General features: G+C 64.5%; 48 protein-coding genes and 1 tRNA gene (2 of these 49 running past the window's edge). 26 read left to right on the top strand and 23 right to left on the bottom strand.

The features are described 5' to 3' along the window. Positions 1-385, top strand: partial view of an acyl-CoA thioesterase gene (locus MRBLMA1_RS20355; protein WP_133653409.1) — the 3' portion only. It extends 53 nt beyond the left edge of the window; only the last 385 of its 438 coding nucleotides appear in the window; the start codon falls outside the window, past its left edge; its stop codon occupies positions 383-385. Between the two features lie 113 nt (positions 386-498). On the opposite strand, the gene MRBLMA1_RS20360 is transcribed toward MRBLMA1_RS20355, so the two are convergent. Beyond that, the gene (locus MRBLMA1_RS20360; protein WP_133653408.1) at positions 499-882 is read right to left on the bottom strand and encodes a DUF983 domain-containing protein; all 384 of its coding nucleotides are present in this window, start codon (positions 880-882) and stop codon (positions 499-501) included. Between the two features lie 90 nt (positions 883-972). Here MRBLMA1_RS20360 and pabB point away from each other — a divergent pair, with 90 nt between their 5' ends. The 6 genes from pabB (at position 973) to MRBLMA1_RS20390 (ending at position 6,427) form a co-directional block, all read left to right on the top strand. Continuing rightward, positions 973-2,148 (top strand): aminodeoxychorismate synthase component I, encoded by a 1,176-nt coding sequence (gene pabB, locus MRBLMA1_RS20365; RefSeq protein ID WP_363739386.1) that lies wholly within the window; start codon positions 973-975, stop codon positions 2,146-2,148. 47 nt (positions 2,149-2,195) lie between these two features. Further along, positions 2,196-2,819 carry an aminotransferase class IV gene (locus MRBLMA1_RS20370; RefSeq protein WP_363739388.1) on the top strand — a complete coding sequence of 208 codons (624 nt, stop codon included), beginning with the start codon at positions 2,196-2,198 and terminating at the stop codon, positions 2,817-2,819. 181 nt (positions 2,820-3,000) lie between these two features. Continuing rightward, positions 3,001-4,203, top strand: a complete 1,203-nt coding sequence (locus MRBLMA1_RS20375) for a pyridoxal phosphate-dependent aminotransferase (RefSeq protein ID WP_133653405.1) — start codon at positions 3,001-3,003, stop codon at positions 4,201-4,203. Between the two features lie 280 nt (positions 4,204-4,483). Continuing rightward, complete coding sequence (locus MRBLMA1_RS20380; RefSeq protein WP_363739389.1) at positions 4,484-4,642, top strand: hypothetical protein; 159 nt, start codon at positions 4,484-4,486, stop codon at positions 4,640-4,642. Further along, entirely contained in the window at positions 4,629-5,300 is a 672-nt protein-coding gene (gene msrA, locus MRBLMA1_RS20385; protein WP_363739392.1) for a peptide-methionine (S)-S-oxide reductase MsrA, read from the top strand. Before MRBLMA1_RS20380 ends, msrA begins: the two co-directional genes overlap by 14 nt. Positions 5,301-5,311: 11 nt before the next feature. Next, positions 5,312-6,427, top strand: a complete 1,116-nt coding sequence (locus MRBLMA1_RS20390) for a zinc-binding dehydrogenase (RefSeq protein ID WP_363739394.1) — start codon at positions 5,312-5,314, stop codon at positions 6,425-6,427. Positions 6,428-6,483: 56 nt separating this feature from the next. On the opposite strand, the gene ubiB is transcribed toward MRBLMA1_RS20390, so the two are convergent. Together ubiB and MRBLMA1_RS20400 are read right to left on the bottom strand one after the other, a co-directional pair. After that, positions 6,484-8,025: a 2-polyprenylphenol 6-hydroxylase gene (gene ubiB / locus MRBLMA1_RS20395; RefSeq protein ID WP_363739396.1), complete on the bottom strand. Its 1,542-nt coding sequence runs from the start codon at positions 8,023-8,025 to the stop codon at positions 6,484-6,486. A 49-nt stretch (positions 8,026-8,074) separates the two neighbouring features. Continuing rightward, a complete protein-coding gene (locus tag MRBLMA1_RS20400) occupies positions 8,075-8,806 on the bottom strand; it encodes a class I SAM-dependent methyltransferase (protein WP_363739398.1) in 732 nt (243 codons plus the stop codon). Positions 8,807-8,930: 124 nt separating this feature from the next. On the opposite strand from MRBLMA1_RS20400, the gene mutM reads away from it, so the two are divergent. The 4 genes from mutM (at position 8,931) to MRBLMA1_RS20420 (ending at position 12,620) form a co-directional block, all read left to right on the top strand. Continuing rightward, a complete protein-coding gene (mutM, locus tag MRBLMA1_RS20405; RefSeq protein ID WP_363739400.1) occupies positions 8,931-9,743 on the top strand; it encodes a bifunctional DNA-formamidopyrimidine glycosylase/DNA-(apurinic or apyrimidinic site) lyase in 813 nt (270 codons plus the stop codon). 119 nt (positions 9,744-9,862) lie between these two features. Further along, positions 9,863-10,126 (top strand): 30S ribosomal protein S20, encoded by a 264-nt coding sequence (gene rpsT, locus MRBLMA1_RS20410; protein ID WP_007687699.1) that lies wholly within the window; start codon positions 9,863-9,865, stop codon positions 10,124-10,126. A gap of 441 nt (positions 10,127-10,567) precedes the next feature. After that, positions 10,568-11,983 (top strand): chromosomal replication initiator protein DnaA, encoded by a 1,416-nt coding sequence (gene dnaA / locus MRBLMA1_RS20415; protein ID WP_363739402.1) that lies wholly within the window; start codon positions 10,568-10,570, stop codon positions 11,981-11,983. Positions 11,984-12,014: 31 nt separating this feature from the next. Continuing rightward, positions 12,015-12,620, top strand: a complete 606-nt coding sequence (locus MRBLMA1_RS20420; protein WP_363739404.1) for a peptidylprolyl isomerase — start codon at positions 12,015-12,017, stop codon at positions 12,618-12,620. 216 nt (positions 12,621-12,836) lie between these two features. Here MRBLMA1_RS20420 and MRBLMA1_RS20425 read toward each other — a convergent pair whose 3' ends face one another. The 4 genes from MRBLMA1_RS20425 to secB form a co-directional block, all read right to left on the bottom strand. Further along, positions 12,837-13,487, bottom strand: a complete 651-nt coding sequence (locus tag MRBLMA1_RS20425; protein ID WP_363739406.1) for a DUF4136 domain-containing protein — start codon at positions 13,485-13,487, stop codon at positions 12,837-12,839. Positions 13,488-13,685: 198 nt separating this feature from the next. Further along, positions 13,686-14,690: a tryptophan--tRNA ligase gene (gene trpS / locus MRBLMA1_RS20430; RefSeq protein WP_363739407.1), complete on the bottom strand. Its 1,005-nt coding sequence runs from the start codon at positions 14,688-14,690 to the stop codon at positions 13,686-13,688. Between the two features lie 4 nt (positions 14,691-14,694). Then, on the bottom strand, positions 14,695-16,284 hold the full coding sequence (gene murJ / locus MRBLMA1_RS20435) for a murein biosynthesis integral membrane protein MurJ (RefSeq protein ID WP_363739409.1): 1,590 nt from the start codon (positions 16,282-16,284) through the stop codon (positions 14,695-14,697). A 121-nt stretch (positions 16,285-16,405) separates the two neighbouring features. Further along, positions 16,406-16,903 carry a protein-export chaperone SecB gene (secB, locus tag MRBLMA1_RS20440; RefSeq protein ID WP_363739411.1) on the bottom strand — a complete coding sequence of 166 codons (498 nt, stop codon included), beginning with the start codon at positions 16,901-16,903 and terminating at the stop codon, positions 16,406-16,408. Between the two features lie 187 nt (positions 16,904-17,090). Between secB and MRBLMA1_RS20445 the strand changes: the two genes are divergently transcribed. The 4 genes from MRBLMA1_RS20445 to MRBLMA1_RS20460 all read left to right on the top strand — a co-directional run bounded on the left by MRBLMA1_RS20445 (position 17,091) and on the right by MRBLMA1_RS20460 (position 21,322). Next, on the top strand, positions 17,091-17,747 hold the full coding sequence (locus tag MRBLMA1_RS20445; protein ID WP_363739559.1) for a Tim44/TimA family putative adaptor protein: 657 nt from the start codon (positions 17,091-17,093) through the stop codon (positions 17,745-17,747). Then, positions 17,744-19,003, top strand: coding sequence for a murein transglycosylase A (locus tag MRBLMA1_RS20450; RefSeq protein WP_363739413.1), 1,260 nt, complete (start codon positions 17,744-17,746; stop codon positions 19,001-19,003). Before MRBLMA1_RS20445 ends, MRBLMA1_RS20450 begins: the two co-directional genes overlap by 4 nt. Positions 19,004-19,015: 12 nt before the next feature. Continuing rightward, the gene (locus MRBLMA1_RS20455; RefSeq protein ID WP_363739415.1) at positions 19,016-19,549 is read left to right on the top strand and encodes a Smr/MutS family protein; all 534 of its coding nucleotides are present in this window, start codon (positions 19,016-19,018) and stop codon (positions 19,547-19,549) included. A 93-nt stretch (positions 19,550-19,642) separates the two neighbouring features. After that, positions 19,643-21,322, top strand: a complete 1,680-nt coding sequence (locus MRBLMA1_RS20460) for a putative bifunctional diguanylate cyclase/phosphodiesterase (RefSeq protein ID WP_363739418.1) — start codon at positions 19,643-19,645, stop codon at positions 21,320-21,322. 11 nt (positions 21,323-21,333) lie between these two features. On the opposite strand, the gene dapE is transcribed toward MRBLMA1_RS20460, so the two are convergent. Beyond that, positions 21,334-22,494, bottom strand: coding sequence for a succinyl-diaminopimelate desuccinylase (dapE, locus tag MRBLMA1_RS20465; RefSeq protein WP_363739420.1), 1,161 nt, complete (start codon positions 22,492-22,494; stop codon positions 21,334-21,336). 208 nt (positions 22,495-22,702) lie between these two features. Between dapE and MRBLMA1_RS20470 the strand changes: the two genes are divergently transcribed. Then, a complete protein-coding gene (locus tag MRBLMA1_RS20470; protein ID WP_363739422.1) occupies positions 22,703-23,146 on the top strand; it encodes a cupin domain-containing protein in 444 nt (147 codons plus the stop codon). Between the two features lie 20 nt (positions 23,147-23,166). Further along, positions 23,167-24,174 (top strand): S66 peptidase family protein, encoded by a 1,008-nt coding sequence (locus MRBLMA1_RS20475; RefSeq protein ID WP_363739424.1) that lies wholly within the window; start codon positions 23,167-23,169, stop codon positions 24,172-24,174. A gap of 11 nt (positions 24,175-24,185) precedes the next feature. On the opposite strand, the gene MRBLMA1_RS20480 is transcribed toward MRBLMA1_RS20475, so the two are convergent. From MRBLMA1_RS20480 to MRBLMA1_RS20495, 4 genes are all read right to left on the bottom strand, one after another. Beyond that, positions 24,186-24,524: a hypothetical protein gene (locus MRBLMA1_RS20480; RefSeq protein ID WP_133653387.1), complete on the bottom strand. Its 339-nt coding sequence runs from the start codon at positions 24,522-24,524 to the stop codon at positions 24,186-24,188. A 37-nt stretch (positions 24,525-24,561) separates the two neighbouring features. Continuing rightward, positions 24,562-24,738, bottom strand: coding sequence for a hypothetical protein (locus tag MRBLMA1_RS20485; protein WP_363739427.1), 177 nt, complete (start codon positions 24,736-24,738; stop codon positions 24,562-24,564). A 105-nt stretch (positions 24,739-24,843) separates the two neighbouring features. Then, positions 24,844-25,338, bottom strand: a complete 495-nt coding sequence (locus MRBLMA1_RS20490; RefSeq protein ID WP_363739429.1) for a vgr related protein — start codon at positions 25,336-25,338, stop codon at positions 24,844-24,846. Then, the gene (locus MRBLMA1_RS20495; protein WP_363739431.1) at positions 25,335-25,811 is read right to left on the bottom strand and encodes a copper chaperone PCu(A)C; all 477 of its coding nucleotides are present in this window, start codon (positions 25,809-25,811) and stop codon (positions 25,335-25,337) included. Before MRBLMA1_RS20495 ends, MRBLMA1_RS20490 begins: the two co-directional genes overlap by 4 nt. Before the next feature lie 177 nt (positions 25,812-25,988). Between MRBLMA1_RS20495 and dnaK the strand changes: the two genes are divergently transcribed. Next, positions 25,989-27,887, top strand: coding sequence for a molecular chaperone DnaK (gene dnaK / locus MRBLMA1_RS20500; protein ID WP_363739433.1), 1,899 nt, complete (start codon positions 25,989-25,991; stop codon positions 27,885-27,887). Positions 27,888-28,016: 129 nt separating this feature from the next. After that, positions 28,017-29,147, top strand: a complete 1,131-nt coding sequence (gene dnaJ / locus MRBLMA1_RS20505; protein ID WP_363739434.1) for a molecular chaperone DnaJ — start codon at positions 28,017-28,019, stop codon at positions 29,145-29,147. Between the two features lie 60 nt (positions 29,148-29,207). On the opposite strand, the gene MRBLMA1_RS20510 is transcribed toward dnaJ, so the two are convergent. The 3 genes from MRBLMA1_RS20510 to MRBLMA1_RS20520 all read right to left on the bottom strand — a co-directional run bounded on the left by MRBLMA1_RS20510 (position 29,208) and on the right by MRBLMA1_RS20520 (position 32,881). Further along, positions 29,208-30,488: an APC family permease gene (locus MRBLMA1_RS20510; protein ID WP_363739436.1), complete on the bottom strand. Its 1,281-nt coding sequence runs from the start codon at positions 30,486-30,488 to the stop codon at positions 29,208-29,210. A 146-nt stretch (positions 30,489-30,634) separates the two neighbouring features. After that, complete coding sequence (locus MRBLMA1_RS20515) at positions 30,635-32,437, bottom strand: acyl-CoA dehydrogenase C-terminal domain-containing protein (protein ID WP_363739437.1); 1,803 nt, start codon at positions 32,435-32,437, stop codon at positions 30,635-30,637. Positions 32,438-32,473: 36 nt separating this feature from the next. Continuing rightward, positions 32,474-32,881, bottom strand: a complete 408-nt coding sequence (locus MRBLMA1_RS20520; protein WP_363739438.1) for a MerR family transcriptional regulator — start codon at positions 32,879-32,881, stop codon at positions 32,474-32,476. Between the two features lie 139 nt (positions 32,882-33,020). On the opposite strand from MRBLMA1_RS20520, the gene MRBLMA1_RS20525 reads away from it, so the two are divergent. From MRBLMA1_RS20525 to MRBLMA1_RS20545, 5 genes are all read left to right on the top strand, one after another. Further along, positions 33,021-33,437 carry a DUF2946 family protein gene (locus tag MRBLMA1_RS20525; protein WP_363739440.1) on the top strand — a complete coding sequence of 139 codons (417 nt, stop codon included), beginning with the start codon at positions 33,021-33,023 and terminating at the stop codon, positions 33,435-33,437. A gap of 40 nt (positions 33,438-33,477) precedes the next feature. Next, positions 33,478-35,496: a TonB-dependent receptor family protein gene (locus MRBLMA1_RS20530; RefSeq protein ID WP_363739442.1), complete on the top strand. Its 2,019-nt coding sequence runs from the start codon at positions 33,478-33,480 to the stop codon at positions 35,494-35,496. Between the two features lie 42 nt (positions 35,497-35,538). Beyond that, on the top strand, positions 35,539-37,161 hold the full coding sequence (locus MRBLMA1_RS20535) for an NAD(P)/FAD-dependent oxidoreductase (protein WP_363739444.1): 1,623 nt from the start codon (positions 35,539-35,541) through the stop codon (positions 37,159-37,161). Between the two features lie 402 nt (positions 37,162-37,563). Further along, positions 37,564-38,064: an energy transducer TonB family protein gene (locus tag MRBLMA1_RS20540; protein WP_363739445.1), complete on the top strand. Its 501-nt coding sequence runs from the start codon at positions 37,564-37,566 to the stop codon at positions 38,062-38,064. 432 nt (positions 38,065-38,496) lie between these two features. Next, on the top strand, positions 38,497-38,865 hold the full coding sequence (locus MRBLMA1_RS20545) for a thermonuclease family protein (RefSeq protein ID WP_133653376.1): 369 nt from the start codon (positions 38,497-38,499) through the stop codon (positions 38,863-38,865). Between the two features lie 70 nt (positions 38,866-38,935). Here the strand turns inward: MRBLMA1_RS20545 and MRBLMA1_RS20550 are convergent. The 3 genes from MRBLMA1_RS20550 to rpoB form a co-directional block, all read right to left on the bottom strand. Then, positions 38,936-39,009 (bottom strand) — tRNA-Gln (locus MRBLMA1_RS20550). A 234-nt stretch (positions 39,010-39,243) separates the two neighbouring features. After that, on the bottom strand, positions 39,244-43,500 hold the full coding sequence (rpoC, locus tag MRBLMA1_RS20555) for a DNA-directed RNA polymerase subunit beta' (protein ID WP_363739447.1): 4,257 nt from the start codon (positions 43,498-43,500) through the stop codon (positions 39,244-39,246). A gap of 81 nt (positions 43,501-43,581) precedes the next feature. Then, positions 43,582-47,748: a DNA-directed RNA polymerase subunit beta gene (rpoB, locus tag MRBLMA1_RS20560; RefSeq protein ID WP_363739449.1), complete on the bottom strand. Its 4,167-nt coding sequence runs from the start codon at positions 47,746-47,748 to the stop codon at positions 43,582-43,584. 361 nt (positions 47,749-48,109) lie between these two features. Between rpoB and MRBLMA1_RS20565 the strand changes: the two genes are divergently transcribed. Next, the gene (locus MRBLMA1_RS20565) at positions 48,110-50,443 is read left to right on the top strand and encodes a TonB-dependent receptor (RefSeq protein WP_363739450.1); all 2,334 of its coding nucleotides are present in this window, start codon (positions 48,110-48,112) and stop codon (positions 50,441-50,443) included. Here the strand turns inward: MRBLMA1_RS20565 and MRBLMA1_RS20570 are convergent. Next, a complete protein-coding gene (locus MRBLMA1_RS20570; protein ID WP_363739452.1) occupies positions 50,423-51,622 on the bottom strand; it encodes an MFS transporter in 1,200 nt (399 codons plus the stop codon). The genes MRBLMA1_RS20565 and MRBLMA1_RS20570 overlap by 21 nt on opposite strands. Before the next feature lie 125 nt (positions 51,623-51,747). Here MRBLMA1_RS20570 and MRBLMA1_RS20575 point away from each other — a divergent pair, with 125 nt between their 5' ends. After that, positions 51,748-52,845, top strand: a complete 1,098-nt coding sequence (locus MRBLMA1_RS20575) for a helix-turn-helix transcriptional regulator (RefSeq protein ID WP_363739454.1) — start codon at positions 51,748-51,750, stop codon at positions 52,843-52,845. Positions 52,846-52,864: 19 nt separating this feature from the next. On the opposite strand, the gene MRBLMA1_RS20580 is transcribed toward MRBLMA1_RS20575, so the two are convergent. From MRBLMA1_RS20580 to MRBLMA1_RS20595, 4 genes are all read right to left on the bottom strand, one after another. Continuing rightward, positions 52,865-54,199 carry a cell wall hydrolase gene (locus MRBLMA1_RS20580; RefSeq protein WP_363739456.1) on the bottom strand — a complete coding sequence of 445 codons (1,335 nt, stop codon included), beginning with the start codon at positions 54,197-54,199 and terminating at the stop codon, positions 52,865-52,867. Between the two features lie 30 nt (positions 54,200-54,229). Further along, complete coding sequence (gene cysK / locus MRBLMA1_RS20585; RefSeq protein ID WP_363739458.1) at positions 54,230-55,147, bottom strand: cysteine synthase A; 918 nt, start codon at positions 55,145-55,147, stop codon at positions 54,230-54,232. Continuing rightward, complete coding sequence (locus tag MRBLMA1_RS20590) at positions 55,144-56,448, bottom strand: MFS transporter (protein WP_363739460.1); 1,305 nt, start codon at positions 56,446-56,448, stop codon at positions 55,144-55,146. Before MRBLMA1_RS20590 ends, cysK begins: the two co-directional genes overlap by 4 nt. Positions 56,449-56,622: 174 nt before the next feature. Then, positions 56,623-57,022: the 3' portion of a hypothetical protein gene (locus MRBLMA1_RS20595; RefSeq protein ID WP_363739462.1), read on the bottom strand. 122 nt of this gene lie beyond the right edge of the window; the window shows 400 of its 522 coding nt (coding positions 123-522); its start codon lies off the right edge, out of view; the stop codon is at positions 56,623-56,625.

Genomic DNA, 57,022 nt, shown 5'->3' on the forward strand with positions numbered 1-57,022 from the left:
CAGCATCGATACCCGCTTCCAGGACATCGATACCATGGGTCACATCAACAATGTGGCCATATCGGGCATTTTCGAAACGGCCCGCATTAGGTTCCACCATCATCTGGGCCGTCATCCGCAGGAACAGGGGGTGCGCTGGCTGGTCGCGAACGTGAACCTCAATTTCGTCGAGGAAGCCCATTTCCCCTATCCGTTCGAAGTGCACTGCGCGATCGGCCATATCGGTCGCACCAGCTGGACGATCAGTTCCGCCGGTTTTCAAAAAGGGGTATGCGTCGCCACCGCCGACACCACCGTCGTCACCCATGGGTCGGAGGGACGTCGCACCATCGATGAAACCCTGCGCGAGGCCATGGAACGCAACTTCATCATCCGCCAGGATTGAAGGCCCTGCCCTTAGAGCGGGTTTCGATCTGATTGAATCAGATCGCCGCTCCGGTTTCCTTGTTTTCCGCGATTTCTTAACCAGCGATCGGTTCCGATCGCTTGGAAATCGCTCTAGCGAAAACCGTCCATGCGGCGGCTCCACTGGAAGGTGATGACCGCCGCCTTGGCCGGCTGGATCATCGCCAGTGCAAGGAGGATCGCCAAGCCGGGCCATAGCGCAGCCTGCACGCCCAGTGGAATGTCCAGAACCGCGTTCACCTCTATCATCAGCGGCACGAGCAGGTGGCCCAGCAGCAAGATGACGATATAGGCAGGGAAATCGTCCGCCCGCGAGGTGTCCCATGCCTGCCCGCAATGGCGGCAGGCGCCGCTGGGCTTCAGAAAGCGCGCGAACATCCGGCCTTCGCCGCAGGCGGGGCAACGTCCCCTCAGCGCCAGCGCCAGCGCCGGCCGCAGCGGCCGTGCCGCATCGTCATGGGGTGGTCCTTCGGGCATCGCATTCCCCTATGACCAAAGCGCGCGCCACGCAACATGCCGGCGCCCGGTTAAAGCTTCCGCCCCGCGCAAAGCCTGTTAAGAAGCGCCATGCGCCTTCCGGGACCGACCGAAACCTTTGTCCTGTTCGACGACGCCCGCCCGCGGGCTCCCGCCCCTGCGCGCCTCTATCGCGACCCGGTGTCGGTGATCGTCGCCCATCAATTGGCGGAGGTGCAGCCGGCGCTCGACCGGCTGGCCGAAGCGGCGGAGGCCGGGCTGCACGCGGCCGGGTTCATCGCCTATGAAGCCGGGCTGGCTCTGGAGGACCGCCTCCGTCCGCTGGCGGAGCGGCATCGGCAGGACCAGCCGAAGACGCCGCTGATCTGGTTCGGCCTGTTCGAAGGGGTGCGCCTGATCGACCCGGCCGCCATGCCGGGCCTGTTGCCGGACCCGGCGGGCGCCAGGGTCGATCATGTCCGGCCACTGATCGACGAGGCGGCCTATCGCGCGGCCTTTGCCCAGGTTTGTGACTATATCCGCGCCGGCGACATCTATCAGGTCAATCTGACCTTTCCCTGCGCGGCGCATTTCAAGGGCGATCCCATGGCGCTCTATGCCGCCATCCGTCCGCGCCAGCAGGCGGGCTATGGCGGCGTGCTCAGCACCGGGGAGCATAGCATCCTCTCCTTTTCCCCCGAGCTTTTCTTCACCCATGTCCGCGGTCAGCTGACGGCGCGGCCGATGAAGGGCACCGCCCCCCGCGATCCCGACCTCGCCAGCGATGCCGAACTCGTCCAATGGCTGGAGCGGGACGCCAAGCAGCGCGCCGAAAATCTGATGATCGTCGACCTGCTGCGCAATGATCTGTCCCGCGTTTCCAGCGCCGGCACGGTGACCGTGCCCGACCTGTTCAAGGTGGAGACCTATCCGACCGTCCACCAGATGGTGTCCACGGTCCGTGCCCGTCTGCTGCCCGGCCTGACGCCCGTCGATGTGTTGCGCGTCCTGTTCCCTTGCGGATCGATCACCGGCGCGCCCAAGGTCCGGGCGATGGAGATCATCGATGCGGTGGAGGCCGTCCCGCGCGGCGTCTATACCGGCTCCATGGGTTGGATCGATCCGGCGGGCGATGCCGCGTTCAATGTTGCCATCCGCACCATTTGCGTCGAAGAAGGCAGCAAGGAGGGTCGTCTGGGCCTGGGATCGGGCATTGTCGCGGATTCGGACGTCGCGTCCGAATGGGCGGAATGCCTGGCCAAGGGGCGCTTCCTCGCACCAGCCTGATTCATCGGCGCGATCAGTGATCGGCATAAGGGGTTTGCAGTTTTTCCATGGCATTGGCTGACGGACGGTTCGACCTGCTCGAAACCATGGCCTTCGATCCGGTCGAGGGCATCAGATTGCTGGAACTGCATCTGGAGCGGTTGAAGACCAGCGCGGAAGCGCTCGATTTCGCCTTCGATCGTCATGATGTGCGTAACGAGCTTCAGGCCGCCACCTTCCGCCTGCGGGAGCGCAGCCGCCTTCGCCTGCTGGTGTCGCGCCGGGGCGCCATCGCCATCGAAGTGCGCGAATATCGCACCTGGCCCCAGGCGATCATGCAGGTGGCGCTGGTCCCGCGCAATGCGCCCGCCGCCGACGCGCGGCTGGCGCACAAGACGACGGACCGATCGATCTACCGCGATGCCCTGCGGCGCGGGGGAAGCTATGAGGTGGTGATGACGGATGAGGCGGGCTTCGTGACGGAGGGGTGCTTCTCCTCCGTTTTCGTCGAGCGCGGCGACAAGCTGCTGACGCCGCCCCTGTCCCGCGGCCTGCTTCCCGGCGTGCTGCGCCGCAGCCTGCTCGACATGGGCGAGGCGGTGGAAGCCGACCTGCGTCCCCGCGACCTTGAAAATGGCTTCTTCATCGGCAATGCGGCGCGCGGCATGGTGGCGGCCTCCCTGGCGCGATGACGTGATGACCCGGCCGGGATGGATGCGCTGCAATCGTCCGAACCGGCACCGTCCAACCTCATAATCTGCCGTTAGGGCCAGAGGAGGCCAACTGGCGGTTGCCCCTTCTTTCGTTGCGCACTAAGGAGCCTGCCGTCCGTATTATTGCGGGCCTTGGGGATTCTTCAGAAAGATTGTCACAATGAGCCAGACTTCCGCAGCCCTCGGTCGCATCCAGCCCTCCGCCACCCTGGCGATGAGCGCGCGCGTGAATGCCCTGAAAGCCGAAGGCGTGGACGTGATTGGCCTTTCCGCCGGCGAACCGGATTTCGACACGCCCGATTTCGTGAAGGAGGCCGGGATCGAGGCGATCCGCAAGAACCTGACCCGCTACACCGACGTCGACGGCACCGCCGACGTCAAGGAAGCCGTTGCCTTCAAGTTCAAGCGCGACAATGGCCTCATATACAAGCGCAGCCAGATCAGCGTCAATTCGGGCGGCAAGCATACGCTGTTCAACGCGCTGGTCGCGACCGTGGATGTGGGCGACGAGGTCATCATTCCCGCGCCCTACTGGGTCAGCTATCCCGACATCGTGAACTTCGCCGGCGGCACGCCGGTGTTCATCGAGGCGCCGGCGCGCCAGGGGTACAAGATCACGCCCGCGCAGCTGGAAGCCGCGATCACGCCGAAGACCAAATGGGTCATGCTGAACTCGCCGTCCAATCCGTCGGGCGCGGCCTATTCGGCCGAAGAGCTGAAAGCGCTGGGCGAGGTGCTGCTGCGCCATCCGCATGTGCTGGTGATGACCGATGACATGTATGAACATGTCTGGTACGCGCCCACGCCCTTCGCCACCGTAGCGCAGGTGTGCCCCGAACTTTATGACCGTACCCTGACGGTCAACGGCTGTTCCAAGGCCTTCTCCATGACGGGCTGGCGCATCGGCTTTGCCGGCGGTCCGGAATGGATCATCAAGGCGATGGGCAAGCTCCAGTCGCAATCGACGAGCAATCCCTGCTCGATCAGCCAGGCCGCGGCCGTGGCCGCGCTGACGGGCGACCAGGACTTTCTGGAGGAACGCAACGCCGCCTTCAAGAAGCGCCGCGACATGGTCGTCGCCATGCTGAACGATGCGCCGGGTCTTGATTGTCCGACGCCCGAAGGCGCCTTCTACGTCTATCCCGATGCCAGCGGCGTGATCGGCAAGACCACGCCCAAGGGGCAGGTCATCGACAGCGACGAAACGTTGATCGGCTATTTCCTCGATGAAGCGAAGGTCGCCGCCGTCCATGGCGCCGCTTTCGGCCTCTCTCCGGCTTTCCGCATCAGCTATGCCACGTCGGAAGAGGTGCTGCAAAAGGCCTGCACGCGTATCCAGGAAGCCTGCGCCGCCCTGAAATAAGGCACCGCATGCTCCAGGGAACAGGGGGGAGGGCGCCCTTTTGCCCTCTCTCCGTCCCATCAGCCTCATTTCGGAAACGGAAAATTTCCCTCGTGCCGTCTTGCAGATGGAGAGCGGGAGTCTATATCCCGTTGCGAACCGAAACTGGCTTCCCCCGTTACCCATCGCGTCCTGTGGCGCGTTGGTCGAAACTGCCTGGCGCAGCTTTGATCGGGGGCTAAGCCGCGCGACATTCATTGCCGTCCACGGGACGGCCAAGACGACCGAAAGGAAGAACGCCATGTTGGCCTTCTTGAAATCCGACCTGTTCCTGCGCTTTCTGGGCGGGTTCGCGATCGGTGCGATCGGCGTCTTCGTGCTCCAGCCGAACAGCGCGCCGCCATTGACCGGCACTGCCATGGCGGCGTCCGCCTCGTCCGTCGATCATGCGGCGCGCTGACGGCCTGGCCCTCGCTGTTCTGGCGGCGATTGCCGTCGCTTCCCCCCTGCGCGCCGAACGCCCGGTCCTTGCGCCGGTGCCGGCGGTCGATGCCGTTCCGGGCAGCAAGCTCGAAACCGCTGTCTTCGCGGGTGGCTGCTATTGGGGTGTGGAGGGCGTCTTTTCCCATGTGAAGGGGGTTCATCTGGCCGTGTCCGGCTTCGCGGGCGGGCCGCGCGGCCGAAAGGTCGATTATGAGCAGGTGAGCCAGGGTGATACCGGCTTTGCCGAGTCCGTCCGCGTCACCTATGATCCCCGGCAGGTCAGCTACGGCACGTTGCTGCGCATTTTCTTCTCGGTCATAGCGGACCCGACCACGCTCAACTATCAGGGGCCTGATCACGGCACCCAATATCGCAGCGCGCTCTTCCCGCTCAATGCGGAGCAGGAGAAGGCGGCCAAGGCCTATCTGGTTCAGCTTGGCCAGTCCGGGCTTTGGAGCGATCCCATTGTCACCCGCATCGAACGCTTTTCCGGTTTTCAGGATGCGGACGCCTATCATCAGGATTTCCTGACCAAAAACCCCCGTCATCCCTATATCCAGCGATGGGACATGCCCAAGCTGACGGCGCTCAAGGCGCTGTTTCCCACATTCTACAGCGACCGCCCCTCTGCCTGAAAGGGAGACCCATGCGCGAAGTCCATGGCCGCAAGCTGATCTCGACGCTGCATGAAGATGGCCGTCTGATCGTCGAACTGATCGAAGAAACGCTCCGGCCGCCCAAGGGAGACGAAGTGCTGGTCCGGGTGGAAGCCGCGCCGATCAATCCCTCCGACCTGGGCCTGCTTCTCGCGTCCGCCGATGTCGAGAATGCCGACTATGCCGAGGGACGGATCGTCGCCCGCATGCCGGAGCCGGCTCGTCGCGCGCTGGCGGGACGCGTCGGCCAGCCCATGACCATCGGCAATGAAGCCGCGGGCACCGTCATCGCCGCGGGCGAGGCGCCGGAAGCGCAGGCGCTGATGGGCAAGCGGGTCGCAATGATCGGCGGCGGCATGTATGCGGAATATCGCCTGCTGGGCGCCGCAGGCTGCATGGCCTTGCCCGACGACGTCACTGCTGAGCAGGGTGCGTCGGCCTTCGTCAATCCGATGACGGCGCTGGGCTTTGTCGAAACCATGAGGCGGGAAGGGCACAAGGCGATCGTCCACACCGCCGCTGCCTCCAATCTGGGCCAGATGCTGGTGCGCATCTGTCAGGAGGATGGCATCCCGCTGGTCAACATCGTCCGCAACGATGCGCAGGTGGCGATATTGAGAGACCTGGGCGCAGACTATGTGCTGGACAGTTCGAAGGACGATTTCAACGCACGGCTTCAGGATGCCGTCACCGCCACCGGTGCCACCATTGTCTTCGACGCGATCGGCGGCGGCGATCTTGTCAGCCGGATTCTCCATGCCATGGAACAGGCGGCGAGCAAGGCGGCGCCCTATAGCCGCTATGGCTCCGACATTCTGAAGCAGGCCTATATCTATGGCGCTCTGGACCTGTCACCGACCATTTTGACGCGCAGCTTCGGCTTTGGCTGGAATGTCGGCGGCTGGCTGCTCTTCCCCTTCCTGCAGAAGATCGGTGGCGAATCGGCCGAACGTCTCCGCCGCCGGGTGCGCGACGGACTGACGACCACCTTCGCCAGCCACTACAAGGCCCGCATCTCGCTTGGCCAGGCGCTGAGCCGGGACGCGGTGCTGCGCTACAACGCCCGCCGGACGGGGGAGAAATATCTGATCGTCCCGAACGGCTGAACCGAGGAAGCGGGCGGTCTGCTGCCTCCATCGGTCCCGGATCAGGAGGCGCGATCTTATAAATAGGTCGTCGCTGCCGCCATGGCGCCTGCGCCGGCCAGGCCGGCCAGCAGCGCCACCAGCATGTAGCGCCAGCCGCTGCCCACGCGGATCAGCCGTACCTCGGTCAGCGGCGGCGGCGGCGGCGCGCCGCCCTTTTCCGGAAAGGCTTCCTCGATCCGCTTCACCAGTCCGGGCAGACGCTGCAGGATCCGGACATTCTCGATCAGCGCGTCGGCGGCCTTCGCCTCCGGCCCCAGTTCGGCCCGCAGCCATTCCTTCACATAGGGACCGCTTGTTTCCCACAGGTTGATGTCGGGGTCGAGCGCGGTCGCGACGCCCTCCACCATCACCATCGTCTTCTGGAGCAGCAGCAGGTGCGGCTGGGTCTGCATGTCGAAATCGCGGGTGATGGCGAACAGTCCGTCCAGCATGCCGCCGACCGACAATTCCCGCACCGGCTTGCCGCGCATCGGCTCGCCCACAGCCCTGAGGGCCGTGGCGAACTCCTCGACATTGTGGTGGCCAGGCACATATTGCGCCTCGAAATGGATTTCCGCCACGCGGCGGTAATTGCCGGTGATGAGGCCGTAGAGAATCTCCGCCAGCCACATCCGCGCCCGCCGGTCGATCCGGCCCATGATGCCGAAGTCGATCGCGACGATGTCGCCATTGGCGGTGACGAACAGATTTCCCTGATGCATGTCGGCATGGAAGAAACCTTCAGCGATTGCCTGGCGCAGGAAGGCGTTGACCAGCCGCGCCGCAATCTCCTTCACATCATGACCGGCGGCGACGAGCGCGTCCCGGTCGGAGATCTTGACCCCGTCGATCCACTCCATCGTCATGACCTTGCCGGTCGTGCGGTCCCAATCGATGGCGGGCACGCGATAACCGGGCATGGCCTCCATTGCTTCGCCCAGTTCCGACGCCGACGCGGCCTCGCGCCGCAGGTCCAGTTCGCGCGCCGTCCAGCGCTTCATGTTCGCGATGACGAGCCGGGGCCGCAGGCGCGCGATCTCGCCGCCCAGCATCTCGACATGGGCGGCCGCCCATTCATAGGTCTGGATGTCGCGGTTGAACTGGTCGATGACGCCGGGACGGATCACCTTCACCGCGACATCGCGCCCGTCCGTCGTCATGGCGCGGTGCACCTGCGCGATGGAGGCGGCGCCGACCGGCACCTCGTCGAAACGGCTGTAGAGCGTTTCCAGGGGCCGCCCGAAGCTCTGCTCCATCTGCGTCCGGATGGTGTTGAACGGTACCGGGGGCAGGGCGTCCTGAAGGCGCAGCAGGTCGTTCGCCGCATCCTCCCCCACCAGGTCGGGCCGCGTCGCCAGCGTCTGTCCCAGCTTGATCGCCGCCGGGCCGATCGACTGGAACGCGTCGGCATAGCGTGGTTGCCGGGGCACGCGCGCGCCCAGCCGCGCCACCCGCACCAGCCGCCGCACCGGCGTCGGCGTCAGCGGATCGCGCTCGATTCCCGTCAGCGCGCCATGCCGCGCCAAGGTGCGGCCCCATTTCAGCAGCCGCCAGATATGCGTGAGGTGGGACGGCATCGCTATTTACGCCCTTCCCCGGCGGGAGAAGGACCGGACAGGCGCCCCATCAGATTTTCCATCCGCTATGGATCGCCACCAATCCGCCCAATATCGGCTCCACCTTCGTCTGAACGAAGCCGGCCTCGCGGATCATCCGCTCGAATTCCGGCATGGGCGGGAAGCGGCGGATCGATTCGATCAGATAGCGATAGCTGTCCTCGTCGTCGGCCAGCAGCTTGCCAAGCCGGGGCACCAGACGGTGCGAATAAACGTCATAGACATCGGAAAAACCGGGCCATGTCGTGGTGGAAAATTCCAGGCAGAAGAATCGCCCGCCGAACTTCAGCACCCGGTGCGCCTCGCGCAGTGCGCTGTCGATACGGGTCACGTTGCGGATGCCGAAGGCGATGGTATAGGCGTCGAACGTCCGATCCGCGAAGGTCAGCTCCTCGGCATTCTGTTCGGACCAGACCAGCCCCTCCAGTTCCTTTTTCTTCGCCCGGTCAATGCCCACGGCCAGCATTTCCGGATTGATGTCGGATATGGTCACCTGCGCGCCATGGCGATGCATGCGGAAGGCGATGTCCCCGGTGCCGCCGGCCATGTCCAATATCCGCTCGTCCCGGCGCGGCTTGACCCGGTTGACGAACTGATCTTTCCACAGCCGATGCGCGCCCGCCGACATGGCGTCGTTCATCAGGTCATATTTGGACGCCACATTGGAGAAGACGGCGCGGACCATCCCCTGTTTTTCGGCGGCTTCGACATCGCGATAGCCAAAGGAAGCGGTTTCACTCATGGCGCACGCTCTAGAGCATTTTTCCGGGGAGAGGAAACATCTGAGATCGGGTAAAATGTCCATCGCGCGCCGCATGCGGCAACTGGCCTGTTGCCGGGCCGACCGGCGCATTACATAGAGGGCCATGCCCGAGCTTCCCGAAGTCGAAACCACCGTGGCGGGCCTGCGCTCGGTCCTTCAAGGCGCGCTGCTCGCGCGGGTGGAGGCGCGGCGCGCCGACCTGCGCTTTCCGATCCCGGTCGATCTGCGCCAGCGGTTGACCGGCGCCACCGTCACCGGCCTGTCCCGTCGCGCCAAATATGGCCTGATCGACACCGATCGCGGCGATACGCTGATCTTCCACCTCGGCATGTCGGGCCGCTGGCGAATCGATCCGGCGGAGATCGGGGCGCATGATCATCTGCTGATCGAAACCGGGGGCGGGCGGTTGCTCTCGCTCAACGACCCGCGCCGCTTCGGCTCGCTCGACCTGGTTCGCAGCGACGCCCGGGAAAGTTTCAACCCCTTTACCCGCATGGGTCCGGAACCGCTGGGACCGCAATTCACGGCAGATGTGCTGGCTGGCGCGCTCAAGGGGAAGGCGACGTCGATCAAGGCTGCGCTGCTCGACCAGCGCGTCGTCGCGGGCCTGGGCAACATCTATGTGTGCGAGGCGCTCAACATGGCGGGCATCGCCCCGACGCGCGAAGCGGGCCGGATCAGCCGCGCGCGCCTCGTCCTGCTGGTCGACGCGATTCGCGATGTGCTGGCCGCCGCGATCGCTGCGGGGGGCTCCACCCTGCGCGACTATGCGCGGCCCGATGGGGAACTGGGCTATTTTTCCAAGCAATGGCGGGTCTATGGGCGGGAGGGGGAAACCTGCGTCTGCGGCACGCCCATCAGGCGTCGTGTGGATGGGGGCAGATCGACCTTTTTCTGCCCGAAATGCCAGAAATAGCGGGACGCTGAGCGGTTGACGCACCCCGCGTTCCCCTGTAAGGGGCGCACCTTCACGAGAGCTGGTTGGCGATTCCGACGGGCTCCTCCACGAGATTTGACGAGAACCGAGGACAATAAATGGCCAATACGCCGCAAGCCAAGAAGCGCATCCGCCGCAACGCCCGCCGCGCCGAGATCAACGGCGCCCGCATCAGCCGGATTCGCACCCTGGTGAAGAAGGTCGAAACCGCCCTCGCCGCCGGCGACAAGGCTGCCGCGACCACGGCGCTCCAGTCGGTCCAGCCGGAACTCGCGCGCGGCGTCGCGCGCGGCGTGCTGCACAAGAACACCGCGGCCCGCAAGTTCGGCCGCCTGACGAAGCGCGTCAGCGCGCTCGGCTGAAGCCGACACCCTTTACAGCTCGTCAAGCATAACAGGCCCGCTCCGCATTTCGATGCGGGGCGGGCTTTTCATGTTTCGTTCACGAAAGCGTCATTTCGGAGGAAGCCAGGATTTCCGGCGATTCCCCGTCGATTCGAGACGAGCGGCGTCATATGGCCTTTATCAATATACTGAAATATAACGATAATTTTTCAACTTGGCCTTTTCCGCGGGTTTGCCGAGTCAACGCCTTTATTTCACATTTTTGACGGGCAGCGGCCTTGATCAGGCGAAGCAGCCCTGTCTATTTTGGATCTCCGGCCGCCACTCGAATCGAATTCCGGCGGTCATCAGAAGGTTGGTTGATGCATGAGATCCAGGAAAGCGAGGCTTTCCCGGAACGGGTTTCTGCGTCGTATCGCTCCTGCCTATGGGGGCGCAGTTGATGGGGGTCGACTGTTTATGAAGGATATTGCGGCAGTGATTGGAAGTTTGAGCGGTCTCGACACGCAGCAGAATGCGCGCCTGGAGAACGCCTGGGCGACCATCCGTGCCGGCCTGCGCCGCGACATTGGTGCGCGCATGTTCGACCAATGGCTGAAGGCGGCGCAACTGGGCGATTATTGCCCGGAATCCCAGACGCTGGACCTGCTGTTCGCGTCGGACTTCAGCGCCAATTTCGTGTCGGGCCAGTTCGGCGACCGTTTGCGCATGGCATGGCGTTGCGCTGGCGCCGGCGTGCGCGAGGTGCGCCTGCGACGCGCACCCAATGCCGTTGGTCCCCGCGTTCTGGAACTGCCGCAGGCGGATGCCGACGCGATCGCGGAAGACGGATCGGCCTATGATCAGGCGCCCGCATCGAATTTCCAGCCGCGCCACCGTTTCGACCAGTTCGTGACCGGCGAGACCAACCATCTCGCCTTTTCGGCGGCGCAGGCCATGGCGGCCAAAAGCCGGCCGCGTTTCAGCCCGCTTTTCATCCATGGCGGGACCGGACAGGGCAAGACCCATCTGCTGCACGCCATTGCCCAGGCCTTTTCGGCGCATTCGCCCTCGGCGCCCGTTCTCTACATGTCGGCCGAGCGGTTCATGATGGAATTCGTCAACGCCATGCGGGCGAACGAAACCATGATGTTCAAGGCGCGGCTGCGGGCGGCGCAACTGCTGTTGATCGACGACGTCCAGTTCATCGCCGGCAAGGGTTCGACGCAGGAAGAGTTTCTGCACACGATCAACGACCTGATCGATTCGGGCGCCCGGATCGTCGTCACCGCTGACCGCGCGCCGCAGATGCTGGACGCGATCGATGCGCGCATCCTTTCGCGCCTGGCCGGCGGCCTGGTCGCCGATATACGCCCCGCCGGCCTTGATCTGCGGCTCGCGATCCTGGAGGCCAAGCGGGCGATTGCGGGCGATCCGCCGGTGCCGGACGCGGTGGTCGATTTCCTCGCGCGTTCGATCCGTTCCAATGTGCGCGAGCTGGAAGGCGCGTTCAACAAGCTGATCGCCTATGGCCAGCTGACCGGGCGGTCCATCGACCTGGAGTTCGCACAGGCGATGCTGGCGGACGCGGTGCGCGCCAATGCCCGTCGCATCACCGTCGATGAGATCCAGAAGGCCTGCGCCGCGCATTACCGGATCGACCCGGCGGAAATGCGCTCCAAGCGCCGCGCGCGGGCGGTCGCCCGGCCGCGCCAGGTGGCGATGTATCTGGCCAAGAAGATGACGCCGCGTTCCCTGCCTGAAATCGGCCGCATCTTCGGCGGTCGCGATCATAGCACGGTGATCCATGCCGTGCGCACGATCGAGGAACTGCGCCAGAGCAATCCGGATATCGACGCCGATATTCGCGCCTTGCAGCGCCAGTTGGAAGGCTGACAGGCGAGGAGCTTTGGATTAGGCTTTCGCCATGATCCGACAACTCGCCATCTTCCTTGCCGCCTTCTTCTGCCTAGCCCCTGCCCTGGCCCAGGACGCGCCCGCGGCGCCGCTGGCCGATGTGCGGGTGGCGCTCGATACCAGTGCCGGCCGCATACTGATCGCGGTGCATGTCGCAAGAGCGCCGGTGACGGCGGCCAATTTCCTGCATTATGTCGACCAGAAGCGGCTGGACGGCACCAGCTTCTACCGAAGCGTCGGCTCGGCCGATTATGGCTTCGTGCAAGGCGGGGCGCAAAATGATCCCAGGCGCCTGTTGCCGCCGATCAAGCATGAGCCCACCAGCCAGACGGGCCTCACCCATGACGATGGCGCTCTCTCCATGGCCCGCTACGCCCCTGGCAGCGCGACGGGGGATTTCTTCATCGTTCTGGGCAAGATGCCGGGGATGGACGCCCATCCGGAAGCGGCGGGCGACAATCAGGGCTTCGCCGTATTCGCCCATGTGGTCGAAGGAATGGATGTGGTGAAGGCGATCCTCGCTGCCCCCAAGTCGCCGACAGCGGGCGAGGGCGTGATGAAAGGGCAGATGCTGGAGCAGCCGGTGAAGATCCTGACGGCGCGGCGCATTCCCTGATGCTTGCAAGCCCATAAGCCTGAGGGTTCGGACGGAGCGCCACTTTCAGTCTTCCTCCGGCGCAAAGCTTGATGGCCTCCTTGGAAGGGAAATCATGGATCGCTCGAGGCCAGACCGCCCAAGCCCAAAAAAGAAAGCCCGGCGATCCTCGACCGCCGGGCAAAGGGCATGGCTGGGAGCCGCCCGAAGTGATTTTCGATCAGAATGGCAAACCGCTCATCCCTTCTTTTCGGGCGGCAGCGTGATCTTCACATTCTCGCCATTCTGGCCGGGGAAGCCCGTGAACATCGCGTCGATCAGGTTCGGCACCAGATAGGTCAGCTTGTTCGACAGCGACTGGGCCTGCGCCCTGCCCTCGAACAGGCGGCGATTGTCGGCGGCGCGGTCGATCTTCATGCTGAGGTCGCCGGTATAGACGGTGTAGCTGGACACGTCATTATAGCCGCCCGGGCCGAACAGCCACGGATCATAAAAGCCATAGCCCCAGGGACGGCCCCAGCGGCCCCTCCAGCCCCAGCCGCCGTAGAAGAACGGGTCGGGGTTGCCAAAGCCGGTCGAGCGCACCTTTTCGCGCCCATTGTCGACGCCATAGGCCACCCGCACGATCAGGTCGGCCCGCGCCGGGTCGCCGGCGGCGACATAGCCGGTCTGGGTCAACCGCTGACCGACGAGGTCGGCATAATGCGAAAATTCGAGGCCGCCTGCCAGGCGCGGATCGTCGGCGACGATCGTGAAGCTCTGGCCGGCAGGTGCCGGAAGCTGCTGAAAGCGGGCGACGTCAGCCTTGAACGATGTCGCGCAGCCGGACAGCGCCACAAGCGCCAGGGCGGGCGCCGCGAGGAGGCCGATCTTTTTGAAACGGGTCATTTTTCTTGCGTCCTGTATCAGGCACTACGCCTGCCAAACATCTTGCGTCCTGCCATAGCAAAACGCAACTGAACATCGTTTGAACGCACGTAACGGGCAAACGGGCGCAAACCATGTCCTGCCATCCCTACGACGGCGCGGCATGGATTATTCCGTCACGAACCGGAAGGGGCCGCCATTTTGACGGCCCCTGTGGCATCAGCGCATCAGCCCCATCGCGTCATAGGCCGCCCGCAATGTGGGGTCGGCAGCCGCCGCGGCTCTGGCCGCACCCTTTTCAAGGATGGCGTCCAGCGCGGCGTCATCGGTCCGCAATTCCAGGAACCGGGTGCGGATGGGACGGAGCGTTTCCACCAGCAGTTCGCCCAGGGCCGGCTTGAACGCGCCAAAGCCCCTGCCAGCGAATTCGGCGCAGACCGCGTCCACATTCGTTCCTGACAGGGTCGCATAGATGCCGAGCAGATTGTTCGCTTCGGGACGCCCGGCCAGCCCGCCGGCATTGTCCGGCAGTGGTTCGGGATCGGTCTTGGCCTTCCTAACCTTCTGCATGATCGCATCATCATCGTCGGTCAGGTTGATGCGGCTCATGTCGGAGGGATCGGACTTCGACATCTTCGCGGTGCCGTCGCGCAGCGACATGATGCGCGCTGATTCCCTGGGAATGATCGGATCGGGCAGGGTGAAAAGCTCCACGCCGAAATCGGTGTTGAACTTCGTGGCGATGTCGCGCGCCAGTTCCAGATGCTGCTTCTGGTCCTCGCCCACCGGCACATGGGTGGCGTTGTAGACGAGTATGTCCGCCGCCTGGAGCACCGGATAGACGAACAGGCCGATCGAGGCGCCCTCGCGGTCCTTGCCCACCTTGTCCTTGAACTGGGTCATGCGGTTGAGCCAGCCGATCCGCGCCGTGCCGTTCAGCAGCCAGCACAGTTCCGCATGGGCGGGCACCCGCGCCTGGTTGAAGAGCACGGAGCGGTCGGGGTCGATCCCGGCTGCGACCAGCGCCGCGGCCATGTCGCGGACGTTGCGGATGCGCTGTTCGCGCCCCTCATGCACGGTGATCGAATGCATGTCGGCCAGAAAGAAGAAGCACTGGCTGCCCGCATCCATCTCGTCCTGCATCCGCACCCAGTTGCGGATCGCGCCCAGATAATTGCCCAGGTGCAGATTGCCGGTCGGCTGGATGCCGGAAAGGACGCGCATTCTTCTATCCGTTCTCTGTCTTGGTTGCACTTTTGCGCCGCATCAGCGCCTTCAGGTCCGAGAGCCGATAGGCGCCCGTCAGGAAGCAGGCCACCCCGTACAGCGCGATTCCCACGCCGACAAGCACCGCCAGCGCCACATAGCGCTGGACCATGACCCCGCCGAGCCATGGATCGAGCAGTCCCTCGCCCGCATAGAGCGCCCCGCCCATGGCCACCGCCGCTATCGCGAGGCGGGGCAGGCGCCGCCGCAACTGACCGTCGGCGGCGAAATGGCCGCGCTTCACAAGTGTAGAATAGAGCATGGCGACATTGACGGTGGAGGAGAGCGCCGTCGCCAGCGGTGGCCCGACATGACCCAGAAGCGGGATCAGGAGGATATTGCCGACGATGTTGATGAGGATCGACAGCATCGCATAGCGGACCGGCGTCTTCGTGTCGCCGCGGGCATAATAGCCGGGCGTCAGGACCTTCACGAGAACATAGGAGGGCAGGCCGAGGGAGAAGGCGGACAGAGCCCAGCCGCAGCGCTGCGCATCCAGCGCGGTGAAGCGGCCATATTGGAAGAGCCCCCGCACGATCGGTTCCGCCACGGTGATGAAGGCGACGGTCGCTGGCAGGGTCAGGAACAGCGCGAGTTCGATGCCGCGATTCTGCGTGTCCATCGCCACCTGCTCCTGCCCCGTCGACAGCAGGCGGGATATGGTCGGCAGCAATATGGTGCCAAGGCCGATGCCGATCAGTCCCAGTGGCAACTGGTTCAGCCGGTCGGCATAATAGATGTAGGTGATCGAGCCCGAGGCGAGCAGCCAGCCCGACAGCGCCGTGGAGATCAGCAGGTTGATCTGGGACGCTCCCGCCCCCGCCGCCGCCGGCACGATCAACCGGAGCAATTCCTTTACGTCGGCGTCCAGACGCGGCCGTTTCAGCCGCATCGACACGCCCGCCCGGCGGCAGGCCAGGATCAGCCACAGCAATTGCAGCGCTCCGCCCACGGTGACGGAGATTGCCTGCACCCTGGCGGTTTCATATTCGTCGGCGCCATGGAACAGCCACAGTCCCGCGATCATGGCGAGGTTGAGCAGGATCGGCGCGGCGGCATTGACCCAGAATTTGTCGAGCGAATTCAGGATGCCGCCCAGCAGCGAGGCCAGGCTGATCAGCGCGAGATAGGGCAGGGTGATCCGCGACAGCATGACCGCGAAGGCGAATTGTTCCGGCGTCGGATTCTGGCGGGAAAAGCCGCCGGAGAGCGCCCAGGTGATCGGCCATGCCGCCGCGATCAGCAGGGCGGTGAAGGCGACCAGCACCGGCAGCAGCACGGCCAGCGCGCGCTCCGCGAACAGATAGCCGTCCGCAACGCCGCCCGGCCCAGCCGCCTTGCGGTTGAACATCGGGATGAAGGCCGCGGAAAAGGCACCCTCGGCAAAGAGGGCGCGGAACATGTTGGGCAGGCGGAAGGCCACGCCGTTGAAGGCGTCCGACGCGAATCCGGCGCCGACATAGCGCGCCGCCAGGGAATCGCGGACCAGGGCGAGCACCCGGCTGGCGAGCGTCAGACCGCCGACCGAACCGAGTGCCTTGGCGAGTTTCATACGGCCAACCTTGGATAGGGCTGGGCGAAACCCCGTGCCGAGCGGAGCGAAGCGGCTTCGGAAGGCTCAGCCATTCCCTTCGACACGCTCGGGGCGAACGGGGTGGGAGCCATGGCTGCGCTCAGGCGTGGCCGGCCGGTTCGCCTGTGGTCTGGGCCATGGCTTGCGCCTGCTGGACATAGAGGCCGCCGAAATCAATGGGTTCGAGCAGCAGCGGCGGGAAGCCGCCATCGCGGATGGCGTCAGCCAGCACGCGGCGGGCGAAGGGGAAGAGGAGGCGCGGCGCTTCGGCCAGCATGAAGGGCTGCATCTGGTCCTCTGGCACATTGCGCATGCCGAAGATCGCGGCGTAGACCAGCTCCACGGCGAAGGCAGTGCCCTGCGGCGCGATGGCCTTGACCTCGATCTTCAGGGAAATCTCGACGACTTCCTCGCCCACCTTGTCGGCGCCGATGTTGAACTGCACGTCGATCTGCGGCTGGTCCTGCCACTGGTAGACGGCCGGCGCGTTCGGGTTTTCGAAGGACATGTCCTTCACATATTGGCTGATCAGCGCGATCTGCGGGCCGTTGTCGGCGCCATTGCCGGTTGTCTGAATGGTATCGGCTTCCTCGGCCATCTCTTTTCCCTGGTTTTAAGGTTTGCCTGGCAGGCAGAATGCCCGCGCATGTCGATCCGCGCGCTTAGCAGGGGCGGCAGGAGGGAGCAATGCGGCACTTGAAAAGCGGCCATTTGAATATGCAGGGAAACATGCCTATGTTGGTCGCGTTACAGTTTCAGATTCAACCCAAAGGGTGCTTTACCCCGTGTATGTGATCGTCATCCTCGCCATGATCGCCGGTTTCCTGGCGCTGCGGCTATATTCCGTGCTGGGCAAGCGCACCGGGCATGAGCAGGAGCCTGCCCTTCGTCCGGCGGAGGAACGTGCCAAGGTAACGATCGTGCAGCCTCGCCCCGTTCCGGAAATGGCGGGCGATTCGGTCCGTCTGTCCGATGGGCTGATCGCCCCCGGCGGCGAAGTGGGCGTGCGCGCGTTGATCGCGGCGGACCGCAGCTTCGACGTTCCGCAGTTCGTGGAAGGTGCGAAGGCGGCCTATAAGATGGTCCTTGAAGCCTTTTGGCGCGGCGACCGCCAGGAACTGGAGTGGCTTTGCGACGCCGACGTGCTCGCCTCCTTCGAGGAAGCGATCGCGGCGCGGGAGGCGGAAGGCCATGTCCTCGACAACCGCCTGGTCCGCATAGAAAAGGTTCAGATCATCGAAGCGGGCGTCACCGGCCGGATGGCTGAGATATCGCTGCGTTTCGAGGCGGACATCGCCGCTGTCACACGTGACCGGGACGGCAATGTCGTTGCCGGTTCGCTGACCGACGCGGTCGGCACGAACGACATCTGGACATTTACCCGCGACCTGCGCAGCACCGATCCCAACTGGAAGCTCAGCGAGACCGACGAGGCGGCATGAGCCTGCGGCAGTCGGGAGGCACGCTGGTCGCGGCGTTGCTGCTCTCTGCCTGCGCGGGCGGTGTGATACCTCCTGGAGCGGGTGGCCCGGCGCCGACGCGACCCCCTCGCGAGGGCGGAGAGACAGCGACCCGTCCCATTCCCGCTACCCCCCGTCCGCCCGTGCCGGTTGCGCCGCCTGTGACGGCACCAGTCGACACCGCCAACGCCCTCGGCGCAGGGATCACGCCCAGCCCGTCCATCATCGACCTCATTCCGTCGGGGGAGCGTTCGCGCAAGGCTTTGCAGGCTTTCCGCTTGTCCTGCCCTTCGCTGATGCGGCGGAGCGACCAGAGCGGACTGACGCGCGGCGCGGACTGGAACAGTGCCTGCGCCGCCGCTGCAAGTTGGCCGGAGGTGTCGGCCAGCGAATTTTTCGTCCGCTATTTCGAAGCGGTGCAGGTGGGCGACGGAAAGGCATTCGTTACCGGCTATTATGAGCCGGAAATCGCAGGGTCGCGGACGCAGCAGCCCGGTTACGATGTGCCGATCTACCGCCGTCCGTCCAATCTGATCGACGTCAATCTTGGCCTGTTCAGCGACAGCCTGAAGGGCAAGACCATTCGCGGCAAGGTGGACGGCAGCAATCTGGTGCCGTTCGACGAACGATCGCAGATCGTGGGCGGGTCGCTGGCGGGCAAGGGCCTGGAACTCGCCTGGGCGGCCGATCCGGTGGAATTCTTCTTCCTGCAGGTGCAGGGCAGCGGACGCCTGTTGCTGCCCGGCGGCGGCGTCATGCGGATCGGCTATGACGGCCAGAATGGCCGCGACTATACCGGCATCGGCAAGCTGATGAAGGATCGCGGCCTCATCCAGGCCGGATCGATGCAGGACATCATGCAATATCTGCGCGCCCATCCCGATGAGGGCGCCGCGATCATGAACGAGAACAAGAGCTTCGTCTTCTTCCGCGAACTGACCGGGCCCGGCCCGCTGGGGGCGATGGGCGTCGCCGTCACGCCAGAGGCCACGGTGGCGGCCGATCCCAGCTATGTCCCGCTGGGCGCGCCGCTGCTGCTTTCGCTCGACCGGGCCGAACCCAATGGCATATGGATCGCCCAGGATACCGGCGGGGCGATCAAGGGCGCCAACCGCTTCGACAGCTTCTGGGGCGCGGGCAGCAACGCGCGCAGCATAGCGGGCGGCATGTCGGCGCGGGGCAGCGCGCTCATCCTGCTGCCGATCGGATCGGCGGCGCGGCTGGCCCAGCAGCGCTGACCGCATGCGGCCATGCCCCGACGGAGTCTCTCTTCCGATGAACAGGCGCTCTGGACGGCGCTGACCCGCTCGGTCAGGCCGCTGCGGCCGGGTGCGCGGCCGCTCTCCCTCCCCACGCTTCCCGTCCCCGAACAGGACAGGACAGGGTTAACGGCTCCCTCCGTTCAGAGGGTGGCGCCGGCGCCGGGCCGTACCCCGGCGGCCATTTTGGATTCGGGCTGGGAGCGCAGAATCCGTAACGGAAACCTGGCGCCGGACATGACCATCGACCTGCACGGGCACACACTGTCGGCGGCCCATGCTAGGCTTAACCAGGCACTGGCCGCGGCCTGGGCGCGGGACGTCCGCATCATGCTGGTCGTTACCGGCAAACCGCCAAAAAGCCCGTCGACGGGCGGTGGGTCGCGGCGCGGCGCCATTCGGGGCGAGATCGGCCACTGGCTGGAAACCAGCAGCTATGCCGACCGTATCGCCAGCGTGCGGATCGCACATCAGCGCCATGGCGGCGAAGGCGCACTCTATGTCATAATGCGACGCAAAAAATAAGCATTTCCGAGGGGTCCACTGACCTTTTCTTAACCACTGCCCTTCATATCCCGCTGATCCAGTCCGCGACGGGCTGGCAGGGCAGGGAGGCACATGCAGGGCGTGACATTGACGAGCCGCGCCACTGCCTTCGCCTGCGCCGCGGGGGCGCTGGTGTTCATCCTGTCGCTGGTCCTGGGCCAGGGGCAGGCGACCGACATTGGCGGCATTGGCCGCTCCCTCATCATCGCGATCCTGTGCGGTACGCTGAGCTGGGCTTCCGCGCGCCGGACCGTGGCGACGACCGCGAGCGCGATCGATGGTGCGACGGAGCGCCTGCTGGCCGCGGCGCATGGCGACTTGCAATCGGACGTGCCGCGCGAGATCGGCCTGGAGCTGCCTGACCTGTCGGTGGCGATGGAAAGCCTGTTCAGCCAGGTCCGCACCAACCTGGACCATGTGCAGGCGCTGGCCCTGTTCGATCAGGTGACCGGCCTTGCCAACCGCGCCAGCTTTTGCCGGCAGGTCGAACGCCTGCTGGCCGAGCGCAGCGAAGAAGGGCTGGCGGCACTGTTCTTCATCGATCTGGACGGGTTCAAGGGGGTCAACGACACGCTGGGCCATGCGGCGGGCGACCAGTTGCTGGCGCGTGTCGCGGGGCGCCTGCGCGAAGTCGCCATGGCGCAGGCGAGCGCGGGTGCGGGCGATTGCCTGATAGGCCGCCTGGCAGGCGACGAATTCACGCTGTTCGTGCCCAGCCTGGCCGACCTGGACAGTGCCGGGCGCATCGCCCGCGCCATCCAGTTCGCGCTGCGGGAACGCTTTGACCTCGGCAGCCAGCATGTCGACCTTGGCGCCTCGATCGGCGTCGCCTGCTATCCCGAGCATGGCGACACCCTGTCGGCGCTGCTGCGATCGGCCGACATCGCCATGTATCATGCCAAGCGTCAGGGCCGTAACCGAGCGGAGATGTTCACCGCCGAACTGGCGCTTGAAGCGGCCGACCGCGCCGAACTGGAACGCGACCTTTTGCTGGGGTTGCAGCGGGAGGAGTTCCTCCTCGAATTCCAGCCGCAGATCGAGATCGGCAGTGGTCGGGCAATCGGGGCCGAAGCGCTGGTCCGCTGGGCGCATCCGGAACGCGATCTGGTGATGCCCGGCTCTTTCGTGCCCGTGGCGGAGGAAAGCGGCGCCATTGTGGCGCTGGGCGACTGGGTCATGGGACGAGTGTGCGAGACGGCGGCGCGTTGGGCGCGGGCCGGGGTGAGGCAGCGGATCGCCATCAACATCTCTTCCCGCGAGCTGAGCCAGGCCGATTTCTTCATGCGCCTGCGCCATGCCATCGACGCGCATCAGGCGCCGGCGGTCATGCTGGAGCTGGAGATCACCGAATCGCTTGCGATGGAGATGAAGGCGCGGACGCTGGACCAGATCGGCGCCCTGCGGCGGGAGGGCGTGCGCATCGCCATCGACGATTTCGGAACCGGCTATTCCAACCTGTCGCGCTTGCGGGACTTGCCCGTGGACCGGGTGAAGATCGACCGCTCGCTGGTCCGCGACATCGCCGTTTCGGCCGAAGCGCGCACGATCTGCAGTGCGGTCGTCGGGCTGATCCAGGGATTGGGCATGGAGGTGGTTGTCGAGGGCGTGGAGACCGAGGCGCAGATGGAAATGCTGCGCGTGATCGGCTGCACGCTGTTCCAGGGCTACCATCTGGCGCGGCCGATGAGGGAGGAGGATTATCTCGCCCGTTTCGCCATAGCTTCGCCGGTGGCCAGGGCAATTTCAAGCTGACCCTCAAGGGCTCATGACTGGGCGGGCGTCCCGGTCGCCAGCGCGCGCATGGTGACCAGCCGGTAAATCTCCGTCAGGTCGCGCAGATCCGCCAGAGCCACCGCTTCGTCCAGCTTGTGCATGGTTGCGTTGTTGAGGCCGAATTCGACCACGGGGCACAGGCGCGAGAGGAAGCGGGCGTCGGACGTGCCGCCGGTAGTCGACAGTTCCGCCACCACCCCGGTCACGTCGCGGATCGCGCCAGCAACCATGTCGGACAGCATGCCGGGTTCGGTCAGGAAGGGTTCGCCGCTGATCTTCGCGTCCACCCTGCCGCCTTCGGCCGCGGCGATGGCGGTGATGCGGTCGACCAGTTCCGCGCCGCCATGTTCGTTGTTGAAGCGGACGGAGATGCGGGCCTGCGCGGCGGCGGGGATGACATTGGTGGTCGGGTTGCCGACATTCAGGTCGGTGATCTCTATATTGCTCGCCTGGAACCAGTCATTGCCCTCGTCCAGCACCAGAGCGTCGATGGCGGACAGGATGCGGATCAGGCGGGGGATCGGATTGTCGGCCAGATGCGGATAGGCGACATGGCCCTGCACGCCGTCGACATGGATCCACATGTTGACTGATCCGCGCCGGCCGATCTTGATGACGTCGCCCAGTCGCCGGGAGGAGGTGGGCTCGCCCACCAGGCACAGGTCGGGGCGCAGCCCATGGGCGGCCATCCGGTCCATCAGGGCCAGAGTGCCATGGACAGCCGCGCCTTCCTCATCGCCCGTGATGATCAGGCTGATCGTGCCGGGCAGGTCTTCGGGCAGGTCATGCAGAGCGGCGACATAGGCGGCGATCGCACCCTTCATGTCGACGGCGCCGCGCCCGTAAAGCAGGTCGCCCCGTATCTCTGGCGTGAACGGATCGCTCGCCCAGCCATTGCCCGGCGGAACCACGTCCAGATGCCCGGCAAAGGCAAAATGCCTGCCCGGCCCGGTTGTCCGCCACGCCAGCAGATTTTCTACCGGTCCGTCCGGTGCCTCTCCCGCCAGGAAGCGGTCGATGGTGAAGCCCAGGGGTTTCAGCATCGCCTCCAGCACCGCGAACACATCCCCCGTGGCGGGCGTCACGGACGGACAGGCGATCAGTTGTTCGGCTATGTCGATGGATCTGGCATCGGCGCTGGTCTTGCTCATGGGGTTGCGTTAGAGCATTTTGAAGCTGTCTGGAACAGACAGCGGCTCGCAAAATGCGTTAGAGACCAGCGCGCATTTTGAAGCTGTCTGGAACAGACAGTGGCTCGCAAAATGCGTTGAAGGCCGACGCGCATTTGAAGCTGTCTGGAATGGGTGCGAGGCGCGCATGCATAGGATGCAAGCGGCGCTGCCGGCAGGAGGATATGTCATGCCCAAGATTGACCTGGCGGCCGTCGAAGAGACCAATCGAACGGGCTATCCGCCGGTTTATGCCGGTGCGGTCGCCGGGCGGTGGGTGCGCAAGCTGGGCCCCGTGACCGGCCTGTCCGATTTCGGCATCAGCCATGTGGTTCTGAAGCCCGGTGCGGCATCATCCCAGCGGCACTGGCATGAGGATGAGGACGAGTTCGTCGTCATGCTGAGCGGGCAAGCGGTGCTGGTCGAGGAGGGAAGCCGCACGCCGCTGCACGTCGGCGATATGGCATCGTTCCCGAAGGGCGAGCCCAATGGTCATCAGCTGGTGAACGAAAGCAGCGAGGATTGCGTGTTCCTTGCCGTTGGGCGCGTTCCACTGGGGGATGCGCATTATCCCGACATCGACATGCAGTGGGCCGGGGGCACCTATCGCCGCAAGAATGGAAGCGTCTTTTGAGGCTGGACCGCAGGGGTTTGATGGCCGTGCTGGGCGCCGCGATGGCAGCGCCCGGTGCCGTGGCCGCATCCGCCGCGGGCCCGGTGAAGCCGCCCCGGCTTCGTCCGGGAGACAGTGTCGGCCTGATCGAACCGGCAGGTTTTACCGACGACGCCTTCGACCTCGACCTGGTCAAGGAAACGATCGTCGCCATGGGGCTGGTGCCCAGGCCCGCCAGGCATCTGGTCGATCGTTACGGCTATCTGGCCGGGACGGATGCGGAGCGGGCCGCCGACGTCAATGCGATGTTCGCCGATCAGCAGGTGCGAGCGGTGTTCGCCACGCGCGGCGGATGGGGCTGCGCCCGCATCCTGCCCCATCTCGACTTCGCGACGATCCGGGCCAATCCCAAGCTGCTGGTCGGATTTTCCGACATCACGGCGCTGCATCTGGCGTTCGCGGCGCGGGCCGGTTTCGTCACGATCCACGGGCCCAATGCCGCGAGCAGTTGGCCGCGCTTTTCCTGGGATGCCTTTCGCGCCGTCGCCTTCGACGGGGCGACGCCGCTGATGGCCAGTCCAGAGGGGCATGAAGACAGGCTGGTGCAGCGCAGCGGGCGCATATTGACGTTCCGCGGAGGGAAGGCGAGCGGGCGGCTGCTGGGCGGGAACCTGACTGTGCTGTCGACGCTGATGGGAACGCCGTGGCTGCCCGATTTCGACGGCGCGATCCTGTTCATCGAGGATGTGAGCGAGCAGCCCTATCGGATCGACCGGATGCTCACCCAACTGGCGCTCGCCGGCGTGCTGGGCAAGGTGGCGGGCGTCGTGTTCGGGCAATGCACCGATTGCGGCCCGAGCGGCGCTTCCTATGGCGGATTTACCCTGGCGGAGGTGTTGCAGCAGCATCTGGCGCCCCTTGGCGTTCCGGCCTTCCAGGGCGCGCTGTTCGGCCATGTCGCCAGCCAGTTCAGTCTGCCGGTGGGCTGCCGTGCGGAGATCGATGCCGATGCGGGTACGATCCGGCTACTGGAGCCGGCAGTCCGATAATAGAAACACCATCAGGGCCGGACATAGGCGCCACGGCCGTCCGGAGGAACGAGCGACCTGTCCTTGATCTTCAGGACAAGCGTCTCGAAGCCTGGTTCGGGTACATCCTTCGTCTTTTCGGAGGTGAGGATGACGGATCCGTCCTTTTCGGCCCATCGACCCTCCGCGAACAGATCAAGCGCGCCATAGGCCAGATACCATTGGAAACGGCCGTCCGGGCGGAGCATCAGTTCCGAGCCGGTCTCCATCACGCCGTTAAGATAATAATGGCCTGCCCACCGGGACTCTTGCGCCCAGGCCGGTCCGGCAAGGAAGACCGCGAGGGGCAGGAGGGCAGTCAGGACGCGCATCCGGTGATGATATAGCAGGATGAAGCGGCCTGAAAGACTACCAGGCGCGGGGACTGTGCCCGACGCGATGGGAGACCTGCTGCTCTATCTCGTTGAGCTGGGCCTGGTTGAGGATGCCTGAAACCAGCAGCTTGCGCATCAGCTCGTCCACCAATGCTGCTAGAAAGTGGAGCTCCGCCCGTTCGGACAGAGTGTCGTTGCTGTCGACCTGCATGGCTTGCTCTCCGCGCAAAAGCCTAATTTTTAAAGGAGAAGGCGACAGGGGACAGGGCGTCGGGATGCAGCATGTCCCCCTTTGAAGGCGGTCTGGCGTTTATGGTTAAGAATACGATCGGCCGATCCTGTCATTCCCTTCCCCTGCGAACGGCAGCAGCGCCTCATAGGTCGCCAGCGGCGGCTTGCCTTCGACGCGAATTCCGCGCCGCATGAGGAAGGCGTGCCGCACGATTTCCGCCTGCTGTTCCAGGCCATAGCGGCGAAAGGGCCTGCTCGGCACAATCTCATAGTCATAGCGGCAAAAAGGGTGGCGCATCAGCGGCAGATACCATCTGCCGCCTTGTTGCGCCTGCCAGACATGGGTCATTTCATGGATGAAATGACCCTGGATGTGCAGCGGACTATCGCAGAAATCGGCGCAGAACAGGCCGCTTTCCGGATGGAACCAGAGGTTGCCGTCGGGCGCCATGGTGACTTGCCGCGGCTGAAACGGCCACCATTTGCGGTTGTGCACGCGTACGCGCCGATAGTCGATGGCGGCGGCGAAAACCGACCGGGCGAGGGCGGCTTCCGCCTCGGTCAGCGGGCGCCCGGTCAATGCGCGTCATGCTCCTTCCCTTGGGGAGCGGGGGTGGGCGCGGCGCCGCCGGGCTTCTGGATGATGGCGTCGACCAGCAGGCGGTCGCCATTGGCGAGCAGGAAGGTGAGCGTCATCTTGCCGCGGCTGATGGCCGTGTCGTTGACGCCCCAGAGCATCAGATGCTTGCCGCCCGGCGCGAAGGCGACCTTGGATTTTGCCGGGATGGGAACGCTGTCGAGCGGCTTCATCGTCATTTTTCCGCCTTCGCTCATGCTCTCATGCATCTCGACCTTCAGCGCATAGTCCGTGAGCACGCCGCGCAGCGCCGTATCCGCATCACCGCCATGGGCGACGAAATAGCCGGAGGATGGCGTGTCCTTGTTGGGGCTGAGCCGCACCCAGGCCTGGTCGACATAGGTGGGCGCGGGGTCGCCGCAGGCGGCGAGGGCCAGAGGGGCGGCAAGGGCGATCAGGGGGTAAAATGCGCGCATGGGCAATGGCTTTCTTGATGTCCCGTTTCCGGTCGTTTCCCAGAGGTAATCGTCACAGCTTCTTGTGCCAAGCAAAAGCGCGCCTATATCCCTTGCGCAAACGCCCTTGCCTTGGCGCTTTCGTGAGGTATGGGGCCGTCAACCGCTGAATATGATTTGGGGTTCAAAGAGGACACAATGGCAAAAGTAATCGGTATCGACCTGGGCACCACCAACAGCTGCGTTGCTGTGATGGATGGCGGCAAGCCCAAGGTTATCGAAAATGCGGAAGGTGCGCGCACGACGCCCTCCATCGTCGCCTTCACCAAGGATGGCGAACGACTGATCGGCCAGCCCGCAAAGCGTCAGGCCGTCACCAATCCCGACAATACGGTCTTTGCGGTGAAGCGCCTGATCGGCCGCCGTTTCGACGATCCGATGACCAAGAAGGACATGGAGCTGGTGCCCTACAGCATCGCCAAGGGTCCCAATGGCGACGCCTGGGTCAATGCCGGCGGCAAGGATTATTCGCCCTCGCAGATTTCCGCCTTCACCCTGCAGAAGATGAAGGAAACCGCCGAGAGCTATCTGGGCGAAACGGTCACGCAGGCGGTCATCACCGTTCCCGCCTATTTCAACGACGCCCAGCGTCAGGCGACCAAGGACGCCGGCCAGATCGCGGGCCTGGAAGTTCTCCGCATCATTAACGAGCCGACCGCGGCCGCGCTCGCCTATGGGCTGGAGAAGCAGGACGGCAAGACCATCGCGGTCTATGACCTTGGCGGCGGCACCTTCGACATCTCGATCCTGGAGATCGGCGACGGCGTGTTCGAGGTGAAGTCGACCAATGGCGACACCTTCCTGGGCGGCGAGGATTTCGACGCCAAGCTGGTCGAGTTCCTGGCATCCGGCTTCCAGAAGGAAGAGGGCATCGACCTCACCAAGGACAAGCTGGCTTTGCAGCGCCTGAAGGAAGCAGCGGAAAAGGCGAAGATCGAGCTGTCTTCTGCGCAATCGACCGAAGTCAACCTGCCCTTCATCACCGCTGACCAGAATGGTCCCAAGCATTTGGTGAAGAATATCACCCGCGCCGATCTGGAGCGGCTGGTGGCCGACCTCATCAAGCGGACTATGGAGCCTTGCAAGAAGGCGCTGGCTGATGCCGGCGTATCCGCGAGCGAGATCAGCGAAGTGGTGCTGGTTGGCGGCATGACCCGCATGCCCAAGGTGCGCGAGGCCGTGAAGGACTTCTTCGGCAAGGAACCGCACACCGGCGTGAACCCCGACGAAGTCGTCGCCATGGGCGCGGCGATCCAGGCGGGCGTGCTGCAGGGCGACGTCAAGGACGTGCTGTTGCTGGACGTGACCCCGCTGTCGCTGGGCATCGAAACGCTGGGTGGCGTGTTCACCCGCATGATCGACCGCAACACCACTATCCCGGCCAAGAAGTCGCAGGTCTATTCGACCGCCGATGACAATCAGCAGGCGGTGACGATCCGCGTGTTCCAGGGCGAGCGCGAAATGGCGGCGGACAACAAGCTGCTCGGCCAGTTCGACCTGGTCGGCATTCCCCCTGCACCGCGCGGCGTGCCGCAGATCGAGGTGACGTTCGACATCGACGCCAACGGTCTGGTCAATGTCCATGCCAAGGACAAGGGCACGGGCAAGGAACAGCAGATCCGCATCCAGGCTTCGGGTGGCCTTTCGGACGCCGACATCGACCAGATGGTCAAGGACGCCGAGCGTTTTGCCGAGGAAGACAAGAAGAAGCGCGAATCGGCCGAGGCGAAGAACAATGCCGAGAGCCTGATCCACACCACCGAGCAGCAGCTTTCCGAGCATGGCGACAAGGTGGATGCCGGCCTGAAGTCGGAAATCGAGACCGCGATCGCCGCGACCAAATCGGCGGTCGAGGGCGGCGACGCTGAAGCGATGAAGGCGAAGGCGCAGGAACTGGCGCAGGTCGCGATGAAGCTGGGCCAGGCCATTTACGAGAAGGAGCAGGCGGCTGCGGCTGCTCCGGGCGCGGACGCGCCGAAGGCGGATGACGATGTCGTCGACGCTGAATTCTCCGAAGTGGACGATAACAAGGCGTAAGCTGATGGACGCTCGCCGTCATTCCCGCGCCAGCGGGAATTCATCTCCCAAACATCGCCCCGAGCGTATAGGTTGGAAGATGGACCTCCGTTTTTGCGGGGGTGACGGTGACATGCCGTCGGGGGCGATATGACGACCGAAGTTGATTATTACGAACTGCTCGAGGTCGAGCGCACGGCCGACTCGGCCACGATCAAGAGCGCCTATCGCAAGCTCGCGATGAAATATCACCCGGACAAGACCGGGGGCTGCACCGACAGCGAGGCGAAGTTCAAGGCTGTTTCCGAAGCCTATGAATGTTTGAAGGATCCGCAGAAGCGCGCCGCCTATGACCGCTTTGGCCATGCCGCGTTCCAGAATGGCGGCGGCGGTTTCGGTGGCGGGCGCGGCGGCGGCGGCGGCTTTTCCGACCTGGGCGATATTTTCGAGACGATTTTCGGCCAGGCCGCCGGCGGCTTTGGTGGCGGACGGCAGGCCCAGCGGCGCGGGGCGGACCTGCGCTATGACATGGAAATCACGCTGGACGATGCCTATCACGGCAAGAAGACCGAGATCGAGATCGAGGTTTCCGCCGCGTGCGAAAGCTGCGAAGGTTCCGGCGCGCAGCCGGGCACCGGCGTCAAGAGTTGCGGCACCTGCCATGGTCATGGCCAGGTGCGGGCGCAACAGGGCTTCTTCGTGGTCGAGCGGACCTGCCCGTCCTGCCATGGCGCGGGGCAGGTCATCGAAAGTCCCTGCCGGAGTTGCCGGGGAGAGGGGCGGGTGGACCGGCCCAAGACGCTGTCGGTCAACATTCCGGCGGGCGTCGATGAAGGCACCCGCATCCGCCTGTCAGGCGAAGGCGAGGCCGGAGCGCGGGGCGCGCCGTCCGGCGATCTCTACATCTTCCTGCATGTGAAGCGGCATGCGATCTTCGAACGGGACGGGACGACGCTGTTCGCCCGCGCGCCGGTCAGCTTCACCACGGCCTCGCTGGGAGGCGTGATCGAAGTGCCGGGCCTTGACGGCCAGCGGCATGAGATCAAGATCCCCAGCGGCATCCAGTCGGGCAAGCAGATCCGCCAGCGCGGCGCGGGCATGCCGGTGTTGAACGGGCGTGGGCAGGGCGATCTGGTGATCCAGGTCGATGTCGAAACGCCGACCAAGCTGACGGCGAAGCAGCGTGAATTGCTGGAGGCGTTCCGCGAGACGGAAACGGGCGAGGAATGTCCGCAGTCGACAGGCTTCTTCAGCAAGCTCAAGGAATTGTGGGGGGACTGAGTTCTTCCCCGTCCTTCAGGGAGGAGGGTCGCTGCAAGGGCGGCAGCATGCGCGCTTGATTCAGGCGCGTTTCCTCCCCTCACGCCGCGCCCAGGCGTAAAAGGGAAATCCCGCTGCCATCAACAGGAAGCTGGCGCCGCTCGGCACCGGTCCCGCGCCCCATAATGTCCAGAGCGCATAGGCAAGGCCCAGCAACGCCGCCGGCACCACGAGCCGGAACCTGAGCGCGGCCAGCGCGCACCCGACATAGAGCCAGAGCGTGGCCGAAGTCGACAGCAGCGCCATCGCCGTGAACAGCGCGACCAGCCCCTGCAAACTGTTGGCGATCAGCATCAGCGTCCCGACCGCGCAGGACAGCAGCAGCGCGCGGACCGGCGTGCCCGAACCGTTCGTTCCTGCAAGCCATCGCGGCAATTCGCCGCCTCGCGCCATCGCCAGCGGCACTTCGCCCTGCAATAATGTCCAGCCATTGAGTGCGCCCAGGCAACTGATCGTGGCGAAGACAGCGATGAATCCCGCTGGCCCCGCTGACCAGTAATGCGCGACATAGGCTGCAAAGGGAGAGCCGGACTGGCTTTCGGCCGCAGGTAGGGTGAGGGCGATGCCGGAGCAGACCAGCAGGTAGATGAGCCCGGTGATCGCTGTGCCGAGCATCGTGGCCCGTGGAATGGTCCTGGCGGGGTCGCGTACCTTGTCGGCCGCGACACTCGCGGATTCGAAGCCCAGCAGTGCCCAGAGCGTGAGCGCAGCCGAGGCGGTGATGCCGGCGCTGGTGAAGCCTTGCGCCGGGAATGGCGCTATCTCCGCCCGCCCATCGCCCAGCGTGACTGCGAGCAGGACCAGCACGACTGCGATCGGGATCAGCTTGATCGCGGTGGTGGCGAGTTGGGTGGCACCTGCCGCCCGCGCGCCGATCAGATTGATGCCGGTCGTCGCCCAGAGGAAGCCGATGGAGGTAAGCGCCCCCATGCCGGGCCGGTTCAGCGCCGGCAGGATGCTGCTGAGATTGGCGGCTGCGGCAACGGCTATGGTGACATTGGTGAAGATCACCGAAATCCAGTAAATCCACCCGATCGCAAATCCGGCGGGGGGGCCGTAGGCACGGGTGATGAACTGAGCCGTGCCGCCGACATCGGGCATCAGCACGGTGAGCCGCGCGACGACATAGGCGAGAAGCAGCGATCCGGCGATGGTGAATATCCACCCCGCCACGGCATCCCAGCCGAACGGTGCGAGTGCAGCCGGGAGCAGGAACACGCCCGATCCGATCATATTGCCCATCACCAGCGCAATACAGGCGGGAAGACCGAGCGTTCGGTTCGCCGTAGGAGGCCCGTTCACGAAGCGGCTCGCTGCATCATCCGCCTGTTGATGGGCTTATGCAGTGTCACGTGCAATGGGATAACGCAGCAGATCGCCTTCAGGAGCTTGCCCTCTTCTCCTGAAATCGATCTGCGCGGCGGCCCGAACCTTGCCTGGCGTAAAGATCAGGCGGCCAGGAACATTTCCGGATCAAGCGCCATCAGGCTGTCGGCGCCACCCTCGATCTTCCGGCGGAGCGCGCCGGCGTCCGGCATGATGCGTTCCGCGAAGAAACGGGCGGTCACCAGCTTGGCCTCCATGAACTTGGCGTCGCCTTCGCCAGCCGCCAGCAGGGCCGTCGCGGCCCTGGCCATGCGCAGCCACATAAGGCCCGTCGCGACGATGCCCACGATGTGCATGTAATGCACCGCGCCCGCCCCGGCATTGTCTGGGTTCTTCATCGCGTTCTGCATCAACCACATGGTCGCCGCGCCAAGCTGTCCGCTCGCCTTCTCCAGTGCTTCGGCAATGGGGGCGAGCTTTTCATCGCCCTTGGCCTGCGCCACTTCGTCCGCGACGATCTTGAGGAAGGCCTGAAGCGCGCGACCGCCATTCATGGGCAGCTTGCGCCCGACAAGGTCCATCGCCTGCACGCCGTTGGTGCCCTCGTAGATCTGGGCGATGCGGGCGTCGCGGACATATTGTTCGACGCCATTTTCCCAGATGTAGCCATGGCCGCCGAATACCTGCTGCGCCACGACGGTGACGTCGAAGCCCTTGTCCGTGCCATAGCCCTTGATCACCGGGGTCAGCAGTTGCACCAGGTCGTCGGCGGCCTGGCGCTCCTCCTCCGTGGCGGCCTGATGCGACAGGTCGACCTGAAGCGCGCCCCACAGCATCAGGGCGCGCAACCCTTCGGTCAGCGCCTTGCCTTCCATCAGCATGCGGCGGACATCGGGGTGGACGAACAGCGTGTCGGCCTTTTCCTGCATGTCCTTGGGTCCGGTCAGGGCGCGGCCCTGGCGGCGGTCATGGGCGTAGGCGGCGGCGTTCTGATAGGCGATCTCCGCCTGGCCCAGGCCCTGCAGGCCGACGCCCAGCCGCGCGGCGTTCATCATGATGAACATGGCGGCGAGACCCTTGTTCTCCTCCCCCACCAGCCATCCGGTCGCGCCGTCATAGTTCATGACGCAGGTGGCGTTGCCGTGAATGCCCATCTTGTGTTCCAGCGACCCGCAGGAGACGGCATTGCGATCGCCCAGGGTTCCATCCTCGTTCACCAGGAATTTGGGCACGACGAACAGCGATATGCCCTTGCTGCTGTCGGGCGCGCCCGGGGTCTTCGCCAGGACGAGGTGGATGATGTTTTCCGCCAGGTCGTGCTCGCCCGCGGAAATGAAGATCTTGGTGCCGCTGATGGCGTAGCTGCCGTCGGCATTGGGAACGGCCTTGGTCTTGATGAGGCCGAGGTCGGTGCCCGCATGCGGTTCGGTCAGGTTCATCGTGCCGGTCCACTGGCCCGACACCATGTTGGGGACATATTTCTGCTTCAGTTCATCGCTGCCCTTGGCGAGCAAGGCGGCCACGGCGCCGCTGGTCAGGCCATGGTACATTTCGAAACTGTGGTTGGCGGACAATATATATTCGCTCACCGCCGTCGCCACGACATGGGGCAGCCCCTGGCCGCCATATTCGACCGGCGCATTCAGAGTGGTCCAGCCGCCGCCCACATAGGCGTCAAAGGCTGCCTTGAAGCCGGTCGGTGTGCTGACGCTGCCGTCCGGGTGGCGGGTGCAGCCCTCCTTGTCGCCCACTGCGTTCAGCGGGAAAAGAACTTCGGCGGCGATCTTGCCGCCTTCGGTCAGGATCGCATCGACCAGATCGGCGGTCGCATTTTCGAAGCCGGGCAGGTTGGTGTAGCGGTCCAGCCCCACAATGTGGTCGAGCACGAAGCGGGTGTCGCGAATGGGGGCGGCGTAGCTGGGCATGGATCTTCTCCGGACGATTCTGTTCTGGTGAGCGGATTATTTGTGAAGGACGGATACGAACTGGGACAGTTCCGCTATCGCAGCGTCGATGTCGTCTTTTTGCCTGGTCAGCAGGGCGATGCGCGCCTCGCACTTGGCGATGGTGACGCGGCGCTGTTCCTCATGTTCCTCATCCGCATCATAAAGGTCGATCATCTCGCGAATGTCGGACAGGCTGAAGCCGACCCGCTTGCCGCGCAGAATCCAGGCCAGGCGGGCACGGTCGCGTCGCGAATAGATGCGGGCAAGGCCGTGTCGTTCCGGCGCGATCAGCCCTTCATCCTCGTAGAAGCGCAGGGCACGGGCGGTGACGCCGAATTCGTCCGACAGGTCCGAGATGGTATAGCTTTGCCGATCGCTGTGATCGGGAAGCTCGATACCGGCGATAGTGGTGCGTTTGTCCATGGCGGCTGGTGTAGCGTCGCTTTACGTTTACGTCAAGGTGAGAGCGATATCCGGGTGATCAAAACCGTCGTCCCTGCCTGGGCGCTTGGCTCTTTTGTCCTAGTGACAGGGCCAGCCGCTGCCGCTAGGGGCTTGTGCCGTGATGGGGGCAGTCAGACGATCGGAAGGGGCAAGGCGCCTGTTGGCGGCGCTGGCTCTGCTCGTGCTGGCGATTCAGCTTGTGGCGCCCTCCGGTTTCATGCCGATGCGGACCGAAAGCGGCGTGGTGGTGACGCTTTGCACCGGGCAGGGCGCGGTCAATGTCGTGGTCGAACGGGCCAGATTCGACCGGAACGACACGTCGGGCAGGCATCGCCCGGATGACGGCGCACCGGGCCAGCAGCATTGCCCCTTCGCCGCATCGGTGCAGCCGCTGGTCCCGCCCCTGGTCCTCGCCGATCTGCCGCTGCCTGCCTGGCAATTGGCTTTCGGGGCGATCGCCTTTGCGCTCAAGACCGGGCTTATCGCCCGGCTGGCTGCGCCTCCACCGCCGTCCTCGGGGCCGCCCGTCTATTGAAAATCCGTCATTTTCCGGGATTTTCAACAAGGGTTTCTTCATGTCAGTCTTTTCCGTTTCGCGCGGCGTTTCGCTGTGCGCGCTCGCCTGTTCCCTGTCCGCTCCTGCCTTGGCCGAAGAGGCCGAGCAGAGCCGGATCATCGTCACCGCCAGCCCCGTCGTCGCGGAAGCCGCGACGAAGGTCGTCCGCACGCCCGGCGGCGTGGACGTCGTCCCGGCGGAAGATTTCGAGAACAAGCTCGCCGTCTCCCTGCGCGACGCGCTGAGCTTCTCGCCCGGCGTCTATACCCAGCCGCGCTTCGGGCAGGAGGTGCGCATTTCCATTCGGGGGTCCGGCCTGTCCCGTGGCTATCATATGCGGGGCCTGACGCTGTTGCAGGACGGCATTCCGATCAACATGGCCGACGACAATGGCGATTTCCAGGAATTCGACCCGCAGGTCTTCCAGCATCTGGAGGTCTATCGCGGCGGCAATGCGCTGCGTCTGGGAGGATCGACGCTGGGCGGCGCCATCAATGCCGTGACGCCGACCGGGCGCACGGCGCCGGGGGCGGAAGTCCGGCTGGATGGCGGCTCGTTCGACACGCTGCGGGCGAAGGCCGCCTATGGCTATGCCGATGAGCGGGGCGATGCCTGGGCCGCCGTGACGGGGGACCGATCGGACGGCGACCGCGATCATGGACGGCGCCGGGCGCTGCGCTTCAACGGCAATGTCGGGATCAAGCTGACTGACCGCGTGGAGACGCGCTTCTACGCCAGTGCACAGACAATCCGGCAGAAGCTGTCGGGTGCGCTCAACGAAAGCGACGCGCTGAACCATCCGGCGAAGGGCAATTTCGCCGGGGATCAGGCGCGCAATATCGATTCGATCCGTTTGCAGAACCGCACGACTGTGGCGCTGGACGGCGGCGAGCTGGCGTTCGGCGCCTATTATAATGCGAAGGCGCTGGACCATCCGATCTATCAGGTGGTGGACCAGAAGTCGGAGGATCGCGGTGTCTTCGCCAGCCTTGATCTGGCGGGTGACCTGGGCGGGATGCCGGTCGAGCTGACATTGGGTGCGCAGGCACGCTTCGGGCAGGGCCGGTTCCGGCAGTTCGTCAACGTGAACGGCAGGGCGGGTGCGCCGACATCCTATCAGAAGGCGCGGGCGCAGACGATCAACAGCTATGGCGAGGCGCGGATCGCGCCAGTCGCCGGGCTGTGGCTGATCGCGGGCGGCATCTATACCCATGGCGAACGGCGGCTCGACAACCGCTTCGCTCCGGCGCGGAGCGGGGATGTGTCGTTCGACGCCTTCGCGCCGAAATTCGGGCTGCTGTTCGAACCAGCGCAGGCTGTGCAATTCTACGCCAATTATAGCCGGTCGGTGGAGTTGCCGGGCTTCATCGAACTGGGGCAGGCGCCTGCGGGCGGGGCGCCGGGCTTCACGCCGCTGGCCCCGCAGAAGGCGTGGACGGCTGAGGTCGGCACGCGCGGGACGCTGGGCATCGCGCATTGGGATGTCAGCTTTTACCGCGCCAGGCTGCGGGGGGAACTGCTGCAATATAATGTCGTGGCGGGTCTATATCCGGCGGCGACCTTCAACGCGGACCGCACGCAGCATCAGGGGATAGAGGCGGGACTGGACCTGACGCTCACCCCATGGGCGAGCCTGCGGCAGGTCTATCAATATAGCGATTTCCGCTTCCGGGGCGATGTGCAGTTCGGGAACAACCGCCTGCCCGTGGTGCCGCGCCATTTCTATCGCGCGGAACTGAAGCTGGGGACGGAGCGGCTGAGCATTTCGCCTGCCATCGAATGGCTGCCACAGGGAGCCTGGGCCGATTATGCCAATAGCAAGCGGGTCGGGGATTATGCGACGCTGAACCTGGGCGCGCAGGCGGAGGTGAAGAAGGGGCTGACCCTGTTTGTCGATGCGCGCAACCTGACGGCCGAGCGGGCCGTGGGGGATATCAGTGCCGTGGTCGATTATTCGAAGCTCGCGCCCGCCAGCCGGGCGATCTTCTATCCGATCGAAAGGCGCGCCTTTTATGGTGGAATAAGGGCCCGTTTCTAACAGCACTGGAGCCGACTCGGTAATAGGTTTAGGGGCGGGCGGATGTTGCGCCTTTCCGGATTGAAACTGCCCCTGGACCATCCCGACGAGGCGATGGCCGCAGCCATTTGCGAGCGGCTCGGGCTTGAGCCTCAGCAATTGCTGCGCCATGTCGTGGTGCGCCGGGGCAATGATGCGCGGCGCAAGAATGCGATCCAGCTCGTCTACACCGTCGACGTCGAACTGGTCGACGAGGCGGGCGTGCTGTCGCGTTTCGCGAAGGATCAAGACATTCGCCCGCGTCCGGACACGGATTATAAATTCGTGGCCAGCGCGGCGCCCGGCTGGTCGGGCAAGCGGCCCGTCGTGATCGGCGCGGGACCGTGCGGCCTGTTCGCGGGCCTCATCCTGGCGCAAATGGGATTTCGGCCGATCATCCTCGATCGGGGCAAGGTGGTGCGGGAACGTACCAAGGATACCTGGGGCCTGTGGCGCCGGGCCGAACTCAATCCCGACAGCAATGTGCAGTTCGGGGAGGGCGGCGCGGGGACTTTTTCCGACGGGAAGCTCTATTGCCGGGTGAAAGACCCGCGCTTTCTGGGCCGCAAGGTGCTGGAGGAATTCGTTGCGGCGGGCGCGCCGGACGATATTTTGACCGAAGCGCACCCGCATATCGGCACCTTCCGCCTGGTTTCGATGGTGGAATCGATGCGGCGGCAGATCGAGGGGCTGGGCGGTGAATATCGCTGGCAGCACCGGGTCGACGAACTGGAACTGGAGCGGCAGGCGGACGGCACGCAGAAGCTGCGTGGGCTGCATCTGGCGGACGGCAGCTTCATCGAGGCGGACCATGTCGTCCTGGCGGTCGGCCACAGCGCGCGCCCGACCTTCGAAATGCTCCATCGCCGGGGCGTGCATATCGAGGCGAAGCCTTTTTCCATCGGCGTGCGGATCGAGCATCCGCAAAGCTGGATCGACCGGGCGCGCTACGGCAATTGCGCTGGGCATCCGGTGCTGGGCGCCGCCGCCTACAGCCTGGCCCATCATTGCGCCAATGGGCGGACGGTCTACAGCTTCTGCATGTGCCCCGGCGGGCGCGTGGTGGCGGCGACTTCCGAGGAGGGGCGCGTCGTCACCAACGGCATGAGCCAATATTCCCGCGCGGAGTTCAATGCCAATTCGGGACTGGTCGTCGGCATCGACCCGGAACGCGACTATCCCGGCGGGCCGCTGGCCGGGATAGAATTGCAGCGCCATTGGGAAAGCATGGCCTTTGTCGCGGGCGGCGAAAGCTATCATGCACCGGGACAGACCGTGGGGGATTTCCTGGCGGGCCGCGCCTCTACCGGATTGGGGGAGGTCATCCCCTCCTACAAGCCGGGAGTCACCATGACCGACCTGTCGCGCTGCCTGCCCGAATTCGCGCTGGAGGCATTTCGTGAGGCAATTCCCGCCTTCGGCCGACAGATTGCGCGCTACGACCATCCCGATGCGGTGATGACCGGGGTCGAGACGCGCACTTCCTCCCCCATCCGCATCACGCGGGGCAAGGATTTTCAGAGCCTCAACGTGGCGGGTCTTTATCCCGCCGGAGAGGGGGCAGGCTATGCGGGCGGCATCCTTTCAGCGGCCATTGACGGCATCAAGGTCGCGGAAGCGGTGGGGATGAGCATCGCCTCCGACTGATGTGCATGTTCCTGCCTGCACAGGGGCCCGCCATGCTGATTTTTTCCAACAGGACGGCCGTGCCGGCGGCTGCGGCGGCGTTGGAAGCTGCTCTGTCTCCTGAAAAGGCTGAGCCGCTGCGGCGCGGGAGGAGTCGAGTCGCTGGCCCAACGCTTCTTCCCTCACGTCAAAACCGATAAATGACAGGGGGTTGACGGAAATCCCCGCCAGCGCCGGGAGCGATCTCCAGACGGGCCTGATGAAGGCCAATGTTGAAATATTTCCTATGCTGATGAGAATGAAGATTTATCTTCATTACACAAATTGCGTATTTTGTAATATATAGCTTCACGCATCTTTCGGTCATCAGATACGACCGCAGTCGCAATCCAACATAGCATTATACCAGCAGAGGAGGCCCCTATGCGTGCCAGATATTTGGTCCTTTGCTCGTCCTTGCTGCTGTCGACAGGGGTGAGTGCCAGGCAGCCGGGCGATCAACTTACCGTCATTGCGTCCCCGGAAAAGGAGATGAGCTATGAAAAATGGCAGGACCGAACCGCAAACCGCCTGACCGGCAGCATTCGCCGCGCCGCCGATCAGAGTTTCGATCGTTCCGCGACTGGCTATGCCCGGGTCGAGTTCCGCCTGGATGAACTGGGGCGGCCGCAAGCCGTCTCGCTTGCGCAGCCTTCGTCGTCGCGGGCCGTCGATCGCCTGTCGCTGCGCGCCGTCAGGGCGATGGGGCGGCTGACGCCCTTGCCGCCGCAGATTGCAGGGAATTCGCGGTTTGAAGCATGGATCATCGTCGCCAACGATATGTGGCAACGCGATGATATGTTGAACCGGCTCCGCACCGATCACCACGCCCGGATGATGGCGCAGGCGGGCGGCGACCGACCCGTCCTGATTGCGTCGCGCTGAACGCCGCCCTTTCCCCCGGATGGCGTGGCAAGACGCGGACTGGAAGAGCGGTTGGGTGTGGCGTGGTTCGGCCGGCCCGCAGACATGCTTCTTCGCTCTTCCAGTTTCCTCCGTGCACCTGGAATCCAGATTCGCTGTGGGCTAAATGCCTGCCGTCGATGCCGCTCCCTGGCGCAAATTCCGTACCACCATGAATGGTCCGCGACCGGAAATTCCGATATTCTGTATCGGAACGGAACATATTCATTTAAAATGATAAAATAGAATGGAATATCGAGTATAAGCAGGGGGATGGTTCGGGCTTGGGATTGTTGACCGAAATGTGGCGGGCGGATGATTTCAGAAGCAGGATCGCCCTGTTATTGGCAGCCGCGGCGGGGAGAGCATGAGCGGTAAGCCGGGCGTTGCCGTTGACGGCGCGTGGTTCGGCCGATGATTGCTGCGCTGTTCTTTGCCTCAGCCCTGACGGTGGTGGATGGCGGCACGCTGCGCGTCAACGGCGAACCGATCAGGCTCCTTGCCATTGAGGCTCCCGACATCATCAACCGATGTCGCAAGCGGAAAGCGTGCCCGCAGGATAATTCCCGGCAAAGCAGGGAAAGCCTGAAGCGCGCATTGCGCGATCCCATCACCATCGTCCCTGTCGCGCGCGACGCCTATGGGCGCACGATCGCCATCGTCTATGCCGGAGGACTCAACATGTCCTGCGAACAGGTCCGCAAGGGCATGGCGGTCTACAGATCCTCATGGGATGTGGGACGCCGCCTGGCCAGGGAATGCCGGTTCTTGAAAAGGCATTGACCGGCTCGGGCGTCCTTTGAGGCCAAAGCCGGGCACCTTTTGCGGTCAGTCGAGGATTTGGAGGAAAGTCTGGATGCCCGACAAGGATTCGAACCTTGATTGACGGAGTCAGAGTCCGCTCTCTTACCATTAGAGGATCGGGCATCAGGATGAGCCATCGGCTCACCGGAGAGGCGCAAATAGGCGGCGATTCTGGATTGGTCAAGAGGATTTGCGACCGGCATCCCGGACAATTGCACAGCCTGCAATGCGGCATGTGCAAAAGAAAACCCGCCGGACAGGCTGTCGCTTCCGGCGGGCTCTTCATCAATCCCTGACGGGTTAGGAAGGACGGGGCCCGCTACCTGAACCAGGAAGCGGGCCCCTATTTCAACGCGCTTATTCCATGTCCTCGGTGGTGAAATCCTCACCCTGGACGACAGCCAGCGGATCGTCGCCGATGGCGGCTTCCGGGCCCTGGCGCAGTTCGGCGGCATGCTCTTCGGCGGCCGTCTTCGGTGCGATCAGGTCGACCTGGCTGGAAGCCCGCAGCGCGGCGCGCATTGCCGCGTCGCGCGACGATGCGGCGACGCGCATGCGGTTCATGCCAGCGCCCGTGCCCGCCGGGATGAGGCGGCCGACGATGACGTTTTCCTTGAGGCCCACCAGCGTGTCCTTCTTGCCCTGGACCGCCGCTTCCGTGAGGACGCGGGTGGTTTCCTGGAAAGAGGCCGCCGAGATGAACGAACGCGTCTGGAGCGAGGCCTTGGTGATGCCGAGCAGCACCGGCTTGCCAGCGGCGGGCGCGAAGCCCGGCTGGAGCTTGGCGTTGATCTCGTCCATTTCCTCGCGGTCGATCTGCTCGCCCACCAGCAGCGTGGTGTCGCCGGACTCGATGATCTCGACCTTCTGCAGCATCTGACGAACGATCGTTTCGATGTGCTTGTCGTTGATCTTCACGCCCTGCAAGCGATAGACTTCCTGGATTTCCGCGACCAGATATTCGGCCAGCGGCTCGATGCCGAGAACTTCCAGAATGTCGTGCGGATCGGGCGAACCGCCGATCAGATTGTCGCCGCGCTTCACGAAGTCGCCTTCCTGAACGTCGATCACCTTGCTCTTGGGGATCAGATATTCGACCGGCTCGCCGCCATCCTCGGGATTGATGGCGATCTTGCGCTTCGCCTTGTAATCCTTGAGGAACTGAACGCGGCCCGACACCTTGGCAATGATCGCATTGTCCTTGGGCTTGCGGGCTTCGAACAGTTCGGCGACGCGCGGCAGACCACCGGTGATGTCGCGGGTCTTCGCAGCTTCGCGAGAGACACGCGCCAGCACGTCACCGGCCTGCACCTGAGCGCCGTCATCGACCGACAGGGTTGCGCCGACCGCGAGCATGTAGCGCGCGGCTTCGCCCGACTGATCGTCGAGCAGGGTGAGGCGGGGACGCAGATCCTCCTTGGTGCGGGCGGAACCACGATGCTCGATGACGACGCGCTGGGCAATGCCGGTCGCTTCGTCGGTCTGCTCGGTCAGCGTCTTGTTGTCGATCAGGTCGACATACTTAACGATGCCCGGCTTTTCCGTGATCACCGGCATGGTGAACGGATCCCACTCGGCAAAGCGTTCGCCCTTCTTCACGGTATCGCCATCCGCAAACAGGATGGTGGCGCCGTAAGGCAGGCGGTGCGTTTCGCGCTCGCGGCCTTCGGAGTCGATGATCGCGATCTCGCCGTTGCGGGCAAGCGACAGGCGACGGCCATTCTTGTCGGTGATGGTCGGCATGTCCCGCAGTTCGATCGTACCGTCGGCCATCGATTCAAGGTTCGACGTTTCATTGAAGTTCGCCGCGCCGCCGATGTGGAAGGTACGCATGGTCAGCTGCGTGCCCGGTTCACCGATGGACTGCGCCGCGATGACGCCGACCGCTTCACCGATATTGACCGGCGTACCACGGGCGAGGTCACGGCCGTAGCACTTGCCGCACACGCCCATCCGGCTTTCGCAGATCAGCGGGCTGCGGATCTTCACGGCCTGCGTGCCGATCGCTTCGATCTGGGTGATCATCGCTTCGTCGAGCAGGGTGCCGATGGGGATGACGATGCTGCCATCTTTGGTGTCGACAATGTCCTGCGCCGTGGTGCGGCCCAGGATACGCTCGCCGAGCGAGGCGATGACCGAACCACCCTGAACGATGGCCTTCATCTCCAGCGCCTTTTCGGTGCCGCAATCTTCCTCGACGATCGTGCAGTCCTGCGACACGTCGACCAGACGGCGGGTCAGATAACCCGAGTTCGCCGTCTTGAGCGCGGTGTCGGCCAGACCCTTGCGGGCGCCGTGGGTCGAGTTGAAGTATTCAAGGACGGTCAGGCCTTCCTTGAAGTTCGAGATGATCGGCGTTTCGATGATCTCGCCCGACGGCTTGGCCATCAGGCCGCGCATGCCGGCAAGCTGCTTCATCTGCGCCTGCGAACCACGGGCACCCGAATGCGCCATCATGTAGATGGAGTTGATCGGTGCCATGCGGCCGGTTTGCGGATCCTTGGGCTGGGCGCGGATCTCGTCCATCATGGCGTTCGCAACCTGGTCGCCGCAACGGCTCCAGGCGTCGATCACCTTGTTGTACTTTTCCTGCTGGGTGATCAGGCCGTCCTGATATTGCTGCTCATAATCGGCCACCAGCGCCTTGGTTTCGTCAACCATCGCGGTCTTCGAATCCGGGATCACCATGTCGTCCTTGCCGAAGCTGATGCCGGCCTGGAACGCGTGTCGGAAGCCCAGCGCCATGATGGCGTCGGCGAACAGCACCGTGTCCTTCTGGCCAGTGTGACGATAGACTTGGTCGATGACGTCACCGATTTCCTTCTTGGTGAGAAGGCGGTTGACAACGTCGAAGGGCACCTTGTGGCTCTTGGGCAGGCATTCGCCCAGCAGCATGCGGCCCGGCGTCGTTTCGAACCGCTTCATATACTGGTTGCCGGCTTCGTCGGTCTGCGGGACGCGGCTGATGATCTTCGAGTGCAGCGTCACGGCCTTCGCATAGAGCGCCTGATGCACTTCCTGCATGTCGGCCAGCAGCATGCCTTCGCCCGGCTCGCCTTCGCGCTCCATGGACAGGTAATAGATACCCAGGACCATGTCCTGCGACGGCACGATGATCGGCTTGCCGTTGGCGGGGCTGAGGATGTTGTTGGTCGACATCATCAGCACGCGCGCTTCCAGCTGCGCCTCAAGGCTCAGCGGCACGTGGACGGCCATCTGGTCACCGTCGAAGTCGGCGTTGAAGGCCGAGCAGACGAGCGGGTGAAGCTGGATCGCCTTGCCCTCGATCAGCACGGGTTCGAACGCCTGGATGCCGAGGCGGTGGAGCGTCGGCGCGCGGTTCAGCATCACCGGATGCTCGCGGATCACCTCGTCCAGGATGTCCCAGACTTCCTTGCGTTCCTTCTCGACCCACTTCTTGGCCTGCTTCAGGGTCATGGACAGACCCTTGGCGTCGAGGCGGGCGTAGATGAAGGGCTTGAACAGTTCGAGCGCCATCTTCTTGGGCAGGCCGCACTGGTGCAGCTTGAGTTCCGGGCCGGTCACGATGACCGAACGGCCCGAATAGTCGACGCGCTTGCCGAGCAGGTTCTGACGGAAGCGGCCCTGCTTGCCCTTGAGCATGTCGGACAGCGACTTCAGCGGACGCTTGTTCGCGCCGGTGATGACGCGGCCGCGACGGCCATTGTCGAACAGGGCGTCGACGGCCTCCTGCAACATGCGCTTTTCGTTGCGGACGATGATGTCCGGCGCGCGCAGTTCCATCAGGCGCTTCAGGCGGTTGTTGCGGTTGATGACGCGACGATAGAGGTCGTTCAAGTCCGACGTCGCGAAACGGCCGCCGTCCAGCGGCACCAGCGGGCGCAGTTCCGGCGGGATGACCGGCACGACGTCCAGGATCATCCATTCGGGGCGGTTGCCTGATTCCAGGAAGCTCTCAACCACCTTCAGGCGCTTGATGATCTTCTTGGGCTTCAGTTCCGACTTGGTGACGGCCAGCTCGTCGAGCAGTGCCTGCTTCTCGCCCTCAAGGTCGAGGTCCATCAGCATCTGCTTGACCGCTTCCGCGCCGATGCCGGCGGAGAAGGCGTCTTCGCCATATTCGTCCTGCGCGTCGAGCAGTTCGTCTTCGGTCAGAAGCTGGAACTTCTCCAGCGGGGTCAGGCCCGGCTCGGTGACGATGTAGGATTCGAAATAGAGGACGCGCTCAAGCTGCTTCAACTGCATGTCGAGCAGCAGGCCGATGCGCGAGGGCAGCGACTTCAGGAACCAGATGTGCGCGACCGGCGCGGCCAGTTCGATATGGCCCATCCGCTCGCGGCGGACCTTCGACACCGTGACCTCGACACCGCACTTTTCGCACACGATGCCCTTGTACTTCATGCGCTTGTACTTGCCGCACAGGCACTCATAGTCCTTGATCGGACCGAAGATGCGGGCGCAGAACAGGCCGTCACGTTCGGGCTTGAACGTACGATAGTTGATGGTTTCCGGCTTCTTGATCTCGCCGAAGGACCAGCTGCGGATGCGCTCCGGGGAGGCGAGGCCGATCTGGATCTGGTCGAAGGTTTCCGGCTTCTGGATCGGATTGGCGAAGTTCGTCAGTTCGTTCATATCTCAAGTCCCTCTAGAGGGTAAAATTCTGTGGCGAGGACAGGGGAGGGCACTGTCTTCGGGAGACGGCGCCTGGCACCCTTATTCCGCCGCCTGCGCGAAGCCGTCGCCGTCTTCCTCGACCTCGTCCATCGCGGCGAGTTCGACGTTGAGGCCCAGCGAGCGCATTTCCTTGACCAGCACGTTGAAGCTTTCGGGGATGCCGGCCTCGAACGTGTCGTCGCCCTTGACGATCGCCTCGTAGACCTTCGTACGGCCGACCACGTCGTCCGACTTCACCGTCAGCATTTCCTGCAGCGTGTAGGCGGCACCATAGGCCTGGAGCGCCCACACCTCCATTTCACCGAAGCGCTGGCCGCCGAACTGCGCCTTACCGCCCAGCGGCTGCTGGGTGACGAGGCTGTAGGGGCCGATGGAGCGTGCGTGGATCTTGTCGTCGACCAGGTGGTGCAGCTTCAGCATGTAGATGATGCCGACAGTGACCTTGCGGTCGAACTTGTCGCCCGTGCGCCCGTCGAACAGGTCCGACTGACCCGACGAGTGCAGGCCGGCCAGCTCCAGCATCGCCGACACGTCCGCTTCGCGGGCGCCGTCGAACACCGGGGTCGCCATCGGCACGCCGCGGGCAAGATGTTCGGCAAGATCGACGATCTGCTCGGCCGTGCGGCCTTCGATCTGGTCGGCATATTGCGGACCATAGGTCTCAAGCAGACGGGTCTTGACCGCATCCGGCATCTCGCCGCCCTGCGCGTTCGGATTGGCTTCACGCCAGTCCTCCAGCGCATGCTTGAGCTGCTGGCCAAGGCCGCGGGCAGCCCAGCCGAGATGCGTCTCGAAGATCTGCCCCACGTTCATGCGCGACGGCACGCCCAGCGGATTGAGCACGATGTCGACATGGGTGCCGTCCTCCAGGAACGGCATGTCCTCGATCGGCAGGATGCGCGAGATGACGCCCTTGTTGCCGTGACGGCCGGCCATCTTGTCGCCCGGCTGCAGCTTGCGCTTCACCGCGACGAAGACCTTGACCATCTTCAGGACGCCCGGGGGCAGTTCGTCGCCACGCTGCAGCTTGTCGACGCGATCCTCGAACTTCTCGACGATCAGCTTCACCGCTTCGTCATACTGCGCCTTGACGGCTTCGATGCCGGCCTGGCGGGTATCGTCAGCGACCGCGAACTTCCACCATTCATGACGCTCGACTTCGCCCAGCAGGGCCTCGTCGATCTCGATGCCCTTGCGCACGCCCTTGGGTGCGGCGGTGGCCGTCTGGCCCAGCAGCATTTCCTGCAGGCGGTTGAAGGTCGCGCGGTTGAGGATGGCGCGTTCGTCCTCGCGGTCCTTGGCGAGGCGGTCGATTTCCTCCCGCTCGATCGCCATGGCGCGCTCGTCCTTGTCGATACCGTGGCGGTTGAAGACGCGGACTTCGACGACGGTGCCAGCAACGCCCGGCGGCAGGCGCAGCGAGGTGTCGCGCACGTCGCTCGCCTTTTCACCGAAGATCGCGCGGAGCAGCTTTTCTTCCGGGGTCATCGGCGATTCACCCTTGGGGGTGATCTTACCGACCAGGATATCGCCCGGCTCCACCTCGGCGCCGATATAGACGATGCCCGCCTCGTCGAGGTTGCGCAGCGCTTCCTCGCCGACGTTCGGGATGTCGCGGGTGATGTCTTCCGGACCCAGCTTGGTGTCGCGGGCCATGACCTCGAACTCCTCGATATGGATCGAGGTGAAGACGTCGTCCTTCACGATCCGCTCGGAGATCAGGATGGAGTCTTCATAGTTGTAGCCGTTCCAGGGCATGAACGCGACCAGCGTGTTGCGGCCCAGCGCCAGCTCGCCAAACTCGGTCGACGGACCGTCGGCGATGACGTCGCCGGCCTCGATCAGGTCGCCCACCTTCACCAGCGGACGCTGGTTGATGCAGGTGTCCTGGTTGGAGCGCTGGAACTTCTGCAGCGTGTAGATGTCCACGCCCGACTGGCCGGGTTCGATGTCGCCGGTGGCGCGGATCACGATACGGGTCGCGTCGACCTGGTCGATGATGCCCGCACGGCGAGCGGCAATCGCGGCACCGGAGTCCCGCGCAACCGTGCCTTCCATGCCGGTGCCGACGAACGGCGCCTCGGCCCGGACCAGCGGCACGGCCTGACGCTGCATGTTCGATCCCATGAGCGCGCGGTTGGCGTCATCGTTTTCCAGGAACGGAATGAGCGAGGCCGCAACCGACACCAGCTGCTTGGGGCTGACGTCCATCAGGGTGATGTGGTCCTTGGGCGCCATCAGGAACTCGCCCGCTTCACGCGCCGAGATCAGGTCTTCGGCCAGCGTGCCGTCGGGGTTCAGTTCGGCGTTCGCCTGCGCGATGGTGTGCTTGGCCTCCTCCATCGCCGACAGATAGACGACGTCGTTCGTCACCTTGCCGTCGATCACCTTGCGGTAGGGCGTTTCGATGAAGCCATATTTGTTTACCCGGCTGAACGTGGCCAGCGAGTTGATCAGGCCGATGTTCGGGCCTTCGGGCGTTTCGATCGGGCAGATACGGCCATAATGGGTCGGGTGAACGTCGCGGACTTCGAAGCCGGCGCGCTCGCGGGTCAGACCGCCCGGCCCAAGCGCCGACACGCGGCGCTTGTGGGTGACTTCCGACAGCGGGTTGGTCTGGTCCATGAACTGCGAAAGCTGCGAGGAACCGAAAAACTCGCGCACCGCGGCCACGGCGGGCTTCGCGTTGATGAGGTCGTTCGGCATCACCGTCGACACGTCGACGCTCGACATGCGCTCCTTGACGGCGCGTTCCATGCGCAGCAGGCCGACGCGATACTGGTTTTCCAGCAGCTCGCCCACCGAACGCACGCGGCGGTTGCCGAGATTGTCGATATCGTCGATCTCGCCCTTGCCGTCCTTCAGGTTCACCAGTTCCTTGACCACGGCGAGGATATCCTCGGTGCGGAGCGTGGTGACGGTATCCTCTGCGTCGAGGTCGAGGCGCATGTTGAGCTTCACGCGGCCCACGGCCGAGAGGTCATAGCGCTCCGGATCGAAGAACAGGCCGGCGAAGAGGGCTTCGGCGGTTTCCTTCGTCGGCGGTTCGCCAGGGCGCATCACGCGGTAGATGTCGGCCAGCGCCTGATCGCGTTCCTCGGCCTTGTCGGCCTTCAGCGTGTTGCGAATCCAGGGGCCGGTGGTGACATGGTCGATGTCGAGCAGTTCGAGACGGTCGATGCCCGCCTTGTCCAGCTTCTCGAGATTCTCCGGCGACACTTCGTCGCCCGCCTCGATGTAGATTTCACCGGTCGACTCGTTGATCAGGTCATAGGCGCTGTAGCGGCCATAGACTTCCTCGGTCGGGATCAGCAGCGTTTCCAGGCCGTCCTTCTCCGCCTTGTTGGCGGCGCGGGGCGAAATCTTGTGACCGGCGGCGAACACGACCTCGCCCGACTTGGCATCGACGATGTCGAAGGCCGGCTTCTGGCCGCGCCACGCCTCGGCGGTGAACGGGATCTGCCAGCCGCCTTCGCCGCGGACGAAGGTCACCTTGTTGTAGAAATAGCCCAGCATGTCCTCGGGCGTCAGGCCCAGCGCATAGAGCAGCGCCGTCACCGGCAGCTTGCGCTTGCGGTCGATGCGGACGTTGACGATGTCCTTGGCGTCGAATTCGAAGTCGAGCCACGAACCGCGATAGGGAATGACGCGGGCGGCGAACAGATATTTGCCCGAAGAGTGGGTCTTGCCCCGGTCATGGTCGAACAGAACGCCCGGCGAACGGTGCATCTGCGACACGATGACGCGTTCGGTGCCGTTGACGATGAAGGTGCCGTTCTGCGTCATGAGCGGCATGTCGCCCATGTACACATCCTGCTCCTTGATATCCAGGACGGAGCGGGTTTCGGTGTCGGCGTCCACCTCGAACACGATGAGACGCAGCGTGACGCGCATCGGCGCCGCATAGGTGATGCCGCGCTGGCGGCATTCCTCGACGTCATATTTCGGGTCTTCCAGCTCGTAATGGACGAAATCCATTTCGGCGGTGCCGGCGAAGTCGCGGATCGGGAAGACCGAGCGCAGGGTCTTTTCCAGGCCGGAGACATAGCCGATCGAGGGGTCGGAACGGAGGAACTGCTCATAGCTCTCCCGCTGGACTTCGATCAGGTTGGGCATCTGCACCACTTCGTGGATGTCGCCGAATACCTTTCTGATGCGCTTCTTCGCGCCGGTATTGCTGATCGTGGGGAGAGCTTTGGTCGCCATTGCGTATCCTGCCTGGTTGTTCGTCGCATTTTTTCGCATCGCAGCGAAAATTCAGCCTGGCCTGTCGATTTCCGGGGTGATTCGCCCCTTCATCGCCACGCAAAAAAGTGCGGGCCGGGACTGTCCGATCCGCACTGTCAGCGTCTTGTGACCCGCCGTTTTCGCCCAATCCCGCCGGTTCCGTGCGCTAAAAACGAAACCAGTCCCCGGGCGATCCGGGGGACGGTCCCAACTTCACCCGAAGGCGTTGCAGGGGCCGGATTTGAACAGCCCATATAGGACCGGCACCGTCCTTTGTGAAGGGGGTAAGCGCCTGATTCCGACTGGTTGCCGCATCAGGTCGTTGCTGTAGAGAGATCGGGTGATTCCCGCCCGCTTTCAACCCCTTCCATTCCTGGCGCGCCTGTTCGTGCATATGTGCTGCCCGTTCGCGCTGGCCGTGGCGGCACCTGTCATGGCGCAGGAGGACGAAGCCGGGCGGCATGCGGTCGACCCAGGGACGGTCCTGGTCACCGCACGCCGCGTGGCCGAGGCGGAGCAAAGCGTTCCGATCAGCCTCGTTCGCCTTGATGCGGTCGAACTGGAACGGCGCGGCATTGCCCGGCTGGCGGATCTGAGCGGCGTCGTGCCTCAGCTCAGCACGCCGACATTGGGCGCGTTCGGTGCGCAGCAGCCGATCATGCGCGGCGTCTTCTCTCCCATCGGGGCCGCGACGGTCGGCCTCTATGTGGATGATGTCCCGGTCCAGATCCGGTCGCTGGAGGTGGCGGGCAATCCAGACCTGCGCAGCTTCGACCTCGATCGGGTGGAGGTGATGCGCGGGCCGCAGGGCACGCTGTTCGGAGCCGATTCCATGGGCGGCACGATCCGCGCCCTGACCCGGCAACCCCGGCTGGAGGGTGGGGAACTGCGCGCCAGCGGCGAACTTGCGTCCGTCGCTGGAGGGGGGCTGAACCGGGAGGCGCAGGCGGCGCTGGGCGGCGCCCTGTTGCCTGGCCGGATCGGCGCGCGCGTCAGCGCTTATTATCGCCGCGATGCGGGTGTCGTCGATCGGTTCGATCCCGCGTCGGGCGCGCTGATTGAGAAGAATGTCGATCATGACGCGGCGATGGCCCTGCGTTTTGCCGCCAAGATGGCTCTTGGCGAGCGGCTGGAGCTGACGCCGTCATTATTCTACCAGCGGACGGCAAGAGGCGACCAGCCCTTTTACGAAAGCAGCCTTGGCCCCTTCCGTCAGTCCGCCAGCCTGCGTCAGCCGGGTCGCGACCGCTTCCTGCTGCCCAGCCTGACAGCGCGGCTGGAACTGGACGGCGCCACGCTCACCAGCGTCACCGCATGGCTGGATCGCCGCAACCGCCAGATCGTCGACTATTCCGGATATTTCGGGGAGATCGTCCTGGGCGGCATGATACCCGGCATCCGCACGCCGGGCGGCAGCTATAGCCGGACGACCGTCGACCAGTCCGTTTTCACGCAGGAGCTGCGCATGGCTTCGGCTGACCCGCAGGCGCCCCTTCGCTGGCTCATCGGCGGTTTCTACAGCCGGTCGCGGATCGTCATGGAACAGCGTGTCGTGGAACCGGGGATCGCCGTTCTGGCGCAATCGCAGCTTGGCCTGTCGGTCGAGGAGATTTTCGGCCTGCCGCTTCTTCCCGGCGGACAGAGCTATCATAGCCGCCAGCAGATCGGTGAGCGTACGCTGGCGGCTTTCGCGCAGGCGAACTGGACATTCGCGCCCGGCTGGGAGGCGACGGGCGGCCTGCGTCTGTCGCATGATCCATTGCGCTTTCGCCTGATGTCGGAAGGGCCTTTTGCCGGCGGCCGCAACGTCACCGGGCCAAGGCGTCAAAGTGACACGCCCCTCATCCCCTATGCCAGCCTGTCTTGGCGGCCGGGGAAAGACAGCCTGATCTATCTGAGCGCGGGCAAGGGCTTTCGCGCCGGAGGGACCAATGGAACGGTGCCGGCGACCAGTTGCGCCGCCGATCTTTCGGCTCTGGGCCGTGCCGCCGCGCCGGACAGCTATGGCTCGGATGCGCTCTGGAGCTATGAGCTGGGGGTGAAGGCCGGCTTGGCCGATCAGCGGCTTCGCCTGTCGCTGGCGGCCTTTCGCATCGACTGGCGACGGATACAGCAGTCCGTTACCTTGCCCCATTGCGGCTTTTCCTATGTCGATAATCTGGGCGCGGCACGGAACCGCGGCGTCGAGCTCTCCCTGCAGGCCGAGCCGTTGCGGCGGCTGGCGCTGGATTTCTCCCTTGGCTTCGTCGATGCGCGCTTCCGCCGCAATGTCGGCCTTCCCGGCGCGGCGATCGTCGCCGTGGGGGACCGCATTCCCTATGTGCCGCGCTGGTCCGCGACAATGGCGGCGGAATATGGCCTGACCCTGCCGGGGCGTCTGGAAGGATTCGTCCGGACCGAATGGCGGCATGCGGGGCGCATCCGCCGCGCGCCCTCGACCCGGTCGATCGCCTATGATCCGCGGGTCTATGCCGGCGAGGCAAGCGACCTTCTGTTCCTGCGCGTCGGGCTGGGCCGCGACGGCTGGCAATTGTCGGTTTTTGCCGACAATCTGCTCGACAGCAGGACGCTGCTCTATCGCAATGCGGATCTGGTGCCGGTGACCGGATCACCGCTGCGCGAAATGGCGCAACGGCCGCGCACCCTTGGCCTGTCAGCCAGCATCGGCCTTTGATGGGCGCACCGATGCGATCAGAGGCGCCGCCGCCAGCGCCAGCGCGGCATAAACCGATATGGGCAGGGCATAGCTGCCGCCCGCCGCGCGCATCTGGTCCGTCCAGAGCGGCGCAAGCGCGCCCAGCAGGCTGACGACCGCGGTGTTGAGGCCAAGCAGTCGCGGAAACGCTTCTGCTTCTGTCAATTCGGCCAGCAGCATCGATCCCGACTGGCCCGGCAGCGCGCTCCCGACCCCCCAGAGCAGGACGAACAGCCAGACGCCCGCCCCGTCCCTCATGCCGGCGCCCAGCAGTGTCGCGGTTCCCAGCGCCAGCAGCAGCGCCGTTGCGAGCAGGCTCCGCCGTGCGCCAAGCCGGTCCGCCAGCATGCCACCCGTCAGCAGCGCCGGCAGGCCGAGCAGATTGGCGCTGCTATAGGCCAGCACCGCACTGGACTGGCCGAAGCCTTGTTCCATCAGCCTGTCCACCGCCGCGAACAGCACTCCGTTGATGGCAAGCTGCAACAGGGTCAGCGCCAGCAGCAGCCGGAGGAAGTTCGCGTTCAGCAGGGCAGGGCGGATCGGGTTCCTATCCGCCGGTTTACCCTCCGCGTCCGTCCGCTGGCCCGGGACGAGCAGGACCAGCGGCGGGCAGGCCAGCAGGATCGTCCCGACGCATAGCAGCATGGCGATGCGCCAGTCCCAATGCGCCATGGCGGCACCGACGAATGGCGGCACTATCGCGCCTGCGATGACGGCGGCGCCCAGGAAGACCGCGAGGGCCAGGCCGCGCCGTCGCGCATGATGCCGGGTGATGACGGCAATGCCCGGCACGATGGTCGATGCGCCGACGCCAAGGCCCGACAACGCCATGCCGGCCATCAGGGCAGGCTGCTGTTGCGCCATGGCCGCCAGCGCGAAACCGGATGCGCTGAACAGGATGCCGGTCAGCAGCAACGGCCGGATGCCCAGCCTTTCCAGGGCCCAACCGGCCGCCAGGCTGGCAAGGCTCATCGCCAGCAGGAACAGGGTGATGCCGCCGCCGACGCTTCCGAAATCGGCTGCCATGCCGGGCAGGAGCACGCCCAGCGACATCAGTGTGCAGCCTTGCACCAGCAAGGTGATGGCCGCCAATGCGAAGACCGGAAGCCAGCCGCCGTCTGTTGAACGGCCGGGGAGGGGGAGCGGATTGCGCGGCACGGCGGCAGCATTATCTGATTTTTCAGCGATTTGAATGGCCGAATGTCTGATCTGTGCAATGCGGCAAAGCAGAGTTGCGTATATTCCGCGTCGAGGGGGAAATTGGTAAATTTTGGGGCAGGGCTGTGATCCGCACGGAGGATATCTACGACGCTGCGATCGATGATGCGGCGTTCGGCCGGCTGGCTTTGACGCTGGCCGATGCGCTCGGTGCCCGTTCGGGCGTCCTGCATTGGGGACGCACCCCCCAGCATATCGCCGAAATTTCCTATTCCGGCTATTTTTCCGAAGCGCAGATGGCGCTTTATGACGAAGAGTTCCAGGGCGACGACCTATGGGGTATCGCGCTGGAGCGGGCCGAGACGGTCAATCGCGTCTGGAATGTCGAGGCTCTTGTTCCGGCCCCGACCTATGAGGCCAGCCGGATCTACAATGAGTGGATCAGGGGAATGGGCGACGACACCTTCCATTGCCTGGGCGGCGTGATCCAGAAGGATGGGACGACGGGGCATATCGGCCTGCATCGCGGCCGCGCGCAACAACCTTTCAGCGAAGCGGAACTGCGCGCGGTGCAAGACAGTATCGATCATATCGGCCGCATGTTCGCGATCCGCAGCAAGCTGGACCGCGCGCGCCATTATGGCCGGTCCCTGCACGCGACGCTCGACATGGTGGGTCATGCCGTCTTTACCCTTCGTCCCAATGGCGCGCTGATCGACTGCAATCATCTGGCCGACCTGCTTCTCCGCCGGGGCGACGCGCTCAGCTTGCGCCAGCGACAGCTGAAGGCGCTTGATCCGCGCGACGATGAAGCGCTGCAGACGGCGTTCCGCGCGGCGGCGGCGCGGCAGGGCGGGCAGGCAAGCGCCATCTTCGTCCACCGCGACCAGGGCCTGCCTTATGTGCTCTCGATCGCCGCGCTGCGGGTCGGCATGGAACGGCAGATCGTCGTCATCGCCACCGATCCCGCCGACCGGGACATGAGCCTCGCCAGCCGCATCCGCGCGCTCTACGGCCTCACCAAAGCGGAGGCGGATGTGGCCGAGGCACTCTGCCGCGGGCAGGGACTGGAGGAACTGTCGCAGGAACGCGGCGTGGCGCTCAACACGGTGCGGACGCAGATCAAGAACATCTATGTGAAGCTGGACTGCAGCCGCCAGTCCGAACTGGTCGCCCGCATCGGCGCGCTGCCGCGGCTCGGGATATTCGACGAAACGGAATAGGAGAGGACCCAGTCCCGCTTCAGGGCTTGGCAGGAGGCGTGACGGCCGGCGGGGGCGGCGTGATCTTCACCACTTCAAACCGCTCCTTCCGGCGCACGCCCGCCAGTTCCGGCGCAGTGGCGGGCGGGGGTGGAGCCGCCGCCTTCGGGTTCCGCTGAAGCATGCATTCATCCTTCTTGCCGCGCGGGGTCTGAAGACAATTCCAGAGCGCGCGCTGCAACCCCGTGGCGCTGTTGTGGATATAGGCGAAGGCCATGCTTTCCATCTGGTCGCCCGACAAGGGCAGGCCGCCCGGCGCGGTTCCCATCCGCCACGCCATGATCCGGCATTCCGGGCGTCCGGCGCAGAAGGTCTGCGCCATGGCGGGCCAATTGTCGGGGGAGGTGGCACGTCCCAGCTCGACCAGGAAGCTCCTGGCCCCCGGCGCGATGGCGATCAGCCGCACGCCGGCCATTGTCCGGCCCAGCGAATCCGTCCCGATCATCTGCTGGGGCCGGGCGGCGAGATCGGCCACAGTGCCGCCAGCCAGGACGAGCGGCGACGGGCCGGCAGGCGCATCCGGATCCCCCTGATGCGCGGCTGAAAGGCGCGCAATGCGCTGCACCAGCGGTTCGCCGTCCTCGCCTGCCCGGCGGAAGGCGGGGGGCGTCCCCCACCAGCCACGCCAGCGGAAGAAAAGATGCGAGCCTACCGCCGTGATCTTGTCCAGACTGCCGCTCCAATAGGGCACGACCCAATCGGTGTGGTAATGGGTGGCATAGCCGACTGGCTTGTACACCTTGCCCGCCAGTGCCGACCGCGCAATGTCCCGCGCCCTTTCCCAGGCCGCCTGCGTTGGCGATCGGGCAAGCGCGCCGTCGCAGGTGAAGGTGAACTGACACCCCGTAGCGCGTTCCTGCCCCTGGAAGACCACGCCGCAGACCGTCTTGGGAAAGGCGGGATGCCTTACGCGGTTCAGCACGACCTGCGCGACGGCACGCTCGCCCACTGCATCGTCGCCAGCCTCATAGAGCTGCGCGGCGGCCAGACAGTCCGTGGCGCGGGCGAAATCGATGGGCGAGCCGGAGAAAAGGAAGGGCCGCGCCGCGGGGTTGGGAAGGCGGGAAAAGGGGATGGTGGCGTTGAACGCCCGCGCCTGATCACGGCCCAGCGCATAGATTTCCGTCGGCGCCACCACGGGTGGCGGGCTTGGCGCGTGCGCGGGCCGCACCGCTGCGGCCGCTTCCCGCCGCGGCTTGTTCAGGGGTATGCGCGTCTCCCACATGGCGACGAAAGCCGGAAGGCCGACGAACAGCATGAGCCAGAGCAGCCACATCAGGCGATGCGGCTGGCTGGTGAGATGTGTGTCGGTCATGCCCGGTCCGGCTCTCGCCTGCTTCCGGCTTTATTCGGGCAGGAAGTCGGGCACCGACAGATAGCGTTCGCCGGTGTCATAATTGAAGCCCAGAACGCGGCTGCCCGCCGGCAGTTCCGGCAGCTTCTGGTGAATGGCGGCCAGCGTCGCGCCGGACGAAATGCCGACCAGCACGCCTTCCTCCCGCGCGGCGCGGCGGGCGAACTCCTTGGCGTCGGCGGGATCGACCTGGATCACGCCATCCAGCAACTGGGTATGGAGGTTCGCCGGGATGAAGCCCGCGCCGATGCCCTGGATCGGGTGCGGGCCGGGCTGCCCGCCGCTGATGACATGGGACAGGGTCGGCTCGACAGCATAGACCTTGAGGTGGGGCCAAAGCTGTTTCAGTACCTGCGCGACGCCCGTGATATGGCCGCCGGTGCCGACGCCCGTGATCAGCGCGTCAAGCGGCGCGTCGACGAAATCCGTGGCGATTTCCTGCGCGGTGGTGCGCACATGCACGTCGATGTTCGCCGGATTCTCGAACTGCTGGGGCATCCAGCTATTGGGCGTCTGGTCGACCAGCTCCAGCGCGCGCTCGATCGCGCCCTTCATGCCCTTCTCACGCGGCGTCAGGTCGAAGCTGGCGCCATAGGCCAGCATCAGCCGGCGGCGTTCCAGGCTCATGCTCTCTGGCATGACGAGGATCAGCTTGTACCCCTTGACCGCCGCCACCATGGCCAGTCCGACACCGGTGTTGCCGGACGTCGGCTCAATGATGGTACCGCCCGGTTTCAGGTCGCCCGACGCCTCGGCCGCTTCGATCATGGCGAGGGCGATTCGGTCCTTGATCGATCCGCCGGGGTTGGAGCGTTCGGACTTGATCCACACTTCGGCGTCGCCGAACAGCCGGTTGACGCGGATATGCGGCGTGTTGCCGATGGTTTCCAAGATACTGGATGCCTTCATTGCACTTTCTCCTGCGTGGGCTCGGCCGCCCTTGTTTCGGGTGGGTCGAAGGTACGGGCAAGGCGGAGTTCTGGAAAGAGCTTCGCCCAGATAAGCGTGATCATTATGGCGCCGATGCCGCCGCCGATCACCGCCGCGACCGGGCCGACCAGCGCGGCAAGGAAGCCGGACTCGGCCTCGCCCAGTTCATTGGAGGCGGAAATGGTGAGTTGCGACAGGCTGGACACGCGGCCGCGCATCTGGTCGGGCGTGTGGAGCTGGATCAGCGATTGGCGGACATAGACCGACACCATGTCAGCCGATCCCAGCAGGATCAGCGCACCGATCCCGACTTCCGGCGCAATGGCGCGCGGCAGGAAGGCGGTGGAACCGAAGATGATGGTGGCGATGCCGAACAGGATGACCGCGCCCAGCATCTTGAGCCCCACCTCCGTCTTCATCGGGCGAAAGGAAAAGAAGAGCGCGGTGACGCCCGCGCCGATGCCGGGCGAGGCGGCAAGATGGCCCAGGCCCGCCGATCCGACATGCAATATGTCGCGGGCATAGACCGGCAGCAAGGCGGTCGCGCCGGCCAGCAGCACGGCGAACAGGTCAAGCGTGATGGTCGCCAGCACCAGCCGGTTGGTGCGGACATAGGTCAGGCCGTCGATCATCTGGCGCACCGGGTGGCGGGTGGCATCGCGGGGCGGCTGGGGAACAGGACCGATCAGCAGCATGCAGAGCAGGGCGACAGCGTACAGGCCCGACGCCATCGCATAGGCGCCCCAGGGCTGCATGGCATAGGCATAGCCGCCCAGCGCCGGACCGGCGATCATCCCCGTCTGCCAGACGACGCTTGAAATGGCGATGGCGTTGGGCAGCACCTCGCGGGGCACCAGATTGGGGGCGAGGGCGCTGTAGGCCGGACCATTGAAGGCGCGGGCAACACCGACGATCGCCGCGATGCCGAAGATCAGCGGCAGGCTGACCCAGCCCTGATAAGTCGCAAAGGCCAGGGTTCCCGACGCCAGCACCAGCAGAAACAGGGTGCAGCGGGTAATCATGCGGCGGTCGAAATGGTCGGCCACCCAGCCCGTCACGGGAGTCAGGAAGAAGAGCGGCAGGAACTGGGCCAGCCCGATCAGGCCAAGCTGCGCGGAAGCCGCGCCCGTGCTCATCGTCTCGCGCGCGACATTATAGGCTTGCCAGGCCAGCACGATCATCATGCCATATTGCGCCAGCACGGCCGTCAGCCGACCCAGCAGATAAGCCCGGAAATTGCCGAAGCGCAGGGGATGGGCGGGAATGGAGGGACTTCGCATGCGCTCTCCTTAGCGCTTGCACAATGATCCCCGCAACCACAGCGACAACGGAAAGGCGCAGCAATATTTGGGGCGGTGAAGGCTTGGCTTTAGGCGGCGTGGAGGGCGTTGGGACGGGAGGTTTGGATCATTTGTGGACGTCCACCGGCGGAAGCCTCTGCCCCAAAAGCGCGTTCAAGGTTGCTGATTGGAAGGAGGTTCGGTGCTAAATTCCTCACCTCCAATGATGGATGAAAGGGGATTTGACCCTGCAGGCACTAATACCCCACCGTCCAACCGCTTTTTAAATAAGCGATGAAGCCAAGGGATGTCGGAGAATATTCTGTGTGTCACGTCAGCTTCTGATGTAGAAATAAAATAACGTATTTTGAAGGTTTTGTTCAAATAATCTATCGATTCCGGATGATCCAAATTGGTGAACTTGACTGTAGTAGGGGTGGTTTCTCCATAAAATTCAAGGGCTATTTTGCTATTCTTGAAATGTTCAATATGTTCGGCCGCATTTGAACAACCTGCATTACGCTTCATACGCGCAATGATATAGTTGGTTACAGCATCTCCGGTACATCCGTCA

It is taken from the genome of Sphingobium sp. LMA1-1-1.1, assembly GCF_040676365.1.
Classification (GTDB): domain Bacteria; phylum Pseudomonadota; class Alphaproteobacteria; order Sphingomonadales; family Sphingomonadaceae; genus Sphingobium.

Excerpts from the sequence above, each read along its gene's own strand:
- pabB (WP_363739386.1), top strand. The coding sequence starts at position 973 with ATGCGCCTTCCGGGACCGACCGAAACCTTTGTCCTGTTCGACGACGCC.
- MRBLMA1_RS20375 (WP_133653405.1), top strand. The coding sequence starts at position 3,001 with ATGAGCCAGACTTCCGCAGCCCTCGGTCGCATCCAGCCCTCCGCCACC.
- rpoC (WP_363739447.1), bottom strand. The coding sequence starts at position 43,500 with ATGAACGAACTGACGAACTTCGCCAATCCGATCCAGAAGCCGGAAACC.
- dnaJ (WP_363739434.1), top strand. The coding sequence starts at position 28,017 with ATGACGACCGAAGTTGATTATTACGAACTGCTCGAGGTCGAGCGCACG.
- MRBLMA1_RS20515 (WP_363739437.1), bottom strand. The coding sequence starts at position 32,437 with ATGCCCAGCTACGCCGCCCCCATTCGCGACACCCGCTTCGTGCTCGAC.
- rpsT (WP_007687699.1), top strand. The coding sequence starts at position 9,863 with ATGGCCAATACGCCGCAAGCCAAGAAGCGCATCCGCCGCAACGCCCGC.
- MRBLMA1_RS20360 (WP_133653408.1), bottom strand. The coding sequence starts at position 882 with ATGCCCGAAGGACCACCCCATGACGATGCGGCACGGCCGCTGCGGCCG.
- mutM (WP_363739400.1), top strand. The coding sequence starts at position 8,931 with ATGCCCGAGCTTCCCGAAGTCGAAACCACCGTGGCGGGCCTGCGCTCG.
- MRBLMA1_RS20535 (WP_363739444.1), top strand. The coding sequence starts at position 35,539 with ATGTTGCGCCTTTCCGGATTGAAACTGCCCCTGGACCATCCCGACGAG.
- MRBLMA1_RS20520 (WP_363739438.1), bottom strand. The coding sequence starts at position 32,881 with ATGGACAAACGCACCACTATCGCCGGTATCGAGCTTCCCGATCACAGC.
- cysK (WP_363739458.1), bottom strand. The coding sequence starts at position 55,147 with ATGAAGGCATCCAGTATCTTGGAAACCATCGGCAACACGCCGCATATC.
- dapE (WP_363739420.1), bottom strand. The coding sequence starts at position 22,494 with ATGAGCAAGACCAGCGCCGATGCCAGATCCATCGACATAGCCGAACAA.
- MRBLMA1_RS20455 (WP_363739415.1), top strand. The coding sequence starts at position 19,016 with ATGCCCCGACGGAGTCTCTCTTCCGATGAACAGGCGCTCTGGACGGCG.
- MRBLMA1_RS20495 (WP_363739431.1), bottom strand. The coding sequence starts at position 25,811 with ATGCGCGCATTTTACCCCCTGATCGCCCTTGCCGCCCCTCTGGCCCTC.
- MRBLMA1_RS20590 (WP_363739460.1), bottom strand. The coding sequence starts at position 56,448 with ATGCGAAGTCCCTCCATTCCCGCCCATCCCCTGCGCTTCGGCAATTTC.
- MRBLMA1_RS20425 (WP_363739406.1), bottom strand. The coding sequence starts at position 13,487 with ATGACCCGTTTCAAAAAGATCGGCCTCCTCGCGGCGCCCGCCCTGGCG.
- MRBLMA1_RS20485 (WP_363739427.1), bottom strand. The coding sequence starts at position 24,738 with ATGCAGGTCGACAGCAACGACACTCTGTCCGAACGGGCGGAGCTCCAC.
- secB (WP_363739411.1), bottom strand. The coding sequence starts at position 16,903 with ATGGCCGAGGAAGCCGATACCATTCAGACAACCGGCAATGGCGCCGAC.
- MRBLMA1_RS20475 (WP_363739424.1), top strand. The coding sequence starts at position 23,167 with ATGGCCGTGCTGGGCGCCGCGATGGCAGCGCCCGGTGCCGTGGCCGCA.
- MRBLMA1_RS20420 (WP_363739404.1), top strand. The coding sequence starts at position 12,015 with ATGATCCGACAACTCGCCATCTTCCTTGCCGCCTTCTTCTGCCTAGCC.
- trpS (WP_363739407.1), bottom strand. The coding sequence starts at position 14,690 with ATGCGCGTCCTTTCCGGCATCCAGCCGACCGGCAATCTGCACCTGGGC.
- MRBLMA1_RS20460 (WP_363739418.1), top strand. The coding sequence starts at position 19,643 with ATGCAGGGCGTGACATTGACGAGCCGCGCCACTGCCTTCGCCTGCGCC.
- MRBLMA1_RS20530 (WP_363739442.1), top strand. The coding sequence starts at position 33,478 with ATGTCAGTCTTTTCCGTTTCGCGCGGCGTTTCGCTGTGCGCGCTCGCC.
- MRBLMA1_RS20450 (WP_363739413.1), top strand. The coding sequence starts at position 17,744 with ATGAGCCTGCGGCAGTCGGGAGGCACGCTGGTCGCGGCGTTGCTGCTC.
- dnaA (WP_363739402.1), top strand. The coding sequence starts at position 10,568 with ATGAAGGATATTGCGGCAGTGATTGGAAGTTTGAGCGGTCTCGACACG.
- murJ (WP_363739409.1), bottom strand. The coding sequence starts at position 16,284 with ATGAAACTCGCCAAGGCACTCGGTTCGGTCGGCGGTCTGACGCTCGCC.
- MRBLMA1_RS20540 (WP_363739445.1), top strand. The coding sequence starts at position 37,564 with ATGCGTGCCAGATATTTGGTCCTTTGCTCGTCCTTGCTGCTGTCGACA.
- MRBLMA1_RS20380 (WP_363739389.1), top strand. The coding sequence starts at position 4,484 with ATGTTGGCCTTCTTGAAATCCGACCTGTTCCTGCGCTTTCTGGGCGGG.
- msrA (WP_363739392.1), top strand. The coding sequence starts at position 4,629 with ATGCGGCGCGCTGACGGCCTGGCCCTCGCTGTTCTGGCGGCGATTGCC.
- MRBLMA1_RS20400 (WP_363739398.1), bottom strand. The coding sequence starts at position 8,806 with ATGAGTGAAACCGCTTCCTTTGGCTATCGCGATGTCGAAGCCGCCGAA.
- MRBLMA1_RS20580 (WP_363739456.1), bottom strand. The coding sequence starts at position 54,199 with ATGACCGACACACATCTCACCAGCCAGCCGCATCGCCTGATGTGGCTG.
- dnaK (WP_363739433.1), top strand. The coding sequence starts at position 25,989 with ATGGCAAAAGTAATCGGTATCGACCTGGGCACCACCAACAGCTGCGTT.
- rpoB (WP_363739449.1), bottom strand. The coding sequence starts at position 47,748 with ATGGCGACCAAAGCTCTCCCCACGATCAGCAATACCGGCGCGAAGAAG.
- MRBLMA1_RS20545 (WP_133653376.1), top strand. The coding sequence starts at position 38,497 with ATGATTGCTGCGCTGTTCTTTGCCTCAGCCCTGACGGTGGTGGATGGC.
- MRBLMA1_RS20370 (WP_363739388.1), top strand. The coding sequence starts at position 2,196 with ATGGCATTGGCTGACGGACGGTTCGACCTGCTCGAAACCATGGCCTTC.
- MRBLMA1_RS20480 (WP_133653387.1), bottom strand. The coding sequence starts at position 24,524 with ATGCGCGTCCTGACTGCCCTCCTGCCCCTCGCGGTCTTCCTTGCCGGA.
- MRBLMA1_RS20470 (WP_363739422.1), top strand. The coding sequence starts at position 22,703 with ATGCCCAAGATTGACCTGGCGGCCGTCGAAGAGACCAATCGAACGGGC.
- ubiB (WP_363739396.1), bottom strand. The coding sequence starts at position 8,025 with ATGCCGTCCCACCTCACGCATATCTGGCGGCTGCTGAAATGGGGCCGC.
- MRBLMA1_RS20390 (WP_363739394.1), top strand. The coding sequence starts at position 5,312 with ATGCGCGAAGTCCATGGCCGCAAGCTGATCTCGACGCTGCATGAAGAT.